46 protein-coding genes and 1 pseudogene (1 of these 47 cut by a window edge) are annotated in these 57,671 nt (G+C 66.8%); 23 read left to right on the forward strand and 24 right to left on the reverse strand.

Going from position 1 to position 57,671, the window contains the following annotated elements:
* The 3 genes from AC1DSZ_RS10975 to AC1DSZ_RS10985 form a co-directional block, all read right to left on the reverse strand.
* Positions 1-5,307 carry the 5' portion of a beta strand repeat-containing protein gene (locus AC1DSZ_RS10975; RefSeq protein WP_476838398.1) on the reverse strand. 1,995 nt of this gene lie to the left of the window's left edge, so only the first 5,307 of its 7,302 coding nucleotides appear in the window; it begins with the start codon at positions 5,305-5,307; its stop codon lies off the left edge, out of view.
* Between the two features lie 221 nt (positions 5,308-5,528).
* Positions 5,529-5,987 (reverse strand): hypothetical protein, encoded by a 459-nt coding sequence (locus tag AC1DSZ_RS10980; protein WP_476838399.1) that lies wholly within the window; start codon positions 5,985-5,987, stop codon positions 5,529-5,531.
* Entirely contained in the window at positions 5,980-6,831 is an 852-nt protein-coding gene (locus AC1DSZ_RS10985) for a hypothetical protein (protein ID WP_476838400.1), read from the reverse strand. Before AC1DSZ_RS10985 ends, AC1DSZ_RS10980 begins: the two co-directional genes overlap by 8 nt.
* A gap of 201 nt (positions 6,832-7,032) precedes the next feature.
* Here AC1DSZ_RS10985 and AC1DSZ_RS10990 point away from each other — a divergent pair, with 201 nt between their 5' ends.
* From AC1DSZ_RS10990 to AC1DSZ_RS11020, 7 genes are all read left to right on the forward strand, one after another.
* A complete protein-coding gene (locus AC1DSZ_RS10990; RefSeq protein ID WP_476838401.1) occupies positions 7,033-7,773 on the forward strand; it encodes an FkbM family methyltransferase in 741 nt (246 codons plus the stop codon).
* A gap of 47 nt (positions 7,774-7,820) precedes the next feature.
* A complete protein-coding gene (locus AC1DSZ_RS10995; RefSeq protein WP_476838402.1) occupies positions 7,821-8,756 on the forward strand; it encodes a glycosyltransferase family protein in 936 nt (311 codons plus the stop codon).
* Between the two features lie 352 nt (positions 8,757-9,108).
* A complete protein-coding gene (locus tag AC1DSZ_RS11000; protein ID WP_476838403.1) occupies positions 9,109-10,920 on the forward strand; it encodes a type I secretion system permease/ATPase in 1,812 nt (603 codons plus the stop codon).
* A complete protein-coding gene (locus tag AC1DSZ_RS11005) occupies positions 10,917-12,221 on the forward strand; it encodes an HlyD family type I secretion periplasmic adaptor subunit (RefSeq protein WP_476838404.1) in 1,305 nt (434 codons plus the stop codon). Before AC1DSZ_RS11000 ends, AC1DSZ_RS11005 begins: the two co-directional genes overlap by 4 nt.
* Positions 12,222-12,296: 75 nt before the next feature.
* Complete coding sequence (locus tag AC1DSZ_RS11010; RefSeq protein ID WP_476838405.1) at positions 12,297-12,902, forward strand: CatB-related O-acetyltransferase; 606 nt, start codon at positions 12,297-12,299, stop codon at positions 12,900-12,902.
* Positions 12,903-12,974: 72 nt separating this feature from the next.
* Positions 12,975-14,063: a glycosyltransferase family protein gene (locus tag AC1DSZ_RS11015; protein WP_476838406.1), complete on the forward strand. Its 1,089-nt coding sequence runs from the start codon at positions 12,975-12,977 to the stop codon at positions 14,061-14,063.
* Positions 14,064-14,125: 62 nt separating this feature from the next.
* Positions 14,126-16,384, forward strand: coding sequence for an AAA family ATPase (locus AC1DSZ_RS11020; protein ID WP_476838407.1), 2,259 nt, complete (start codon positions 14,126-14,128; stop codon positions 16,382-16,384).
* A 54-nt stretch (positions 16,385-16,438) separates the two neighbouring features.
* Here the strand turns inward: AC1DSZ_RS11020 and AC1DSZ_RS11025 are convergent, their stop codons facing one another.
* From AC1DSZ_RS11025 to AC1DSZ_RS11045, 5 genes are all read right to left on the reverse strand, one after another.
* The gene (locus AC1DSZ_RS11025; RefSeq protein WP_476838408.1) at positions 16,439-18,025 is read right to left on the reverse strand and encodes an O-antigen ligase family protein; all 1,587 of its coding nucleotides are present in this window, start codon (positions 18,023-18,025) and stop codon (positions 16,439-16,441) included.
* Entirely contained in the window at positions 17,991-19,424 is a 1,434-nt protein-coding gene (locus AC1DSZ_RS11030; protein WP_476838409.1) for a lipopolysaccharide biosynthesis protein, read from the reverse strand. The genes AC1DSZ_RS11025 and AC1DSZ_RS11030 overlap by 35 nt, the downstream gene beginning before the upstream one ends.
* A gap of 143 nt (positions 19,425-19,567) precedes the next feature.
* On the reverse strand, positions 19,568-20,053 hold the full coding sequence (locus AC1DSZ_RS11035) for a hypothetical protein (protein ID WP_476838410.1): 486 nt from the start codon (positions 20,051-20,053) through the stop codon (positions 19,568-19,570).
* A gap of 26 nt (positions 20,054-20,079) precedes the next feature.
* Positions 20,080-20,418: a hypothetical protein gene (locus AC1DSZ_RS11040; RefSeq protein ID WP_476838411.1), complete on the reverse strand. Its 339-nt coding sequence runs from the start codon at positions 20,416-20,418 to the stop codon at positions 20,080-20,082.
* Between the two features lie 114 nt (positions 20,419-20,532).
* The gene (locus AC1DSZ_RS11045) at positions 20,533-21,933 is read right to left on the reverse strand and encodes an undecaprenyl-phosphate glucose phosphotransferase (protein ID WP_476838412.1); all 1,401 of its coding nucleotides are present in this window, start codon (positions 21,931-21,933) and stop codon (positions 20,533-20,535) included.
* Positions 21,934-22,508: 575 nt separating this feature from the next.
* Between AC1DSZ_RS11045 and AC1DSZ_RS11050 the strand changes: the two genes are divergently transcribed.
* Entirely contained in the window at positions 22,509-22,679 is a 171-nt protein-coding gene (locus AC1DSZ_RS11050) for a hypothetical protein (protein ID WP_476838413.1), read from the forward strand.
* A 16-nt stretch (positions 22,680-22,695) separates the two neighbouring features.
* Here AC1DSZ_RS11050 and AC1DSZ_RS11055 read toward each other — a convergent pair whose 3' ends face one another.
* The gene (locus tag AC1DSZ_RS11055; RefSeq protein ID WP_476838414.1) at positions 22,696-23,247 is read right to left on the reverse strand and encodes a DUF1003 domain-containing protein; all 552 of its coding nucleotides are present in this window, start codon (positions 23,245-23,247) and stop codon (positions 22,696-22,698) included.
* Positions 23,248-23,477: 230 nt separating this feature from the next.
* Positions 23,478-24,194: pseudogene (locus tag AC1DSZ_RS11060) on the reverse strand (DNA polymerase ligase N-terminal domain-containing protein); the annotation flags it as partial.
* Between the two features lie 196 nt (positions 24,195-24,390).
* On the opposite strand from AC1DSZ_RS11060, the gene AC1DSZ_RS11065 reads away from it, so the two are divergent.
* The 8 genes from AC1DSZ_RS11065 (at position 24,391) to AC1DSZ_RS11100 (ending at position 34,398) form a co-directional block, all read left to right on the forward strand.
* Complete coding sequence (locus tag AC1DSZ_RS11065; protein WP_476838415.1) at positions 24,391-26,019, forward strand: alpha-D-glucose phosphate-specific phosphoglucomutase; 1,629 nt, start codon at positions 24,391-24,393, stop codon at positions 26,017-26,019.
* A 261-nt stretch (positions 26,020-26,280) separates the two neighbouring features.
* A complete protein-coding gene (locus AC1DSZ_RS11070) occupies positions 26,281-27,585 on the forward strand; it encodes a UDP-glucose dehydrogenase family protein (protein ID WP_476838416.1) in 1,305 nt (434 codons plus the stop codon).
* A gap of 757 nt (positions 27,586-28,342) precedes the next feature.
* Positions 28,343-29,542 carry a peptidoglycan L,D-endopeptidase MepK gene (locus tag AC1DSZ_RS11075; RefSeq protein WP_476838417.1) on the forward strand — a complete coding sequence of 400 codons (1,200 nt, stop codon included), beginning with the start codon at positions 28,343-28,345 and terminating at the stop codon, positions 29,540-29,542.
* A gap of 427 nt (positions 29,543-29,969) precedes the next feature.
* Entirely contained in the window at positions 29,970-30,794 is an 825-nt protein-coding gene (locus AC1DSZ_RS11080; protein ID WP_476838418.1) for a hypothetical protein, read from the forward strand.
* Positions 30,795-30,871: 77 nt separating this feature from the next.
* Positions 30,872-31,213: a cupin domain-containing protein gene (locus AC1DSZ_RS11085; protein ID WP_476838419.1), complete on the forward strand. Its 342-nt coding sequence runs from the start codon at positions 30,872-30,874 to the stop codon at positions 31,211-31,213.
* Between the two features lie 92 nt (positions 31,214-31,305).
* The gene (locus AC1DSZ_RS11090; protein ID WP_476838420.1) at positions 31,306-32,046 is read left to right on the forward strand and encodes a lysophospholipid acyltransferase family protein; all 741 of its coding nucleotides are present in this window, start codon (positions 31,306-31,308) and stop codon (positions 32,044-32,046) included.
* Positions 32,047-32,155: 109 nt separating this feature from the next.
* Positions 32,156-32,593 (forward strand): hypothetical protein, encoded by a 438-nt coding sequence (locus AC1DSZ_RS11095; protein WP_476838421.1) that lies wholly within the window; start codon positions 32,156-32,158, stop codon positions 32,591-32,593.
* An 863-nt stretch (positions 32,594-33,456) separates the two neighbouring features.
* Entirely contained in the window at positions 33,457-34,398 is a 942-nt protein-coding gene (locus tag AC1DSZ_RS11100) for a crotonase/enoyl-CoA hydratase family protein (RefSeq protein WP_476838422.1), read from the forward strand.
* A gap of 605 nt (positions 34,399-35,003) precedes the next feature.
* Here the strand turns inward: AC1DSZ_RS11100 and corA are convergent.
* The 4 genes from corA to AC1DSZ_RS11120 all read right to left on the reverse strand — a co-directional run bounded on the left by corA (position 35,004) and on the right by AC1DSZ_RS11120 (position 39,592).
* Positions 35,004-35,987 carry a magnesium/cobalt transporter CorA gene (gene corA, locus AC1DSZ_RS11105; RefSeq protein WP_476838423.1) on the reverse strand — a complete coding sequence of 328 codons (984 nt, stop codon included), beginning with the start codon at positions 35,985-35,987 and terminating at the stop codon, positions 35,004-35,006.
* Between the two features lie 89 nt (positions 35,988-36,076).
* Entirely contained in the window at positions 36,077-36,940 is an 864-nt protein-coding gene (locus AC1DSZ_RS11110; RefSeq protein ID WP_476838424.1) for an SDR family oxidoreductase, read from the reverse strand.
* A gap of 34 nt (positions 36,941-36,974) precedes the next feature.
* The gene (locus AC1DSZ_RS11115) at positions 36,975-37,823 is read right to left on the reverse strand and encodes an SDR family oxidoreductase (RefSeq protein ID WP_476838425.1); all 849 of its coding nucleotides are present in this window, start codon (positions 37,821-37,823) and stop codon (positions 36,975-36,977) included.
* Positions 37,820-39,592, reverse strand: coding sequence for an acyl-CoA dehydrogenase (locus AC1DSZ_RS11120; protein WP_476838426.1), 1,773 nt, complete (start codon positions 39,590-39,592; stop codon positions 37,820-37,822). Before AC1DSZ_RS11120 ends, AC1DSZ_RS11115 begins: the two co-directional genes overlap by 4 nt.
* A 133-nt stretch (positions 39,593-39,725) precedes the next feature.
* Here AC1DSZ_RS11120 and AC1DSZ_RS11125 point away from each other — a divergent pair, with 133 nt between their 5' ends.
* A complete protein-coding gene (locus AC1DSZ_RS11125; RefSeq protein WP_476838427.1) occupies positions 39,726-40,724 on the forward strand; it encodes an L-threonylcarbamoyladenylate synthase in 999 nt (332 codons plus the stop codon).
* A gap of 6 nt (positions 40,725-40,730) precedes the next feature.
* Here AC1DSZ_RS11125 and AC1DSZ_RS11130 read toward each other — a convergent pair whose 3' ends face one another.
* Both AC1DSZ_RS11130 and AC1DSZ_RS11135 read right to left on the reverse strand, forming a co-directional pair.
* On the reverse strand, positions 40,731-40,925 hold the full coding sequence (locus AC1DSZ_RS11130) for a hypothetical protein (protein WP_476838428.1): 195 nt from the start codon (positions 40,923-40,925) through the stop codon (positions 40,731-40,733).
* 73 nt (positions 40,926-40,998) lie between these two features.
* Complete coding sequence (locus AC1DSZ_RS11135) at positions 40,999-41,430, reverse strand: DoxX family protein (protein ID WP_476838429.1); 432 nt, start codon at positions 41,428-41,430, stop codon at positions 40,999-41,001.
* A 127-nt stretch (positions 41,431-41,557) separates the two neighbouring features.
* Between AC1DSZ_RS11135 and AC1DSZ_RS11140 the strand changes: the two genes are divergently transcribed.
* On the forward strand, positions 41,558-42,478 hold the full coding sequence (locus tag AC1DSZ_RS11140; RefSeq protein WP_188517310.1) for a LysR family transcriptional regulator: 921 nt from the start codon (positions 41,558-41,560) through the stop codon (positions 42,476-42,478).
* A 50-nt stretch (positions 42,479-42,528) separates the two neighbouring features.
* Entirely contained in the window at positions 42,529-42,924 is a 396-nt protein-coding gene (locus AC1DSZ_RS11145) for a hypothetical protein (RefSeq protein ID WP_476838430.1), read from the forward strand.
* 3 nt (positions 42,925-42,927) lie between these two features.
* Here the strand turns inward: AC1DSZ_RS11145 and ribB are convergent, their stop codons facing one another.
* The 5 genes from ribB to fabI form a co-directional block, all read right to left on the reverse strand.
* Positions 42,928-44,232: a 3,4-dihydroxy-2-butanone-4-phosphate synthase gene (gene ribB, locus AC1DSZ_RS11150; protein WP_476838431.1), complete on the reverse strand. Its 1,305-nt coding sequence runs from the start codon at positions 44,230-44,232 to the stop codon at positions 42,928-42,930.
* Between the two features lie 62 nt (positions 44,233-44,294).
* Positions 44,295-45,410: a chorismate synthase gene (aroC, locus tag AC1DSZ_RS11155; protein ID WP_476838432.1), complete on the reverse strand. Its 1,116-nt coding sequence runs from the start codon at positions 45,408-45,410 to the stop codon at positions 44,295-44,297.
* A gap of 119 nt (positions 45,411-45,529) precedes the next feature.
* Positions 45,530-49,597: a Pls/PosA family non-ribosomal peptide synthetase gene (locus tag AC1DSZ_RS11160; RefSeq protein ID WP_476838433.1), complete on the reverse strand. Its 4,068-nt coding sequence runs from the start codon at positions 49,595-49,597 to the stop codon at positions 45,530-45,532.
* A 350-nt stretch (positions 49,598-49,947) separates the two neighbouring features.
* Entirely contained in the window at positions 49,948-50,535 is a 588-nt protein-coding gene (locus AC1DSZ_RS11165; protein ID WP_476838434.1) for a histidine phosphatase family protein, read from the reverse strand.
* 6 nt (positions 50,536-50,541) lie between these two features.
* The gene (gene fabI / locus AC1DSZ_RS11170; protein WP_476838435.1) at positions 50,542-51,372 is read right to left on the reverse strand and encodes an enoyl-ACP reductase FabI; all 831 of its coding nucleotides are present in this window, start codon (positions 51,370-51,372) and stop codon (positions 50,542-50,544) included.
* A 364-nt stretch (positions 51,373-51,736) separates the two neighbouring features.
* On the opposite strand from fabI, the gene AC1DSZ_RS11175 reads away from it, so the two are divergent.
* Positions 51,737-53,593 carry a potassium transporter Kup gene (locus tag AC1DSZ_RS11175; RefSeq protein ID WP_476838496.1) on the forward strand — a complete coding sequence of 619 codons (1,857 nt, stop codon included), beginning with the start codon at positions 51,737-51,739 and terminating at the stop codon, positions 53,591-53,593.
* A 202-nt stretch (positions 53,594-53,795) separates the two neighbouring features.
* A complete protein-coding gene (locus AC1DSZ_RS11180) occupies positions 53,796-54,011 on the forward strand; it encodes a hypothetical protein (protein ID WP_476838436.1) in 216 nt (71 codons plus the stop codon).
* Positions 54,012-54,297: 286 nt separating this feature from the next.
* On the opposite strand, the gene AC1DSZ_RS11185 is transcribed toward AC1DSZ_RS11180, so the two are convergent.
* A complete protein-coding gene (locus AC1DSZ_RS11185) occupies positions 54,298-54,885 on the reverse strand; it encodes a L,D-transpeptidase (protein WP_476838437.1) in 588 nt (195 codons plus the stop codon).
* A 234-nt stretch (positions 54,886-55,119) separates the two neighbouring features.
* On the opposite strand from AC1DSZ_RS11185, the gene AC1DSZ_RS11190 reads away from it, so the two are divergent.
* A complete protein-coding gene (locus AC1DSZ_RS11190) occupies positions 55,120-56,052 on the forward strand; it encodes a histone deacetylase family protein (protein ID WP_476838438.1) in 933 nt (310 codons plus the stop codon).
* 64 nt (positions 56,053-56,116) lie between these two features.
* Here AC1DSZ_RS11190 and AC1DSZ_RS11195 read toward each other — a convergent pair whose 3' ends face one another.
* Positions 56,117-56,548 carry a hypothetical protein gene (locus AC1DSZ_RS11195; protein WP_476838439.1) on the reverse strand — a complete coding sequence of 144 codons (432 nt, stop codon included), beginning with the start codon at positions 56,546-56,548 and terminating at the stop codon, positions 56,117-56,119.
* A 205-nt stretch (positions 56,549-56,753) separates the two neighbouring features.
* On the opposite strand from AC1DSZ_RS11195, the gene AC1DSZ_RS11200 reads away from it, so the two are divergent.
* Entirely contained in the window at positions 56,754-57,242 is a 489-nt protein-coding gene (locus tag AC1DSZ_RS11200; protein ID WP_476838440.1) for a Pycsar system effector family protein, read from the forward strand.
* A 28-nt stretch (positions 57,243-57,270) separates the two neighbouring features.
* On the opposite strand, the gene AC1DSZ_RS11205 is transcribed toward AC1DSZ_RS11200, so the two are convergent.
* Complete coding sequence (locus AC1DSZ_RS11205) at positions 57,271-57,585, reverse strand: hypothetical protein (RefSeq protein ID WP_476838441.1); 315 nt, start codon at positions 57,583-57,585, stop codon at positions 57,271-57,273.
* Between the last annotated feature and the right edge of the window lie 86 nt (positions 57,586-57,671).

Genomic DNA, 57,671 nt, shown 5'->3' on the forward strand with positions numbered 1-57,671 from the left:
GGATCCGTCTCCGTTGACGATCAACGATCCATAAGCGCCCTGAATCGATTGGCCGGTCGCAACAGTCCCATTCGCGGTCGCGACCGAGGCGACGGAAAGAATGTCGCCGTCTGCGTCGACACCCTTTGACAGAACGCCTGCCGCCGCTCCGACCGATACCGCGCCGTTCAGCCCCGCGATGGCCCCGACTGCCGTAAGGGCGGGAGCGCGGTTGAGGGCGATGTCGAGCGTGCCCGTGTTGTTGCCGCCCGTTCCGTCCGAAACGAGATAGGTGAAGTGGTCGACGAGATGGGAGCCGGTCGGCCCGGCAGCGTTCGCCACCGTGTAGCGAAAGCCGCCGTCGAAACCCATCTGCAGCTGCCCATAGGAGCCTTGCAGGGTCTGCCCAGCCAGCAGCCCGACATGTGACACCGCCCCGACCGTCAGCGCATCGGCGTTCGCATCGGTATCGTTGGCGAGGACGCCGGCGGCCGCCGCCACCGTGAGGGTCGCGCCGGTTGCGCCGGCGACCTGGTAGGAATCGGCGTTGGCGACCGGCGCGGCGCCGCTCCAGCCGGAGCCGACCGAGAACGCCACGCGGCCTTCGTTGGCCCCAACCTGAAGGAACTGCAACAACGGGTTCGTGTTCGCCTGCGCGACATCCGGGTTGGCGGCGAGGTAGCTCGCCACGTCGAATGCGGGACTCGGGTTCAAGCCCAGCGTCCAGCCCACGCTCATGTAATGCGCGAGGGGATCGCCCCCCGAGGCCGCGACGTTGGGATTTTGGGCCAAATAGTAGCCGACGTCGAAATAGGCGTTCGGGTTGTACCCGGCCTTCCAGCCGACCGAGAGATAATGCGCGTAGGGGTCCGACCCCGCGACCTCGGGGTGCGAGAGCAGGTAGTATTCGGCGTCGAAACCGGTCGCGCCGACATTGCCCACCACTGCGTAGGCGTCACGGCCGGAGGCCGCGCCGGTCGAGAGATAATGCTTCAGCGGATCCACGCCCGCCGCCGCGACGTCGCGGTTATGGAGAAGATAGAGGCTCACGTCGAAACGCGCGGACGGGTCTTGCCCTTGCTGCCAGCCGGATGTGGCGTAAGCGGTCAGGGGATCGACGCCCGGCGCGATGCTCGCGCCGAAGACGGCGCTGAATCCCTTGGTGGAGAAATACGCGTTGGGGTCCAGTCCCGCGGCCGCGCCCGCTCCGTAGAAGTCTGCTTCCGCGTCGTGGCTGGCAGTCCAGCGCGCTGGATTTGCGGCGAAGTAGTAGAGATCGTCGACCAGCGTATCGGCGTCGTTGCGGGCGATCACGCCGTCCGCGAACGTGTAGGTGTTGAGGCCCGAAATGGGCGCGAGCGCGCCATCGGCGTCCTTGAGGAACACCGCCCCGCCCACTGTCGCGAAGGTCATCGCGCCGAAGCTGGCGTTCACCGTGAGACTGCGGTCGGTCAGATTGAGCCCCTGCCCGGCCCAGATCGCGCCAAGTCCGGCCGCGCTCTCCGTCGTATGCTCGAGGATCAGGTTGTCCTGCGTGAACGCGATCTTGCCATCGAAATCCACCCGGTAGTCCGTGAGCGCATCGCCGTTGAAGTCGAACTGCAGACTGGCGTTGTTGGCGTTCTGGACGAACCGGATCTGGTGGGCGCTGCCGCTGAACACCGCGGAACCAAGCCAGTTCCACGAGGAAGCCGTCAGGTGCTGAGCCTGAAACTCCTGGATGTCGGCGACATCGATGCGATCCTTGGTGGGATCGAAGTTGTAGATCAGGTCATTCAGGTCGCGGGACGCCTTGTAGACGAAAAGGTCCGCGCCCGCGCCGGCGTAGATGTAGTCGCGGCCCGCGCCGCCCTGCACGACGGATCCGCCCGAACCGACATGGATGATGTCCTGTCCTTCGCCGCCGACGAGGTATTGCGGGCCAGGGCTGCCAAACAGCACGTCGTTGGCGACCGTGCCGCCGACGACCGCGAGGCCAGCCAGGTCAGCATGGGCCGCCACGGAGCCCGAGCCGAAGCCGACGAACCCTTTCAGGTTCAGATTGCCATCGATGTAGATGTCGGTCGGCCGGTTCTGCCAGTCGATGGGGCCGGTCTGGGACAGGTCGATGATGTTGTCGACGATCTTGACGTTGGTGACCGTGCCCACCTGATCCGCCGTATGCGTCCAGGTCGCGCCGTCCGTCACCGTAATGGTGTAGTTGCCGCCCAGCAGGACGTTGTTGCGGATGGTCACGTCCGAAACGTCGCCGTTCTCGGATGAGATCCGGATCGCGTTGTTGGTTGAAACGCCGGCGTCTGCAGACGGCCGCCAATCGAAGATGTTGTTCTCGATCAACAGCGGGCTGGAGGTCTTGCCGACCCAGATCGCGTCAGCGTGGGCGCCCGGGTAGTAGCCGCCGCCCGAGAACAGGTTGCCGGCCACGACGCCGCTCTCGATGTAGACTCCGTCCACGGGCGCGTTCAGAAACACGTTGTTGGTGAGAACCGTGTTCATGGCCTTGGAGGACACGAAATCCGGATAGCCGATCGCCCGCTTCAGGCCATCGAACGTGCAGTGGTCGACCGTGACGTCGTGGTATTCGGGCCCAATATTCAGCCCCACAGAACCCTGCGAGCCGGAGGTGTCGAACAAGCAGTTCACGAAGGTGACGTTGCTGGCCTTGACCACCACCTGCGAGCCGCGGAAGTCGACGCCGTCGAAGGTGGCGCCGTCCTGAACCACCTGGACGGTGATGGGCCGGTAGAACTGCGTGCCATCCTTCGCGCCGAGATCGAGGTAGGAGCGCAGCGCGGCGGCCGGCAGTTGGCAGCCGAGGTCGTGATCCAGCGCCGGACTGGTCAGCACCGTGCGGTCGAGGATCTCGGCGACGTGCTGCTTGGCCTGCCAATCTGTGTTTTGCCCGACCAGCGTTACGGTGATCGGCTTGATCACCGCAGTTCCGACCGGGTTGTTGGCTGCGTCGTAGTCCTGGACGCTGACGTCGACCTTGATCTTGACCGTCTCGCCTTCCGACAGGAAGGCCAGCTTCGAGGCCTCGGACTGGAAGTTCCAGGCGATCGAACCCTGCGCGCCGGCGACGTTGGAGGTGACGACGAGCTTCGACGCAAGGCTCTGGGCCGCCGCGATGGCGCTGGCCTGCGCTGTCGTGAGCTGGGCGCCTGGCAGATCCGTGATGATGGCGCCGGAGGCGTCCCGATACTCGATCGAAGCGGAGGAGAGCGCGACGCCGAGATGATCGGTCTGGTCCGCATCCGCAAGCTGGATCGAGCCGCTGCGGTAAACCGTTGTGGCCGCAGCCGACGCCAGGGGCTCGTAGATCGTCGAGCCGAGCGAGCCGGTGAACGTCGGCAGATCCTCGGTCCCGGTCAAAACCACGCTGACGTTCTGCTTCGTCGCGCCGCCTTTGCCGTCGCTGAGCGTGACGACGTAGGTCTGCGTGAGCTGCTGGCCCGCGCCAAGGAAATCCAGCGCCTTGTCGGCGACCGAGAACGACCAGCCCACGGTTCCGGGCGACGCGCCCGCGCCATCCTGGGTCAGGGCCGCCGAGAATGTTCCGAGGTAGCCCGCCTGGGCGGCGACCGCCGCAACCGTGTGAACGTCGCGCTGGTCGAGATCGGTGAAGTTGAATCCGCCCTTGGCGGTGAGCGCCGCGCCGGTGGACGGCGCCTGGGAGTCAGCCACGGTCGCCGACACAACCGCGGTGTCCTGCGCAATGACCGGAGCATCGTTCGCGCCGCGCAACGTGATAGCGACGCTGGTCGCGGCGGTTCCACCCTGATGATCGTCGACGAGCAGATTGGTCGTGAGGACGGCCGAGTCGCCGGAGCCGAGGGCGTCGAGCACCGAATCCTGGACGTTGTAGGTCCAGTTGACCTGGCCCTTGTTGGAGCCGATGTCCCCGACCGGAATGGCGAACGCCTGCGTCATCGCGGCCAGTTGGGCGGCCGTGAAGCCGGCCGTGACATCCGCGCCGGTCGACGACTTTATGACGAGAGACTGCCCAGTGGTCGACAGCGTGAGCTTGTCGGTGGCATCCACGTCGGACAGCGTCAGCGAGCCTGAGCGCGCATAGCTCGCGGCGGTCCCCTCCTGCACCGACGCCGCCGTGGTGCCCGTGATGGTGGGCTGGTCGTTGGAGCCGACGAGCGTGACGACGACGTCCTGCTTGAGCGAGCCGCCTTTCCCGTCGTTGACCGCGACCGTGTAGACCTGCTGCACCTGCTGGCCGGCCGCCAGCACGTCGAGCGCCTTGTCGGAAACCGCGTAGGTCCAGTTCACCGTGCCGGTCAGGCCGCCGGTCGAATCGGTCGCCACAACGGGCGTCAGCGCGCCGAGGTAGCCCGCCTGCTTCGGCAAGACCGTGACGGTGTGGGTGTCGGTGACGTCCAGATCGGCGAACTGGAAGGATCCCTGGACGGACTTCGTCGCCGTCGATCCCGTCGCATTGCTGGCTTCGGCCACGGTCGCGGCTTGCAGCGCTCCCGTGACGAGAGCCGGAGCGTCGTTCGCGCCGCGGATCGTGATCACGACGTTTGCGGTGGATACGCCGCCCTGATTGTCGGCGACCTGCACGGTGGTGGTGACCGTCGCGGTCTCGTTCTGGCCCAGGAAGTCGAGGGCCGTATCGGCGAGCGCATAGCTCCAGGTCTGCGAGCCCTTGTTGGCGCCAAGCGCGCCGACCGGCATCGTGAACGCCTGCTGGAGCGCCGCGATGTTCTGTGCGCTGAGGCTCGACGTGATGTCCACCCCGGCCGCGCTCTTCAGCGAGGTCGTTTGCGCTGCGATGGACGTGACAAGAAGGTCGGACGTATCGGGATCCGAGAACGACAGGATACCGGACCGCGCATAGGTTGCACCGGTCCCCTCGGAGATTCCGCCCGTCAGGCTTCCGGTGATCACCGGCCGATCTTCGGCGCCCGTGATGGTGACGGCCACGTCCTGCTTCACGATCCCGCCTGCCCCATCGGACAGTGAGATCGTGTAGATCTGCGTGACCTGCTGGCCGGCCGCCAGGCCATCCATGGCCTTGTCGGCGACCGTGAAGGACCAGCCGATCGTGCCCAGCGAACCGCTCGCGCTCTCCGACACGAGCGTCGCCGTCAGCGCGCCCAGATAGCCGGCCGCCTTCGGGGCGATCGTGACGGTGTGGACGTTGGCGGGGTCGAGATCCCTGAACCCGAATGCGCCCTGCTTCGTCACCACCGTGGCGGCGTCGCCGGTCACGTTCAGCGCCTCCTGGACGCCGGCTGAAATCTCCGCCCCGGCAGGGGGCGCTCCCAATGTGGCGAGGCTGGTCAGGGTGGGCGCGCTGTTCGTCGTCGGCACTCGGGAGACCTCGCGGGGGGAACTGTCGCCAGGCCGCCAGAACGGCGACCTCGTTTATTTAACGAAGGATTATCTCACTCGATCCATTTATCGCAACGAATGTCAGCGATTTAAGGCGAAAAGACAGGACTCAGTAAACGACCGTTGCGCGGGCAGCACAATTCGCCGCAAGGCCACGTGAATGTGTCCTCGATTAGGCGAAAGACCGTGCCGGCGAATTTTTAAGCTGCGACCGCCAGCCAATTGGCGAGTACGGATCCGCAGGATGGATGATTGACTATGCCGTAAACGGCCCGTTCCGACGCACTGAGCCCAACTGCGACACGAAGTCTCGACCAGTAATGCTGCACCGTGGCGGTGATCCTCGGCGGCGCTTCGCCCAGCGAACCGCCATACCCGAAGCGGACCGTTTCGCCCGGTTGAGCGAGTTGGCGGATGGCGTCAAGGTTCCAGCCTTGCGGCCGGGCCGCCACGACGATGAGGTGGCAAGCGCCCCGGGTCGCCTCCACGAAAGGGGCCGCCGCGTAGCCGCCGGTTTCGACCACGAAGCCCTGCCGCTCCAGATCGGCTGCGAGTATGCGCAACGAAGCTGCGGCGCCGGAAGCGGCCGGGCTCGCCGACATCGCGATTTTCAGACCGATCGAGCCTGCGAGGAGCACGCCGAGGATAAGCTTAAGCAAGGGCGGGCCTGCCGCGTACGCCCCAGGCGCTAGCGCCGACGACGGCGAGCAAGGTCAGCCACTCGGTCACGGTCGACCCCACGGCGCCGTGGATCACTTCGAAATGTTCGGGCATGAGGCCGATCAACGCGAGCCGGACGACATTGATCAGGACCACCAGGAGAACAATCGCAAGCGCAACAGCGACGTTCTCGGTCCATGGGGCTGGCCTGTGGCAGTTCACGGCCGTCACCCAGCAAACAAGGCCGACCGAGACATTGCCGAGCGAAGAGCAGGCCGGATACACCTGGAAGGAACCGGCGCCGTTCGCAAACTGCACGATGTTGCCGGTGCGCTCGACGCCAAGCATGGTCGCCGCCAGCATGGCGTCCATCGACAGGATGGTCGGCGCACACATCGCAAACAGAAGCTTGGTCCAGAAAAAGGAACCAGCAACGGACAGAAGGATCCAGCCGGCCCGGCGCATCGGATCCTGGCGCTCACCGGCCCGGATAGCCTGCAGCGCAAGCGCGGTAAGCGCCAGCCAGCTCAGCGGCGCGAAAGGAACGAGCGCCAGCAGCGCCGCCGCCCCCGCAACCCCGTAGTCGAGTGGACCGGCGCTGACGAACGGCTTCGCACGCCAAAGCAGGCGCAACCCGATCACGCCAGCGGCAAGAACCACGAGGCTGATCTGGAAAGTCGCATAGGCGGCGTCAGCGAAGCCGACCTGCGCGACGGAAGAGAGCACCTTTCCGGCCAGGCCGTTGGCGAGGGCCAGGCAAACGGCGGCGCCAAGCACCTCGCCTTGCGCGAAAAACGCAGCGGGGCGGAGCTGGCCAGCGGCGCAGCTATCGGGCGCGGCCATGGGGGATCCGCGAAGAAGCTGTATCTTCCATCTGGCGCCTAGGCATGGGGTCGAATGAACCAGTGGATCAAGATACGCAATAAGCGTTAAGGCGTATCATTGAACAATTGATGGCGCGTGTTCTTCCGATCTAAATGGCTTTATTGCGGCGAGCAGTCGGGACGGCCGGAGACCACGGTGGCGGGGGCATGGAAAAGGGTGTTGCTGCAGGTTGCCCCACAACGGCTCCTGCGGGCGTTGCGCGCTGCCCGCGCGGCCGCGAACGAGCCGATGCTCGCCATCGCGGTTCGCGCCGCGGCTGGCCGTGTCGCGGTCGACATCGGCGCCAATGATGGACTTTACGCCGCAGCGCTCCTGAAAGTCGCCACCCGGGTCGTGGCGTTCGAACCGTTGCCGGATCTCGCCGCAGCGCTTCAGGCCCGTCTACCACAGCTCCGTGTCGAAGCCTGTGCGCTGAGCGACGCCACCGGCGAGATGACGATCTTCGTGCCTCACATGGAAGGACGCGCGGTGCAGACCCGCGCGTCTCTGGATCGAGACGCCAATCCTGGTTTCGCATTGCGCGAACTGCAGGTTCCCGTGCGCCGCCTCGACGATTTCGGCCTCGACGATGTCGGTCTCATCAAGATCGACGTCGAAGGGCATGAGGAAAAAGCATTACACGGAGCAAGGGAAACGATCGCGAGATGCCGGCCAACATTGATCGTCGAGATCGAGGAGCGACATCACCCGGGCCGCTCAGAGCTGATCGTGGCTGACCTTATTGCGATGGGGTACCGGCTGTTCCACCACCAGCACGGACGCCTCGTCGAAGCCGGCCCGCTGGATTTCCGGGCGCTGCAGCCGCCTGACCGGGTGAAAACCGTGCACGGCGCTGCCGATCGAGACTACATCAACAACTTCCTCTTTGTTCCCATCGAGATGAGCAGCCAGGCGCACTGATGCAATTGTATGTCGCCTGGACGCGCTATCAACGCCGCGCGGAGTCCATGAAGGACTTCTTCAATTACTCGGTCGCCTACATGCCGGGGCCGAAGACACGCAAATCGCCCCTCCGCCTCCTGGTGAGCTATTTCGGGCGCGCCTGGAGGCTGCTCAAGGCGACAGTGACCCTGCAGCCCGAGGTGTTGTGGATCCAGGCGCCGCCCAACTTCGTGATCCATCTCGCGTGGTTGTCGCGCCTGCTTTCGGGTGGGCGCATGAAACTCGTCGCAGACCTGCACAATGCAGCGCTGGCGCGGCCCTGGATCCAGGTGCCCCTGACCAGGCGGCTCCTGAATACGTTCGACGTGATCCTCGTGCACAACGAGCATGTGCGTCTCGCGGCTCTGAAAGCAGGGTTGAACCCGAAAGTACTGGCCGTGCTCGAGGACCGCGTGCCTCGCTTTGAAGTCCGCCCTCCCTCAACCGAGACAGGCCGGCCCACGGTGGTCATGCCTTGCTCGTTCCACGCCGACGAGCCGATCGAGGCCGTGTTGGCCACCGCAAAGGCGCTGCCGCAGGTCGATTTTCTGATCACGGGCGATCGCGCCAAAGCCGAGCGGCTCGGTTATCTCAAATCCGCGCCCGAGAACGCCATCTTCACGGGGTTTGTCGCCACGCCGGCGTTCAACACGCTGATCCTGGATTCATTCGCGGTGCTGTGCCTCACCACCCGCGACGGCATTCAGCTCAGCGCGGCGAGCGAGGCGTTGGGGGCGGGCAAGCCGATGATATTGAGCGATACGCCGCTGCTGCGCTCATTGTTCGGCCCGGCCGCCCTGTTCACCGACAATTCGGTCGAATCGCTGCGCCTGTGCTGCCTGCAGGCGATCGTCGATTACAAGGAGCACGCGGCGGCCACGATGGCGCTTCGGTCCTCGCCGGAACGCAACGGCCGCTGGCTGGCGCAGGCCGAAAATGTGAGGCACGCCCTGGGAGTTTGAGCCTGCGGCGAAGCCTGCGCTTTAACCATTCGGCGTTCGCTGATACAAGCCGTTGTGCAGCGCAACATCAAAGGCGTTTGCAACTCCCGACGGCTGAACGCAACCTAAACTTTCGACAAGCTCGGCCAAATCACGTCATAATGACGTCAAGGTGTTCTCGCTGGGGTAACCTGACCCGCCGTTTACGTTTTCCCGTAAGCTCGCCTTAACGCAGCAGGTCCACTGATCATCAGGATGACCTGTCAGGGGCGGCGCCTGCCGGAACACGAGTTGGCGGGGGCAACCGAGGTCGCCGGGGCAAAGTCGCCTGGCCGGGATGCTCGGGTCAGGTCGCTTGGAAATGGACGACAGCATGTTCGCGGGACGAAATACCCCCTCCGAGTTGGCCCAGCCGCTGCAGAAGTGCGTCCGCGCTTTCGTGGGCGCAGGCGTCATGAGCTGCATGATCAACATCCTGTATCTCACGGGATCGTTCTTCATGCTGGAGGTCTATGACCGCGTGGTGCCCAGCCGCAGCGTGCCGACGCTGGTGGGCCTGTGCGTGCTCGCGGCGTTTCTCTACAGCTTCCAGGGCCTGCTCGAGGTGTTGCGGTCGCGCGTGCTGGTGCGGGTCGGCACCTTCATCGACCAGAGCCTCAGCCGCCGGGTCTACGACATCATCGTGGCCGCGCCCCTGGGCCGCAACGGCGCCGAGGCCGCGCAAGGCGCCCGCGACCTGGAGCAGGTGCGCACCTTTCTGGTGGGGCCTGGGCCGAGCGCGTTCTTTGACCTGCCGTGGCTGCCCTTCTATCTGGGCATCTGCTTTCTGTTCCATCCGCTGATCGGCCTCACCGCCATCGTGGGCGCGCTGATCATGGTCGGCGTCACCATCGCGACGGACGTCTACAGCCGCCGCCCCATGCAGGCGCTGAATGCGGACGCGACCGAGCGGCGCAACATCCTGGAGGCTTCGCGCCGCAACGCCGAGGTGGTGCAGGCCATGGGCATGGGCGGGCGCCTCGGCGACCTCTGGGACCAATCGAACGAGAAGTACCTCACCAGCCAGCGCAGCCTGGCGGATGTTTCGGGCGGCCTGGGCTCGGTGTCCAAGGTGCTGCGCATGATGCTGCAGTCCGCCGTGCTGGCCGTCGGCGCCTATCTGGTGGTGCAGCAGATGGCGAGCGGCGGCGTGATCATCGCGGCCTCGATCCTGACCGCGCGGGCGCTGGCCCCGGTGGATTTGGTGATCGCCAACTGGAAGGGGTTCCTGAATGCGCGGCAGAGCTGGGCGCGCCTGAACACCTTGTTCGGCCAGAACCCCGCCCGCCCCCGGCCGCTGAAGCTGCCCGCCCCCGTGAAAGAGGTCGAGATCGCCAACGTCACGGTGGTGCCGCCGAACGGACGCCGGCCGGTGGTGGCCTCCGCCACCTTCAAGCTGGTCGCCGGACAGGGCCTGGGCGTCATCGGCCCCAGCGCCTCCGGCAAGTCCTCGCTGGCGCGCGCCATCGTGGGCGTGTGGCCGGCGGTTACGGGCAGCATCCGCCTTGATGGGGCGGAGCTCGACCAGTTCTCCCCCGAGCAGCGCGGTTCGCATATCGGCTACGTGCCGCAGGACGTGGAGCTGTTCTCGGGAACGATCGCGCAGAACATCGCGCGCTTCGATCCCAACGCGACCTCCGACGCGATCATCGCGGCGGCCCGGACGGCCGGCGTGCACGATCTCGTGCTGCGGCTGCCGGAGGGCTACTCCACGCAGATCGGCGAAGGCGGGGCGTCGCTCTCGGGCGGCCAGCGCCAACGCATCGCGCTGGCGCGGGCGCTCTATGGCGACCCCTTCCTGGTGGTGCTCGACGAGCCGAACTCCAACCTCGACGCGGATGGCGAGCGGGCGCTGACCGGCGCGATCGCGTCCGTTCGGGCTCGTGGCGGCGTGGTCATCGTGGTGGCGCACCGGCCCAGCGCGCTGGCGGCCGTTGACCAGGTTCTCGTGCTGCGCGACGGCATGATCCAGGTGATCGGCCCGCGCGACGCCGTGCTGCGCGAACTCGCCGCGCCCCAGCCAGCCGTGGAAGCCGCACAGCCGGCCGCGCAGGCGCCAGCTCCCGCGGCCGCGGCGGCCAGCGTGGCGGGCGCACCCCAACCGGTTTTCAGAGTCGTCGGTGAACGGCAGGCGGTTCAGGCATGACCATTACAGCAGACGCAACCCTCGGCTCCATCAAGCGGCACATGCAGGCGGGCCTCGCCTCGGTGGCGTTCCTGGCGATCGGCGTCGGCGGCTGGGCCGCCACGACGGAATTCGCCGGCGCGGTGATCTCGCCCGGCAGCCTCGTGGTCGATTCGAGCCTCAAGAAAGTCCAGCACCCCACCGGCGGCGTGATCGGGCAGATCAACGTGCAGGATGGGCAGAAGGTCGAGGCCGGGCAGTTGCTGGTGCGGCTCGACGAAACCGTCGCGCGGGTGAACCTGTCCATCGTCACCAAGTCGCTGGACGAGCTTTACGCCCGCCAGGCGCGGCTCGAGGCCGAGCGCGACTCCACCGCCCTGGCGTTTCCCGAGGTGCTGACCTCGCGCACGTCCGACCCGGCGGTGGCGCGGATCATCCAGGGCGAAACCAATCTGTTCGACCTGCGCCGCACCGCGCGGGCGGGCCAGAAGGCGCAGCTGAGCGAGCGCAAGGCGCAGCTCACCGAAGAGATCCGCGGCCTCACCGACCAGATCCAGGCCAAGCGCAACGAATCGAAGTTCATCGCGCGTGAGCTCGAGGGCGTCCGCGACCTGCTGCGCAAGAACCTGATCCAGCTGCCGCGCCTCACCGCGCTGGAGCGCGACTCAGCGCGCATCGACGGCGAGGCCGGCTCCCTCACGGCCGCGGTTGCGCAGTCCAAGGTCAAGATCAGCGAGACCGAGCTGCAGATCATCCAGATCGACCAGGATCTGCGCAGCGAGGTCGCCAAGGAGCTGCGTGAGATCCAGGCGAAGATCGCCGAGCTCGTCGAGCGCAAGGTCTCGGCCGAGGACCAGATGTCTCGCATCGAGCTGCGCGCGCCCCTGGCGGGCGTCGTGCACCAACTCGCCGTCCATACGGTGGGGGGCGTCGTCGGGCCGGCTGAAGTGCTGATGATGATCGTTCCGGAGAAGCAGGAGCTCGTGGTGGAGGTCAAGCTGCCGCCCAACGAGATCGACCAGATCCATGTGAACCAGGACGCCTTTCTGCGCCTCAGCGCGTTCAACCAGCGCACCACGCCCGAGCTCACCGGCAAGGTCTCGCTGATCGCGCCTGACCTCACGACGGACCAGCGGACCGGCAACAGCTACTATGCGGTGCGAATCTCGATCCCCGCATCCGAGATCGCGCGGCTGGAAGGGCTGCGCCTCGTGCCCGGCATGCCGGCCGAAGCGTTCATCAAGACGCAGAACAGGACGGTGCTGTCGTTCCTGGTCAAGCCGCTCTCCGACCAGCTGATGAAAGCCTGGCGCGAGAAATAAACAACGCCGCCGTCGGTGGGCCGTGAGCGGTGGATGCGCTCCAGACCGCCGCACGGCTCGACGACGAGGATTCACATGGCCCTGTTCTCGGCCTATCGCGAGAAGCTGATGCTGCGGCTGATGCGCCGCAAGGAATACGAAAGCGCGTTTCTGCGCCGCTACTTCAAGGACCGGTACGGCACCGCGATCGGCCTCTACAGCTATGGCTGTTTCGATCGCTGGCGCATTCCAACCGGCAGCACGATCGGGCGCTACTGCTCGTTCGCCAATTCGGCGCGAATCCTGGACGCGAACCATCCGATCGACGCGCTATCGACTCACCCCTATTTCTACGATCCGAGCTTCGGCGTGGTCGCGACCGAGAAGGTGGTGAAGACCAGGATCGTGGTGGAAGACGACGTGTGGGTGAGCCACAACGCCACCATCACGCCCGGCTGCGCCCATATCGGGCGCGGCGCCATCATCGGGGCCGGATCCGTGGTCACCAGGGACGTTCCCGCCTATGCGATCGTGGCCGGAGCGCCGGCCAAGGTGCTGCGGCGGCGGTTCGACGCGGACACGATCGCGGCGATCGAGGCGAGCCGGTGGTGGGAGCTCGACCGCAACGAACTCAAGGCGTTGGTCGCCCGCGACCCCGCCTTCGCATTTGCGCCATCAAGCTCCGCCACACGGGTGGCATGAGGCATGCCTAGAGATACACGCGCGGGTGGCGCCGCGGGCCGAAGCGGCCCCCACAACAAGGACAGATCCTGAATGGCGAACTGCGAAATCATCATCGTCGGATTCCGGTGCGAGGACGACATCGTCCAGTGCCTCCAATCCGTGGCGGCGCTCGATGGTGGCCAGTTCTCGATCCGGATCTGCGAGAATGGCGGGCCGACGAGCTTCCGGGCCCTGACGGCGGCGCTGGGCCAGGCGTTCGGCCCGGGCCAGCCCGACGGCTACCGGAGCGACCGGGTGGACGACGCGCAGCGTTTCGCGCTGGCCGGCGGCATCCCGGTGTACGCTTACCGGGCCAGCGGCAATCTGGGCTATGCGGGCGGCGTGAACGCGGTGCTGGACTGCATCGCGCCGGATCCGGCCTGGGACTCGATCTGGATCCTCAACCCCGACACGCAGCCGATGCCGGACGCGCTCGAGGCCCTGCGCCGCCGCGCCGCCGAGGGCGGCTACGGTGTGGTCGGCAGCCGCATGATCTTGACGCGCTCCAACACGATCCAGATGTATGCGGGACGTTGGCGGCGCACCATGGCGCGCGGCTATAATATAGGCCTCGGCGCCGCCGCGGACGCGCTGCCCAACGTCAGCAAGATCGAAGCGGAGATGGACTACGTCTGCGGCGCATCCATGTACGTCACCCGGGATTTCATCGCCACGGTCGGGCAGATGGATGAGCGATACTTTCTTTACGCCGAGGAAGTGGACTGGTGCTTCCGCCGCGGCGCATTCAAACTTGGCTATGCGCATGACTCGGTGGTTCACCACGCGCATGGAGCGACGATCGGCTCCAGCCATGACCGGCGTTCCAGGTCCAGTCTCTCGGTCTATCTGGACGAGCGGAGCAAGATCCTTTTCACGCAGCGGTTTTTTCCCAAGCTTTATCCGCTTGTGATAGTCTCGACTTTCCTGCTCGCCGCCCAATACTTGAAGGCCGGAGCGTTCAAGAACTACGGCGTCGCGCTGGCGGGCTGGTGGGCCGGGTTGAGGGGCGAGCATGGTTTCCCGCAAGCGTTTGCGCCGAAGCCGGCCGAGCGGATCCGCTTCGCCGGGACGGGTCCGACGGCGAGCGCGGGAGAAGTTGCGCCCGAGGCCCCCAAATCGCCTCGGTCCAATGTTGGATGAGTGGTCGCGCCCCGAGGGCCTCGAACGAGGCCGCGGCGCAAACGGCACATGATGGTGAGTGAATGATCGGCGCGAACGTTGAATATGATGTCGACTCGTTTCGGGAACGCCCGACGCTGCGCAATGAGCTGCGCGCCGTCATCGACATCTTGCGCCGCCATGTCCGCCTGATCCTGCTCAGCTCCACCGCCGGCGTGGTGCTGCTGACCGCCTACAGCTACACGATCACCCCCACCTACATCGCCACCGCGCAGCTCTCCCTCGACCCCCGCCGCGTCGCCATCGCGGCGCCGGTGGGCGCTGGCCAGAGACGCGACGAGCCGATGATCGATTCCGGCCGCGCCGACACGGAGGCGGAGACGATCCGCTCCGAGAGCGTGGTGCGCTCCGTGGTGACGTCCCTCGAACTCCAGAATGCGCCCGAGTTCAACGAACCCCCATCCGGCGTGAGGGGCCTGATCTCCCAGGTCATCGGGATGTTCCGCGCGCCTGGCGAACCCTCCACCGAGGAAGATCGCATTCTCGACACCATGGCGGTCGTCTCGAGCGCGCTGAAGGTCGAGCGCGTCGACAAGAGCTACGTCATCACGATCAACTACGAGGCGAAAAGCCCGGTGCTCGCCGCCAACGTGGCCAACGCCTTCGCGGACGCCTACATCAAGAACCAGCTCGACGCGAATTACGACGCGACCAAGCAGGCGATCACCTGGCTCAAAACCCGCCTGAACCAGCTCGCCGAGCAGACCTCCAAGGCCGACGCCGCCGTCAACGAGTACAAGCGCAGCAATGGCATCGCCAAAGCCGACGGCAAGCTGATCGACGAACAGCAGCTGTCGGCGATCAGCCAGCAACTGTCCGACGCTGCGGCCGCGCGAAACGAAGCGAAGGCCAAGCTCGATCGCATCATGCAGATGCAGAACGGCACGCCGGACCTGTCGCTCACGGAAGCGATGCAGAACGCGGTCGTGACGAAGCTGCGGCAGCAATATGTCGACATGAACAGCAAGGCGTCCAGCCTTGCGGCCCGGTATGGCGAGCAGCATGCCGCCGTCATCAAGATGCGGGCGGATGCGAAATCCCTTCTGGATTCCATCCGCAACGAAATGCTCCGCTACCAGGACACCTATCGAAGCGACTACGAAATCGCGAGCCAGCGCGAGCGGGCGCTCAAGGCGAGCCTTGAGGACCAGTTCAAGAAAACCGTCGTCGTCGGCGAAGCGCAGGTGAAGCTCAACAGCCTGGAGAGCGACGCGCGCACGCTGCGGTCCGCTTACGAGGCCTTTCTCCAGCGCTACACGGAAGCGCTGCAGCGGCAAAGCTTCCCGGTCAGCGAGGGGCGGCTGATCTCCACCGCCCTGGCGCCGACCGAGAAAGCCAAGCCGAAGCGCTCGGTTTTCGCAATGGCGGGCGGAGCGCTGGGGCTGTTCGGGTCGCTCGCCTTCTCGTTCTGGATGGAGCTCGGCCAGCGGCGCATACGGACGCGCAACGAGGCCGAGGCCGCCTCCGGCGTCGAATGCCTCGGTTTCGTCCCGCTGATCACGCGTGGCCAGGTGAAGCCCGGCGACGTGACGCCGCCAGATCGGGCGCTGCCGTTGGATTATGTGACCCGACACCCCTTCTCGGTCGCGGCCGAAACCTTGCGCACGGTGGCCACGTCCCTGAACATCCACTCGGCGTCCGAAGGGTGCCCGGTGCTGGGCTTGATCTCCTGCCTGCCGGACGAGGGAAAGAGCTCGATTTCGGCGAATATGGCCTTTCTTCTCGCCAGTCAGGGCAAGCGGGTGCTGCTCGTCGACGCGGATCTACGCAACCCGAGTCTCACGCATTCGCTCAAGGCCGCACGAGGCCATTCTGTCGAGGACATATTGTTAGGTCGCGGCACGCTCGCGTCCACCATCCAGCGCGGCCAATACCCGTTCGACTTCGCGCCGTCCGTCACGCGCGACCGCCCGGCGCTCGCGATGGACGGGTCGGTGACGGACGGAACGGGTTTCGAGCAGTTCGTGCCGCTTGGCTCGGAGCCGTTCGGGCTGTTCCTGCGTGAAGCGCGCCGGTACTATGATTACGTGCTGATCGATCTTCCACCCGTCTTGCCGCTGTCGGACGTTCGCTCGGTGGAACGCTTCCTCACCAGCCTTCTCCTCGTGCTCGCATGGGGCAAGAGCGAGGAGCGGACGGTCGGCGAGGCGCTCGATTCAATTCCGAACGTCCACGAGAAGCTGGTCGGTTGCATTCTCAACATGGCCGACGTGAAGCAGCTCGCCCGCTACGGCGAACAGGTCGCGACCTACTACAACTCGAAATATTTCACGCAGCACTGAACCTGCGGCCGGATGCGGATTGGGCGACGGGCTTCGCTGACCCGGTGCCGTCTGTCAGCCGCGAGCATTCTGGTGTCGGGGCTTGACCCGCGCCCGCGGGAGTTTCGGCATGAGCCGCTTCACGGTCCGTGAGAGCATGGACTTGTTCACCGCCTCGTCCATAGCGTCATCCGCGCGTGCAAACGGCGTCAAATAGAACGACTCGGTAAAGCCTGCGCGCATGCCCAGGATCGCCCCGAGAAACATCCAGTTCGTGCCCCAGAAGTGCACCGTGAACGCGTTGAAGCTGTAGACCAGGATCGCAATGCCAAGCCCCGTTTGAGCTTCGGTGGCGAAGGGATGATGGTCGACGCCTTTCTGCGCGCGGAGCGGCAGAGCGAAGCCCGTGGTCAGGATCGCCCCGGCCAGCATGGCCAGAGCCGGAATCCCAAACCGAACGGACTGGATGAGCCACAACGAGTCGATGCTGGCCGGCATGAAGTCGGGCCGCTGCCAATCGTCGAAGCCGATACCGATCCAGGGCGAGTTGCGGATGTTCATGCCCACCCACTGCCAGATCTGCAGGCGGAACAGCCCCGTTTGGGGATCCAGGGTGAGGTTCTTGATCAGGGTCTCAAGCGGGTGATCGACGACGAGAACGAGTGTCAGGAGCGCAATGACGGCCGCCATCGCCAGAGCTTTCCATTTCCAGGCGTGGCCCCGGAACACGAAGCCGAAGCCCGCCGCGACAACGAACAAGATCAGCGAAAGAAAGGCGGCGGATGAGAGAGCGAGGAGCGCCATGAAAGTGGACAGGGCGCACCAGATACCCTTCTGAATCTGGCTCAGTCGCGAATGGTAGAAAATAATGGTCGCCACAGTGCCGAACACGCCTAGCAGGATCGGATGTTCGAGCGAGCCCTGCGCGCGAACCAGCCCGAACCGGTAAGCCGTGCTCGAATCCGTTGACGCCGCCCTGCTGAGCGCCGCGCCCGTGATCGAGACGATGTGCTTGCCGGTCGCGGTATCCATCAGGGCGGAGATCAGGATGGCGGCGACCACCACCTTCATGACGCGCACGAACTGCGCGTAGCCGGCCGGCGTCCCGAAAAATGTTCGCCCGATCAGATAAGCGAACCAGAATTCATAAGCCGAAACCGCGCCGTAGCCAGCAAGGCCCGCCGTGCCCTGATGCAGGAGAACGGTTGCGATCATCCAGATGCTCATGGCCGGAACAAGCAGGTCCGACATGATCAGCACGAAGCCGCCCTGCGCGAGCTTACGGGCCAGCTCGCGGAAAGCCGCGAACGCGCCCAGGAAGACGCCCAGGCGCAACATCGTGAGCGCGCCCGCCAGCGGCAGGCCGAAGCTGGAGGGAAACACTGCAAAGCCGGGAAACAGGCAGGCGACCACATAGCAGGTGTTCGGATCGAGCCGATAGCTCGTCTGGTAGAGCCGGCGAAGCACCCGCTTGCGGGCGGAGGAGGACAAGCGGGGCGATCGCGCCCAACCTGTTCTTGGATCCTGCAGTGAGTTTTCTGTCATCGGGTCATCGTGCGGCAGAAGGCGACGCCGACCTTTGCGAGGTCGATGGCGCGGAATCGAGCGATCGCGGACAGCATAGCCCTCACGGCGCAACCACGGTTTTTTTACCGGCCCCATACGCAGCCGCGTAGAGAGGGACGAGCCCGATGCGACAGCTGATCGCCAGAACCGCGAGCGCGACAACGCCAGCCGCCAATCGCACAAGCAGATCGTTCGACGCCCCAATCACTGTCACGGCCATGGACGTCGCCAAGGGAACCAGGGCCATCAGCGCGACCCAGGTGACTGAATCCGCCCAGGCCTTACCGAGATGGGCCCTTGCCGTCGTGAGCATGAGAACCAGCGTGATGATCTCTCCGCAGACGAGGCCGCCCAGCACCGACACGAGGCTCGGATGCAGGCGGGCGAACAGAATGGCGAGCGCCAGCCCCGCCATGGGAGCTTGGCTGACCAGAGCCAGCTTGCGGGTCTCGTGCTTGATCAGGAGCAGCGATGTCGCGGGCTCCGTCTTCGCGATCCGAAACATCACCAGCATGCCCAAAAGCGCGACCGCCTCGTTGGAGATTACGAACCGTGCCCCGAAGAGTAGAGGCATGACGGCTTTGACGAGGACGATCAGCCCCAATGCGTAGAAGGCCGCCAGAATGGGCACGCCGCGCGCGAACAGGCGCAAGCGCGCTTCGAAGTTCTCCGGCCCGGTTGCGTTATGAAGGCCGGCGAACTGCAGTGGGCCGATGATGCGAAACAGGCCGCTGATCGGGACGACCGCGACCAGGATCGTCACCGCGTAAAGGCCGAGTTCTTCCAGCCCGAGCGTGGCCCCGACGAACAGGCGGTCGCCCTGGGACATGATCGCCTGCCCCATACCGTTTGCGACAAGCGGTAGCGAGTAGCGCAGGGCGTCTCGAATGAGAGGCGAACGGGGCGCCACGCGATAGGGCGTTCGCGACAGGAGATGCGTCGCGGCGACATAGACGACGCCTTGCACGACCAGATAGCCGATGAAGGCGTAGTGGGTTCCCCACTCGAAGCCGACCGCCACCAGCACGATCAGGCCGCAGCCGTGGGAAGCCAGCGATGCGATGAGTTGCGGCGCGTATCGATATTCCCGTTCCCCGACGCGAACCTCGAAATGTTCGAAGCTCTTGATGAACGCGACCGGAACCAGCCAGGCGAAACTGGGCCAGGCCTCGCAACTCACCATGCCGCACGCCAGGGGGTAGGAAACCGCGATCAGAATGGCGCAGACCAGCGCACCCCGGATCAGCGCGATGGCGTGAGCGGCGGCGAGCGCGTCCTTGTAACGTTCGCGCGGCGATGCGAGCACGAACCGGAAGATCGCCGTATCGGTCATCTGCTCGATCGCCGCATAGGTCGCGGCGAGAGTTGATGCGAACCCGAGTTCGAACGGTCCGAGGATGCGCGCCAGAATCATCATTCTGACGAAAGCGACGAGCATTTCAGTCAAACTGAGTGCGGCGAGCGGCGCTCCTTTTCGAAATGCCGCAGCTTTCATCCGTTCAACCTGTTCAATTCGAGCTCCCGTAGGCGCAGCCGTTCGACTCCTCCCGGCTCGCCCGGGCGGAACGGGTGCGTTGTTGCACTGCAACCGCGTCGAAAGTACGGACGGATCGCTTACCCGCAGGCACGCCGGCCAGCTTAGGCGGCCGTGGCCGATCCTGCCCCGATCAGGCTCTCCTGCGCGAGGCTGACCAGCGCCAATTCCTGCATGGGCGCAGCTTCATAGATGGCCCGGACCTGCGCGTCGATCACGCTGCAGCATTCCGCATCGGAGCCCTTTGCCTGCAAGCGCCAGCCGGTTTCCTGGATCCGCTCCACAGCGGACAGTATCGCGAGCAACGCCGCCCTTCCCTGCTGAACCACAGGTCCGGCCTCGACGACCGGCCACGATCCCTGCGAGGGGTCATCGGAGCGCTGCGCCGTGGGGATCGCGTCGGATCCACTGCTTGTCTGCCGGCCGGTGATTTCTCGCAGCGCGTTCAGGATCAGGATCGTGTCCGCGGCGCGGTTTCGTCGGGCGAACTCCTCGAGGAACGACCGCCCCCGCGTGGTTTCCATGACGGCGGCGTGGATCGACTCATAATCGCTCGGCAGAAGAACGCGCTGGCTCGATTCGCTGTTCATGGCGCCCTCCGGGCTCAGCTGCCGGTTCATACGCTGGACATGGCCTTGTGCAGCGCGAGGTCCCGCTTCAAGGCCTCGATCTCCCGCACGAGCGCGACGGTCCGCTGGTCTATTTCGGGTTTGTAGATCTTGGCGCAACGCTCTGGAAAGTAGACGCTGAGCTCGCCGATGAGCCGCCACCGCACGCGCGCGGCAAGGATACGGTCCTCGTCCAACTTGACGATGAACTGATCGGGAAGCCTGGTCGCGCCGAGAACGTTCAGTCGCGCGCCGGTTTGACTCAGAGCGACGACCGCGACGGTGGCCAGCAACTCGCCACGCTCAGCGTAGATTTCGGCCGACAGGCCCTCTGGCGTGTTTTCCATGGCTCGCATACGGCACCTACCGTGGCCATTATCGAGCAGCGTGGTTATGGCTCAGTTAACGCTCAGTTGAACGAATTCGGGCTTAAAGCCTCACCGTAGCGAAAAGTTTCCCGTTCAATAGGCTCGCTTCGAACCCTTCAACTCGCGCAGCGTCATCACGAGAATCTTGACGTCAAGCCACAGGCTCCAGTTGTCGATGTACCAGAGGTCGTGGGAGACGCGCTCGGCCATGCTCTCGATGGTCGGGGTTTCGCCGCGGCAGCCGTTGACCTGGGCCCAGCCGGTGAGACCGGGCTTGACGTGGCGGCGCAGGGCGTAGTCGGCGATCACGCCGTCATAGTAGTTGTCGTGCGCAACCGCGTGCGGGCGCGGGCCCACAAGCGACATGTTGCCGAGCAGCACGTTCAGCAATTGAGGCAACTCGTCGAGGCTGGTCTTGCGGATGAAGCGGCCGACCTTGGTGACGCGGCGGTCGTTCTTCTGCGCCTGGCGCACCGTCGCGCCGTCTTCCTGAACGCGCATGCTGCGGAACTTCAGGATGCGGAACGTGCGGCCGTTGAAGCCCTGGCGCTGCTGGCGGAACAGCACCGGGCCGGAGCTCTCGACCTTGATGGCGAGCGCCAGCAGCAGGAAAATCGGGCTGAGCAGCGCGATGGCGACGCTCGCGACCGCGATGTCGAGGCCACGCTTGGCGCCCTGCTCGAGGAGGCCGAGAGGCGCGCGCTGCATCTCGACGGCTACCACCGAATCCATGTGGCGCACCGGGCGGGACATGAAATCCGCGAAGTCGCCATCCGCGACAAGTCGCACCGGCAGCGGCAGGGCGCGGAAGATTTCCAGCGACGAGACGACCTGGGCGGCTTCGGCCCAGCCGCAGGCGACGTAGATCTCCTCGGCGTCCGAGCCGCGCAGGTCGTTGCAGAAATTGTGCAGCGCGACCTGCCAGCTGTCGCCGGCGGGGCCGGAGGTCAGCGCAAGGCGCTGGACGGGGTGCACGCCATGGCGGGACATGTGCTTGAGCACGTTGCGGCCGTTGGCGGCGCCGAAGCTGATCAGGGCCACACGGCGGGCCTTGAAGCTGCCTGAGGCGAGCGCATTGCGAATCAGCCGGCGCCAGATGGCCCGAGCGATGATGAGGGACAAGCCGCCGGCGAGCGCGAAGCTCAGAACGGCGCCGCGGGAGAAGACGTCGCCGATCTTCAGCACGAAGGCGACGACGGTGAGGAACAGCCAGACCGACGTCCAGATCGCCGCGACCTTGGCTCCGTCGCGCCGCTCCTTGATGATCGAGAGGGGCTCGTAGAGCGAGCGCAGATGGGCCGCGCCGCCATAGATGGTGCAGACCACGAGGGCGACGCCGACATAGCGGGAGAGGTCGGCCACCACCCCGTAGGTGGCTTCCTGATAGGCGGCGCTGCATGCGATGCCGACCAGTGCGATCAGCAGCATGTCGACCGCGAAGACCACGATCCCGACATTGTTGAACGAGACCGGAGCGACCCACCGATTGGCCATGGGCGTTAAGTCCGGGCCGGCGATCGGCTTCGCATCCATGCTTAGACCCCTTTGGCGAACCCAGCTTTCTTAACTGGCTTTAACGCTGGATTCAACATGCAAGGTGCGGTGCACCATGTTGAGGTTAACCGTGGCCGCAGAGCATGAGGCTTAACGAGTCGTTTGGCGCATGTGTTCGCCCGAAACCTCAAGCATTTGTCGAGATGTTAAGGCAATTTTTACCGGCGCGGTTTTGGCGTCACCCTGCCCCGAACGCATAGATTGGAGCGATGTTCCATACGCGAACCCATGATCTATTCGGCAAGCTCCAACTGAGCTGGTGCGAGTGCTGCCTAATTCTTGACTCCGTCCTGCATGATTTGACTCCATTTTGGAGCCCCAAGCACAAGTGCGGCGCCTCGCGCGGCGGCGTCCTGCTGCATCGGCGGGCTCAATGTTAAGCCGTCGCCATCCGGGCGCCGTCCGGCCTAAATCGTGGCGCTTAACGGCTGTGTGAAGCGGCCGGCGATTCGGCGTCACAGAGCCGTTTCAACGCGCCCCTAAGGTGCTGGTCCTGACCTAACGTGGAGACTTTCATGGATCACGCCGATCAGCGTCGCGCCGCACCGATCAGCGTCGCCGCCCGGCCGGATCACGCGTCCGACCGACTGGTGGCCGCCGCGATGGCGGGGAGCTGCGTCCTGCTAATGACGGGATGGCTCGGGTTCCTGGGCTGGGGCGCCGGCCGCCTGTTCGCGATCTGGTGAACGGCTGCGAGCGGGGTCACGGCGCCCCGCTCTCGTCCTCGACATCCTCCAACCGGTCCAGCACGGCCTCGGGCGCCACGTCGCGCTTGAGCTCGGACAGTTCGGGGCGGTGCGCCTCCGTCACCCCCACCTTGGCGGCGATCGCGGCGGTGAGCTGAAGCAGGCGGGTCACTTCGTGCTCGGCCAACAGATTGATCTGCAGGTCGAGATCGGCGCGCCGGTCCGCCGCCGCGGACGCCCTGTTCTGGCTGATCAGCACGAAGGTCGAAAGAAAGATCGCCTCCACGGACGCCTCGGTCGCGAGGATCACGAAAGAGGGATCGAACGGCTTCAGGCCCGGGATCAGCCCGGCATTCCAGCTCACCCACACGGCCAGCGCGGCGAGGTGGATGTAGACGAACGCCATGCTGCCGGTGAACCGCGTCACCAGCCCGGCGATGCGCTCCTCGAGCGTGGCGGCCTTGGCTTCGCGCTCCCGGCGTTCGCGCAAGGCGTCGATGTTGCGGTGCAGGACGGAGCTCAGGCCGGTCTGGTCAGGATCGGTGGACAGCGGGTTCTGCGCGTTCATCGGCGCTGGTCCGCCCCGGCCGCCGCCCCCGGGGGCTTTGCGGCTGGGCCCTTCTTCACCGGCCGCTTTGCCACCGGGCGCTTGGCGGCCGACTGATCGCCGGCGAGAGCCTTGTTTCTCTTGCTCTTTTGGGTCGAAGACCGGGCGGCCGCCGGAGCCTTGGCAACCCTCCTCCCGGAAGCCTTGGCGTGAGAAGCAGCCTCCGCGCCCGAAGCCTCGCCGTCGACGGCTTTCGCCGGCCGTTTGCCGGCCGCGCGCCTGACCTTCGGCTTCGCCTCAGCCGGCTCGTCCTGGCCCCAAACGGCGTCCGCCCGTGCGGGTGGGCTCGCCTGGTCCACGAAAGCTTTCGGCGCCTTCCCCTCCCCGGCCGCGATCGCGTCGAGCGTTCGCCCGGATGCGACCGACCGGTCCTGCGCCAGCACGGCGTCGCCCTTCTCATCCACGGCGAACTCGTCGCGGTGCTTGATCAGCAGCCAGTTGGTGCGCTTGTCGCCGGGGCGGTTGCGTTTCATGCGCACCAGCACCCAGCTGCCGTGCAGCTTCTCGCCCTCCAGGCGGAACTTGAAGTCGCCCTTGGCCAGCGCGTCCTCGGGGCCGAGCGGGCCTTCCGGCTCCCAGTAGCCCCGGTCCCACACCATCACGGTCCCGCCGCCATATTCGCCGGCCGGGATCGTGCCCTCGAAGTCCCCATAGGCGAGCGGGTGGTCCTCCACCTCCACGGCGAGGCGCTTGTCGTGCGGGTCGAGCGACGGGCCCTTGGTCACCGCCCAGGATTTGAACACGCCGTCGATTTCGATCCGCAGATCATAATGCAGGCGCGTTGCCGCATGTTTCTGGATCACGAAGCGGCGGCGTTCGCCGGCCGCGGTCCGCTCGTCGCCGCTCGGTTCGGCCGTTTTCCCGAAGTCGCGCTTGGCGCGGTAGGCCGACAGCTTTTCGTTTTGCACGTTTGATCCACTCCGACGCGAGGGCTTCAGCGAAACCCCCAGCGCGGTTCCGGGTTCCTGTGCGCCGGGCCGGCGCACGCGTTCGCCGCTCCCGGGCGCATTTGGCATTGCGCCCACCCCTCCATCGCACGACATAGTTCGTGCATTCGTGGCTCCCGGCCCCCATCGAGGGCGTCATTTTCGTAGGTCCCTGTCCATGATCAAAACCGTCGCGACCACGCCCTTCGAAGGCCAGAAGCCCGGAACGTCCGGCCTGCGAAAGAAGGTCTCGGTCTTCCAGCAGCCGCGCTACCTCGACAATTTCGTGCAGGCGATCATGGACAGCCTGGAGGGAACGGCGGGCCAGACGCTCGTTCTGGGCGGCGACGGGCGGTTCTTCAATCGCGAGGCCATCCAGATCGTGATCCGCATGGCGGCCGCGAAGGGCTTCGGGCGTATCGTGGTCGGGCGGGGCGGCATCCTGTCCACCCCGGCGGCCTCGAACCTGATCCGCAAGCTCGGGGCCTATGGGGGCGTGATCCTGTCGGCCAGCCACAATCCGGGCGGGCCGGATGGCGATTTCGGCATCAAGTACAATATCGGCAATGGCGGGCCCGCGCCCGAGAAGATCACTGACGCCATCCATGCGCGCACGCTCACGGTGGACCAGCTCCACTACGTGGACGGCCCGGACGTCGATCTCGACGCGCTGGGCGATGTCACGGTCGGCGACGCCACCGTGTCGGTGATCGATCCCGTGGCGGACTACCAGGTCCTCATGGAATCGCTGTTCGACTTCGACCGCATCCGGGCCCTGTTCGCGTCCGGTTTCCGCATGCGCTTCGACGCCATGTCGGCCGTCACCGGCCCCTACGCGACCGCGATCCTCGAAGGAGCGCTCGGCGCAGCGCCCGGCACGGTGATCAACGGCACGCCCCTCCCGGATTTCGGCGGCCATCATCCCGACCCCAACCTCGTCCACGCCAAGGAACTTTACGATCTCGCCATGTCGCCCGATGGGCCGGACCTGTGCGCGGCCTCGGACGGCGATGGCGATCGCAACCTCATCATCGGCAAGGGGCAGTTCGTCACCCCCTCGGACAGCGTCGCCATCCTGGCCGCGAACGCTCATCTGGCGAAGGGCTATGCGGGCGGCATCGCGGGCGTGGCCCGTTCCATGCCGACCAGCGCGGCGGCCGACCGGGTCGCGAAAGCCAAGGGCATCGCGATCTACGAAACGCCCACCGGCTGGAAGTTCTTCGGCAATCTGCTGGACGCCGGCTTGGTGACGATCTGCGGCGAGGAGAGCGCCGGAACGGGCTCCGACCATGTCCGCGAGAAGGACGGGCTCTGGGCGGTCCTGCTCTGGCTCGACATCCTGGCGGCGCGTCGCCAGAGCGTGGCCGAGATCGTGCGGGAGCATTGGGCGACCTACGGCCGCAACTATTATTCGCGCCACGACTACGAGGAGGTCGAGGCCGCGGGCGCCAACGCCATGGTGGAGGAGCTGCGGGCCAAGCTGCCCGGCCTCAAGGGGCAGCGATTCGGCGCGCTCGAAATCGCCGGCGCCGATGATTTCGCCTACCACGACCCGGTGGACGGATCGGATTCGCGCAACCAGGGCATCCGCATCCTGTTTACCGAAGGCTCGCGCCTGATCTTTCGCCTGTCGGGCACCGGCACCGCCGGCGCAACGCTGCGCGTCTATGTGGATCGCTACGTAGCCGACCCCGCCCAGCATGGCCTGGACACGCAGGAGGCGCTTTCGGATCTGATCGCGCTCTCGCACGAGATCGGCGGAATCGAGCGGCACACCGGCCGCAAGATTCCGAGCGTCATCACCTAGGCGCCTGTTGGCGTTTCCGGCGTCGTCGGGCCAGCCCAGGACGGCGCGCCGCGGCCTGCTGCGTGAGTGGCCGGGCGAGCCCGGCGACGACGAAAGGGACGCCGCCACACTGACGACAAAGGTTGCTGGTCTTTGCTGGACCAGCTCCAGCTGCGTTGCAGCTTCAACTCGGGGGGCTCGGCGGCAGGGTCCTTGCATCCATGCCGTGCAGTCGACATACAGCCCCCCTCATGCACGAAACGAAGACGAGAGGTTCTCGCCATGCGCATCACGATGATCGGTTCAGGCTATGTGGGCCTCGTCTCCGGGGCCTGCTTTGCTGACTTCGGTCATACGGTGACCTGTGTCGACAAGGACGCCGGCAAAATCGAAGCGCTCCGGAACGGCGTCATGCCGATCTTCGAGCCGGGTCTCGACGACCTCGTCGAGAGCAACGTCGCCGAGCACCGCCTCTCCTTCACGACCGACCTCAGCGAGGCCATCCAGGACGCCGAGGCGGTCTTCATCGCGGTCGGCACGCCGTCGCGCCGCGGCGACGGCCATGCGGACCTGTCCTACGTCTATGCGGCCGCCAAGGAGATCGCCGAGCTCAGCGCCGGGCCGCTGGTGGTCGTCACCAAGTCGACCGTGCCGGTCGGCACCGGCGACGAGGTCGAGCGCATCCTGCGCGAGACGCGTCCGGACGGGACCTACTACGTGGTCTCGAACCCCGAGTTCCTGCGCGAAGGCGCCGCCATCGGCGACTTCAAGCGCCCGGACCGGATCGTGATCGGCACCGACGACGCCCATGCCCGGGAGGTGATGAGCGAGCTCTATCGCCCGCTGTCGCTGAACACGCCGCCGCTGATGTTCACCGGCCGCCGCACCTCGGAGCTGATCAAATACGCCGCCAACGCGTTTCTGGCGGTCAAGATCACCTTCATCAACGAGATCGCGGATCTCTGCGAGGCGGTCGGCGCCGACGTCCAGGAGGTCGCGCGCGGCATCGGCTCGGACAACCGCATCGGCTCCAAGTTCCTGAACGCGGGCCCCGGCTATGGCGGCTCGTGCTTCCCCAAGGACACCACCGCGCTGGTGAAGACGGGCCAGGACGCGGCCGTGCCGTTGCGCATCGTCGAGACCGTGGTGGCGGTGAACGACCAGCGCAAGCGCGGCATGGCCCGCAAGGTGGTGACCGCTTGCGGCGGCTCCGTTCGCGGCAAGACCATCGCGGTGCTGGGCCTTACTTTCAAGCCGAACACCGACGACATGCGCGACGCGCCCTCGCTGGCGCTGATCACCGCCCTGCAGGACCAGGGCGCCGCCGTGCGCGCCTATGATCCCGAGGGCGTCGAGCAGGCCAAGACCATGCTGCGCGATGTCGAATACGCGCCCAACGCATATGACTGCGTGGAAGGCGCCGACGCGCTCGTGATCGTCACCGAATGGGACGCCTTCCGGGCGCTCGACCTCAGCCGCGTCAAGCGCCTGCTCAAGGAGCCCGTGGTTGTCGACCTGCGCAACATCTACCGCGCCGACGACATGAAGCGCCGCGGCTTCAACTATGTGGGCATCGGCCGCCCCTGAGGGCGCGCCTGCGGGCGAAGCAACCCAGCCTAGAGGCCAGGCATCAGCTGGATTGCTTCGCTGTCGCTCGCAATGACGGCGCGGGGAACCGCCATCCTCGTGCGCCTCGCCGTCATTGCGAGCCGGAGGCGAAGCAATCCAGCCTATTGCCTGGCGTTAGGCTGGATTGCTTCGCTGTCGCTCGAAATGACGGCGCGAGGGACCGCCATCCTCGTGCGCCTCGCCGTCATTGCGAGCCGGAGGCGAAACAATCCAGCGTAGAGGCCAGGCGTTAGGCTGGATCGCTTCGCTGTCGCTCGCAATGACGGCGCGGGAATTGCCGTCCTCGTGCGCCTCGCCGTCATTGCGAGCCGGAGGCGAAGCAATCCAGTCTAGAGCCCAGGCGTTAGGCTGGATTGCTTCGCTGCCGCTCGAAATGACGGCACGGCAATCTAAAACGATGACCGAACCTCGACGGTTAAGGCCAAGCATAGACTGAGCCATACCACCTGATCATCGCCGCAATTCCTGATCTATCCCGGCAGCAACGCTCGCGTTTGCGCCCGTATGACTACGTAACGGCGCAAAAACATCCGTCTCGCCACGATCTAGACCAAACCGCCTAATAGATCTTGCTGGCTGATCCGTGCTTGATCCCCCGATCAACAGGAGATCTGACGCAAGCTGGAGGGGCGATCCTTTGAAGGCTGAACGGAAGGGCGGGCGCAGGACCGCCTCTGCGGGCCGTTGGCTGCGCATCACCGCGGGCGTTCTCGCCGTGTCGACCCTCGTGGCCACCAGGGACGGACCCCCTGCCCTCGCGTTCGGGGATGAACGCTCCCTGACGCTGTTCCACACCCATCGCAACGAGACCGCGACGATCACTTATCGCCGCAACGGCGTGTTCGACGCGGATGGGTTGGAGAAGCTCAACAATTTTCTGCGCGACTGGCGCAACGACCAGCAGACGCGCATGGATCCGCGGCTGTTTGACGTCGTGTGGGAGGCCTACCGCGAAAGCGGCAGCAAGGCTCCGATCCAGATCATCTCGGCCTATCGGTCTCCGGTGACCAACGCGATGCTGCATCGTCGCTCGCGGGCGGTGGCCGAGCAAAGCCAGCACATGCTCGGCAAGGCCATGGACATCCGGCTCGCCGACGTGGACACGGCCCGGCTGCGCGCCACCGCGATGCGGCTCCAGCATGGCGGCGTCGGCTATTACAGCTCCGAGAAGTTCGTTCATGTGGATACGGGCAGCATCCGCGCCTGGCCTCGCATGGGGCAGGACCAGCTCGCCAAGCTGTTCCCGGACGGGAAGACCGTTCACCTGCCGGCCAACGGCAAGCCGCTGGCGGGATACCAGGAGGCCAAAGCCGCCCTGCTGGCGCGCGGCGAGACCGTGGAAGGCGTGACCACCACGATGGTCGCCGAAGCGCCGATCGGGGCCCGAAAGAGCTTCTTCGCGGCGTTGTTCGGCGCGCGAGACACGGACGCAGCGCCAGCATCGGGCGCTCCGGAGCAGGTGGCGAGCGCGTTGCCTGCGTCGGCCTCGTCCTATGTGGAGGCCGACCCGCAGCCGGCGAGCGGGCCCCCGCTTCCGCTGCGGCGGCCCTTCGACCTCCCCGGCGCCGTCATGACCGCCGCCGCGCCGTCCGGAACCGGCGAGGTCGCGATGGCGTCGATGATGGCCGGGCTTCTCAGCCGCGAGGCCGGTTGGTCGACCGCCGACGCGCAGGACGCCGCCGTGCAGGCGCTATTCTCGGTGCAGCCCAAGCCCGCCAGCCGCGGCCCGGTTCGGATCGCGCAAGCCACGGTCAAGCTTGCGTCCGCGCCCGGCTCCGAAGCCCTCGCGCCGCCGGAGGCCGTGATGCTGGACATTCGCTTCACGCTCGGGCCGGCGACCGACCTTGGCCTGTCGCGGTTCAGCGGTCCCGCGGTGCGAAATCTGCGCACCGCCTCGCTGTCCGATTCGCCTTGATCCTTGAAATCTTTACAAACACTTCGTTGGCGCGCCAACTCTGGTAAGAATCCTGCATCAATGTTTCGGGAGGTAGACCTTTTGCGCTGTTGAGACAGCCCAAAGCGGGAGCCGTTAAAGACTATTACAAGTTCCCAACCCTACAAGATGCCGTCAAACTAAGGGCCTCGCCTAGGATTCATTCATGCGCCCACCTTCCGCCGCCACGCCGAGTACGCTGTTCAGCGTTCTTGGGGGCAAGACGGATCCTTTGCCTGCCGCTGGAAGCTGGAATGCGCTTCAGCTCGTTGGCCGTCCCTGCGATGTCGGCAGGGCTGAATGGGACGCGTTTGCCCAGAGGTCGGGCGCATCGTTTCGTGGCGCGTATCGGGCGGCGGCGGGCTGGCGCTACGATCACCACACCTGGTCCTCCATACGCCGCGGCGAGGTGCTCGAGCTTCAGCCCTCCGGGCCGGTGCGCGTGGCGCAGTTCGCGCTCAGCATGCGTCGGGGCGAAGGCGCGTTTCTGGATACGTTGCAGGTTGCTCCGGAGCATCAGCACCGCTGGCCGGCCATTCTGGGCGCGGCCCTGAAATCGCTGGGGCCAGGGCTTTACCACTATGGCTCCGATTGGGATCCGGGGCCGGCGCGCGACGCCGTCGTCGCCACGCTTCGCAACGTCGAGCTGCGGGAGGTTTCGCCGACCTCGCTGGACCTCATCGAGTTCGAGCGCTGGGCGAGCTGGGCCGACTATCTGGCTTCGGTCAGCACCAACGTGATCCGGAACGAGCGCAAAGCCTCGCGGATCCATGGCGACCTTGAAATCGAGTTGCGCACGGGACCATTCGCGCTGCTCAACAGCCCGGCGCTGAGCACGATGCGGATCCGGATGTACCGCGACAAGGACGTGCCGAAGTCGCCCGTCGGCATGGCGCTGCGCTCGATCGCCCGCACCTGGTGCATGCGCGACCACGCCGCCGCGGCCACCATATCGGCCGGGTCCACCACCCTCAGCGCCTATGCGGGCATCGATTTCGGGGAGGCGACGTATTACCTCGAGGGCGCGTCGGCGCGGGACAACGGGGGCGCGGGCTGGCGCCTGCTCCTGGCCATGATCAGGCGCGCGTATGAGCGCACGGGCGGGCGCGGCGTGTTCGTGATGGGCCCGACCGTGGCCGCGGAGGGCGTGAGCGCGGGCCTCGCGCGCTCACGCGCGCAGGTGCGTGCGACGCCGCGCCCGGGCGCCCGCTTCACCTTCGCGTATCGCGGCTAGGCGCCCGCGCGGAAACCGCCGCAATTACCCTATAATGAGGCCCGGCCCTGGCGCGATTCGGGGGCTCGGGGGTTTCGATGGCGTTCAAGTGTGACATACCGGCCGTGCCGACGCAGCAGGTCGATGACGCGGTGGCGCGGATCACGCGCTGGGATTTCGAGCCCGGCGCGGTGACGGGTTGGCATACGCATGGCTACCCGTATTTCGTCGTGATGCTGACGCCCGGCGTGCTGCGGGTGCAGACCGCGGCGGGTGAGACGGAGGTCCCGCTCGACGCCGGGCAGTCCTACCGGCGCCCGGCCGGGATCGAGCACGACGTCATGAACGGCTCGCCCCACCCGATCGCGTTTATCGAGATCGAGGTGAAGGATCCCACCCAGCTCGAGATGCTCGCCCTCGCGCAGGGCGCGCAACAATGACCACGCCGTCCGTCGTCGAAGCGCCGCGCGCGCCGTCCGAAGAGGCGGCTGCCGCGTTGTCCAGGGAGGTCAGTCTGCTCGGATCCGCCGCTATGGAGAATACCCGGACCTGGCGCGCGACGCTGCGCAACGGCGTCGAGCGCGCGCGCTCACGCGCCTTTGACGTCGCGATGGCCGGCTGGACGGCTCTGTTCGCGCCCGTGATCCTGTGCCTGTGGGCCTGCGGATCGCCCCCGCGCGCGGTGCGCCGTGCGACGCGCGTGTGGAGCCGGGGCGTGCTGGCGCTGCTGAAATTCGTCGTCGGGCTCGGCTACCGGGAGGTCGGGCGAGAGAACGTCCCCGCCGAGCCGTGCCTGATCATCGCCAACCACCAATCCGCCTGGGAGACGCTCGCTTCGCTGGCGCTGTTCCCCGAGGTCGCGATCGTGGCCAAGCGCGAGCTCCTGCGCATCCCGGTGTTCGGCTGGTTCCTGAGCCGGTCGCCGATGATCGTGATCGATCGCGAAAGCGGCTCGTCGGCGGTGCGCAAGATGGTGGCCGAGAGCCGGGCGGCGCTGGAACAGGGTCGCTCGATCCTGATCTTCCCCGAAGGCACGCGCGCCAATGTGGGCGACCGGGTCGCCTTCAAGCGTGGCGTCGAGCTTCTCTACGCCACGCTGGGGCGGCCCGTGGTCCCGATGGCGCTGAACTCCGGTCGGTTCTGGGGCCTCGGCCTGCCCTACAAGCGCCCTGGGACGATCGTGGTGAACTACCTCCCGGCGATCCCGGCCGGCCTGCGGCCTTCCGCATTCGTGCAGCAGGCGGAAGAGATGCTGGAGTTAGCGAAGGGTTGACGCGATCGCGGGGTTTCCGGGCCTTTCCGGAACCCCTCCTCAACCAGGTTTTTTCACGCAGTTTGAAGAGGTTGCGGGCAGATTTGAGCGGTCACACGGGAACCGCGTCATGCCGCAGATTTGGGCGACCTACGACGAACTCGCGGAGCATTTCGGCAGGACGCCGGCTGAAACGCGCGACGCCGTGATTGCGGCCGCCTGGCCGCGGCGCCAATGCAGCGACGGACAAACCCGCGTCAAGCTCTCGCCGACCCTGGGCGTCGAACTCACCCGCGCCTATATCCGGACCGTCGATGGCGGCGGCTCGCGGCCGGGTAATTCCATCATTTCGGACGCCGCCACGACAGCGCCTGCCACGCCGCCCTCACCCTCGCCAGATCTCGCTCGCCTGCAGGCCGAACTCGACCAGATCCGCTCGGTCTTGAGTTCCGCGCTGCTGGACCTCGCGGCCGAGCGCGATCGCACCGCGACGCTCAGCTCGGAGTTGCTTCGCGTGACAGTTCAGCAGGCCGAGCGACAGACCGAACCCGCGCTTCGCGTGGCCTGAGCGGCTCAACGAGCGACGGAGCTGGATGGCGAAGTGCGCGGCTGCCGCGCCTTGCTCAGCAGAGGCCGAGCGTCAGCGTAGAGCCCTGCCCGCTCGGTCAACGCATAGGCGATGACCCCGCGGGGGCCGGTTCGCAGCCTGGTCGGCTTCAACAGGTCGTTCACGAGCAGGATCTGCACATCAGCGGGCAGAGCGCCCTGCGGACGATCCAGCCCGATATGGAGCTCGCCACTCGAATCACAGAACTGCGCAACGCGCTTTACCGCACGACCAAGCATTCCCGTCCCTGTCTACTGTTTTTAGTTAGCCGAATTTCCGACGCCCAATCGGGCCGAGTATTCATGCGTTTACGATCCAGATTACACCGGTCCGCACCGCCGTCCATGTCCTAAATCAATGTGACGCGAGGCGATCTCTGATCGTCCGGAAACGCCCATTCGCCGATATGCGCATGCGCGATTACAGATGAATTTTCACGATCACTTTGGTTTCGCTTTCAGACTTGGGGCGACCGGACCGCGCCGCCGAACGAAAGCGCGAGCCCTCTGAACAGGGCAACGTCGACAGCACGGGGACGGCCGATCGCCATTGCTGCGCAGGTTCAGTGTGGGACACCCCTCCCTCTGCCCGCTTGACGACGACCCGGGCGGCCAGGGCTGCCAATCATTATTTCAATTGATATATGGTAGGTTTTCGCTGTAGTTGCTTCGTGTATGAATTGGCTATGGCATATACGATGTTTGCCTGGCGCCGACGTCTACCTGCCTTGTTAAGGTTAACGAATTGTATTGATGGCGCGGTTTTTAACTTCTTCTTAAGGATGACTTCAGCGTCCGTGGCGGAGCGCTTGGAGTATAGCGATGATGTCGGCTCGATCCGAGGCCTATGGCGTTTCACACCTGACGCCGGTGCTGACCAACCCTCAACGGCAGCATAGTCCTTCACCCGAGCTGCCGATCTCCATGGCGACGAGCCACTTCGACGAAATCGATCTGGACTGGAGCCCGCGCGAGCGGATCATCTGGAGTTTCATGAAGCCCCGGGCGACCCCGGCCTTCACGCCTACCCTGCTGCGCGAATTGATCGGGCTGCGCCGCATGGTGGAAGAGAACCTTCAGGAGCCGGTTGAAGCCGAGCGCGGGCGCTACTTCGTGTTCGGCTCGCGGGTGCCGCGCATCTTCAACTTCGGCGGCGACCTTCGGCTGTTTTCCGAGAAGATCCGCAATGGCGACCGCGAAGGCCTGCGCCAATACGCCTACCAGTGCGTGGAGGCGGTGCACAGCAACCTCGGCGAGGGCCTGCCGATCGTCTCCATCGCGCTGGTGCAAGGCGACGCCCTGGGCGGCGGCTTCGAGGCGGCTCTGTCGTTCGACATCATCATCGCCGAGCGCAGCGCCAAGTTCGCCTTGCCGGAGATCCTGTTCAACCTGTTCCCGGGCATGGGCGCCTACACCCTGCTGACGCGGCGCCTCGACGCCATGCGGGCGGAAAAGATGATCCTCAGCGGCCAGACCTATTCGGCCCAGGACCTGCACGAGATGGGCCTGGTGGACGTCGTCGCCGAGGATGGCGAAGGCGTGCAGGCCGTGGAGCGCTACATCGCGGCGACATCCCGCACCTACGAGGCCCGCCGCGCGCTGTTCGCGGTCCGCAAGCGCGTCGCGGGGCCGGCGCTGCGTGAACTGCAGGACGTCACGGACATCTGGGTCGACACCGCCATGCGCCTGCGGGAGGAAGACCTCCGCCGCATGGCCCACCTGATGGCCGCCCAGAAACGCCGACTTAGGAACCAAGCCGCTGCGTGAGCGCAGGCAGGGATGTCGTCCCCTCGGCGTGCCGATCGCCCTCCCCGTCATTGCGAGCCGGAGGCGAAGCAATCCAGCCTAACGCCCGGGTTGTAGGCTGGATTGCTTCGCTGGCGCTCGCAATGACGGGAGGGTGGGCCGTCGTCAGAGGGAATGCCCAGTCGTTGGGCCGTCATCCCCGGCGACCTGCGCAGCAGGTCGGGAAGGGGATCCAGAGCAAAGGCGCTCACTCCTGGATCCCCTTCCCGGCGCTCCGCGCCGCCGGGGATGACGGCCGAGACGGCTCGCGCTGGTGGTTTTGACGCGAGCTAGTTGCACAACCCTCCCCGTCATTGCGAGCGACATCGAAGCAATCCAGCTAAGGCTGGGCCAGAAGGCGCGGAGCCCTCCGCCCGGCGTCTGGATCGCTTCGTCGCTGCGCTCCTCGCAATGACGGGAGGGTGTGACTGAGGCCGCGCCCTGTTTGATTGATCGCCGCCGCCTCTCTCCGTCATGGCCCGGCTTGTCCCGGCCATCCACGCGGGAGCCCAGCGCGTGGATCCCCGGGTCACGCCCGGGGATGAGGGTGAAGGGGCGAAGTCCAGTGGCTGTTTGACCCGGAAGAACTACAGCCAGCGCTTCCAGCGAAAGAAGACGTAGGGCAGCAGCCCGGCCATCACCATGAGGCCGAGGGCCATGGGGTAGCCGAGGGTCCAGTCGAGTTCCGGGATGAGCTTGAAGTTCATGCCGTAGATCGAGGCGATCAGGGTGGGCGGCATGAAGATGACGGCCATCACCGAGAACAGCTTGATGATGTTGTTCTGCTCCAGGTTCACCAGCCCCAGCGTGGCGTCGAGCAGGAACTGGATTTTCTGCGACTGGAACGTCGCGTGCTCCTCGAGAGACTGGAGATCGCGCAGCGTGGTTCGGACTTCCTCGCGCAGCTCCATGGGGACGCGCGCGGCGCGGTAGCTGACCGAGAGGAAGAGCAGCAGGCGCTCCACCGAGACGAGGCTTTCGCGGATCTTCGAGATCAGGTCGCCATAGCGCCCCAGCGCGCGCAGGGTGTCCTGGTGCTCGGCCTGGCGGCTGCCGGGCTGGGGCCGCGCCTCGAACACCATCTTGGACAGCGCGTCGATGTTGGCGCCGGTCTCCTGCAGCACGTCGGCGGCGCGGTCGATGATGGTCTCGACCAAGCCGGCCAGCACGGCCTCGGCGTTGCCGGCGCAGCCTTCCGGCCGGGCGATGCGGTTGTTGAACATCTGGAACGCCTTGGGCTCGGCGTAGCGGACGGTGACGAGCGTCTGGTCCTTCAGGATGAAGGTCAGGCCCGTGATCTCGGGGTCCTGCTCCACCCGGTAGACAACCCGGGCCGTCATGTAGCGCGCGCCGTTCTCGGTGTAGAGCAGCTCCGAGGGCTCGATGTCGCTCATTTCCTCGCGGGTCGGGATGCTGACGCCCAGATAGGCCTCGACCTGCCGGTCTTCATCGCGGGTCGGCTCGATGAGGTCGATCCAGACCACGCCGCGCGGGATCTCCTGCCCACCCTGCAGCACGCGCTTGTCGAAGCCGGCCGCCGGAGCGACGGCGGCGTTGTAGACGATGATCATTCAGGCTCCGGTGAGCGGGGGTGGCGCAAAGCCCTGCGTGTCAGGTTTACCTGAGCGCACGGCGCCGTCACGCGCAAGTTGAGGATCGCTCAGCTTTCCAGCGGATCGAGGCTCGCCGGCGCAGGGCTGTCCTCGGGCACGAAGAAGTCCACGAAGAGGCGTTGGGTCGGGTCGGGTCGGTACTGGTCGAAGTCCGTCACGCCCTCCCCGGCCAGGAACGTGTCGTCCAGCAGGAACTGACCGGTGAAGTCTCGCGAGGGCTTGCCAAAGATACGGTAGGCCGCCTCGGCGACGATCTCGGGCGTCCGGCTAGCCCGCATCAGGGCGTCGCCGCCGAGCAGGTTCTTCACGGCCGCGGTCGCGATGGTAGTGCGGGGCCAGAGCGCGTTCACGGCGATGCCTTGCTGGCGCAGCTCGCCCGCGAGGCCGAGCACGCACAGGCTCATGCCGAACTTCGCCATCGTGTAGGCGAGATGCGGGGCGAACCATTTCTCTTTCATGTCGAGCGGCGGCGACAGCATGAGGATGTGCGGGTTCGCGGCGCGCGCCAGATGCGGGATCGCGTATTTGGAGACCATGAACGTGCCGCGCGTGTTGATCTGGTGCATCAGATCGAAGCGCTTCATGTCGGTCTGGCTCGTCGGCGTGAGCTGAATCGCCGAGGCGTTGTTGACCAGGATGTCGATGCCGCCAAAGGTCTCGACCGTCTTGGCGATCGCCTCGGCGACGGACGCTTCCTCGCGCACGTCCACCACGAGGGGCAACGCCTTGCCGCCGGCCTGCTCGATGGCGTCCGCGGCCGTGTAGATGGTGCCTTCGAGCTTGGGATGCGGCTCGGTGGTCTTGGCCGCGACCGCGATGTTGGCGCCGTCCGCCGCCGCCTTGAGGGCGATCGCAAGGCCGATGCCGCGCGAGGCTCCGGTGATGAACAAGGTCTTTCCGGCCAATGACATGAACGCCTCCCCTGAGAAACAGAATCCGCCTGGATCAGCCCGGAACGAAGCGCCCGGGCTGGGTTCCATCCGCGTCCGTGAAGCCGTAGCGCCGCGCCAGATCGGCGACGAAGAGCGAGGCGCCGCCGTGATCCCGGACGGCGGGATCGGCCGCAAGCGCCGCGACCGCGCGGCCGGCATAGAGCGGCGTTTCGGTCGACTGAGCGGCGAGGCCCGCATCCTCCACCCGCTCGGTGCGGACGAAGCCGGGCGACAGGTGCGCGACCGTGACGCCGTGCGGCGCGAGATCGGCCGCCATGAGCTGCGAGGCGCGCAGGGCCGCCGCCTTGCCGAGATCGTAGAAGATGTCGCCAAGCGGGCGGCCTTCGCCATCGAACCCGACCACCACGACGAGGCCGGCGCCGACCGGCGTCATCAGCGGCGCGAAGGCGCGGGCGGTGGCGAGCGCCGCATAGGCGCCGGATTCGAGCGCGGGCTCGAAGGGCGCCAGCGAACGCTCGTGGAAGGGCGCGCCGAACGGCGTGCCGTCGGCATGGCGGGCGCCGTCGAAGCCCTCCGCGCCGGCCCAGACCGAGCAAACGACGACGGACGGCGGGCCGAAGCGGCGCATCACATAGGCCGAGAAAGCGTAGAGCGCCTTGGTGTCGGTGTGGTCGCAGACATAGGGGTATCCGCGGCCGCCGGCGGCTTCCACGGCCTCGGCGGCGGCCTCCACGGTCTCGCGGCGGCCTTCGGTGCGGTGGCCGAAACGGGTGGAGCGGCCGCTGCAGATGACCGTGGCGCCCGCCTCGCCGAGCCCCAGCGCGATGCCGCGCCCGACGCCGCGGGACGCTCCCGCGACGATGCAGACCTTGCCGGCCAGCGGGCGCGGCTCGGCGCTCACGCCACCAGAACCAGGGCGCCGTCCTCGACTGCGCCGGCGCCGTCCACGATGGCGCGCTCCAGCGCGGGCGCCTCGGTGGCGACCTGCTCGGCGAAGAAGCGCGCGCTGGCGACGCGCGCGGCCTGGCCGGCGTCATCGCCCGTCGCAAGGCCCTTGGCGGCAAGCGATGCGCCGCCCAGCGCCAGGGCGAAGAGCTTGAGGTAGTCGGTCGCGCCCGCGAGCGCGTCGTTGGGGCGCGCTCCCAGCGCCTCCATCATGAAGGCGGTGGCGCGCTCCAGGCTGTCGACGGCGTCGCGCAGGCGCTCGGCCGTTTTGCCGAATCCCGGCGCGTTGGCGCCCGCGACCCGGGCGACGGTCTCACGCATCTCGGCGATGACGCCCCGCACGGTGTCGCCGCCGGACAGCGGCAACTTGCGCTGCACGAGGTCGATGGCCTGGATGCCGTTGGTGCCCTCGTAGATGGTGGCGATGCGGGCGTCGCGCAGGTGCTGGGCGGCGCCGGTCTCCTCCACGAAGCCCATGCCGCCATGCACCTGCACGCCCATGGAGGCGACTTCCACGCCGATGTCGGTGGAATAGGCCTTGGCGATGGGGGTGAGCAGCGCGGCGCGCTCGTTGGCGGCCTTGCGGGCGGCGGGGTCGGTCTCGCGGTGCGCGCGGTCCAGCGCCTCGGCGACGCGGTAGCACAGGGCGCGGGCGGCCTGCGTCTGCGCGCGCATGCGCAGCAGCATGCGGCGGACGTCCGGATGCTCGGCGATGGGGCTCATGCCCTCGCCCTTGTAGCCGGGGGCCCGGCCCTGCCGGCGCTCCTGCGCATAATGAAGCGCCTGCTGAAAGGCGCGCTCCGCAATGGCGACGCCCTGCAGGCCGACATTAAGGCGGGCGTTGTTCATCATCGTGAACATGCACGCCAGGCCGCGGTTCTCTTCGCCGATCAGCCAGCCGACGGCGCCTCCCTCGTCGCCATACACCATCGTGCAGGTGGGCGAGGCATGGATGCCGAGCTTGTGCTCGATGGAGTGGCAGCGCACGTCGTTGCGGGCGCCGAGCGAGCCGTCGGCGTTCACCAGGAACTTGGGCACCAGGAACAGCGAGATGCCGCGCGTGCCGGCGGGCGCGTCCGGCAGGCGGGCGAGCACCAGGTGGACGATGTTGTCGGTGAGGTCGTGCTCGCCATAGGTGATGTAGATCTTCTGGCCGAAGATCCGGTACGTGCCGTCAGGGGCCCGCTCCGCCTTGGCGCGCAGGGCGTTGAGGTCCGAGCCGGCCTGCGGCTCGGTAAGGTTCATGGTGCCCATCCACTCGCCGGAGACGAGCTTGGCGAGGTAGGTCTGCTGGAGATGCTCCGAGCCGTGCGCCTTCACGGCCTCGATGGCTCCGGCCGTGAGCAGCGGGCCGAGCGCGAAGGCGAAGGACGCCGAGTTCCACATCTCCACGCAGGCCGCCTGCACGAGCTGCGGCAGGCCCTGGCCGCCGAAATCCGGGTCGGCCGTGAGGCCGTTCCAGCCGGCGTCGGTCCAGCTCTTGTAGGCCTCGCGCCAGCCGGGCGGCGTGGTGACGACGCCGTCGCGCAGCTGGGAGCCGACCTTGTCGCCGATGCGGTTGAGCGGCGCGATGATGTCGCCCGCGAAGCGCGCCGCCTCCTCCAGGATGGCGGGCGCCATGTTGCCCTCGAGCTCCGGCGCGAGGCCGTCCGCAGTCAGCCGATCCAGGCCCGCGACATGGCGCAGCGTAAACAGCATGTCCTCGACAGGGGCGCGGTAGGTCATCGGCGTGTTTCTCCCGGAGCGCAGCGTTGCGTCGGCCGCTCACGCGACCGTTGGCGCGCATCATAGTCGCCGTGCTAAGCGAAGCGACTGCGAAATAGGGCGCATACGGGTGCGCCGGATCGATAGTTTAGAGATGAACGATACAGCGTCAACACGCCGGACCGCCCGCCTCCAGCCAGACGAGGCAGGCCTCGCCCGGGCGGCCGTCATGCTGCGCGGCGGCGGGCTCGTGGCGTTTCCGACCGAGACGGTCTACGGCCTCGGCGCGGACGCGACGGATGGGCGCGCGGTGGCGGGGATCTACGCCGCCAAGGAGCGGCCGAGCTTCAATCCGCTGATCGCGCATCTGCCGGACCTCGCGGCCGCACAGCGTGAAGGCGTGTTCGGCGCGGACGCGCTGGCGCTCGCGCGGGCGTTCTGGCCCGGGCCGCTGACGCTGGTCGTCCCCAAGGCGGCGACCTGTTCGGTGGCGGATCTCGCCACGGCGGGGCTGGACAGCGTGGCGCTGCGGGTTCCCGCTCACCCGATCGCAACCGCGCTTCTGCGCCTCGTCGGACGCCCGGTGGCGGCGCCCTCCGCCAACCGCTCGGGCCGCGTCAGCCCCACCACGGCGGAGCACGTGCTGGGGGATCTCGACGGGCGGATCGACGCGGTGGTGAACGGCGGGCCGACGAAGGTCGGCGTCGAATCCACGATCGTGTCCTGCCTGCATGGCAAGGTCACGCTGTTGCGGCCCGGCGGCGTGGCGCGCGACGCGATCGAGGCGGCGCTGGGTCGGCGGCTGGACGAAACGGTCGCCCCGGATGCGAGCCATGCGCCCGTGGCGCCCGGCATGCTGGCGTCGCACTACGCCCCGAAGGCCGCCGTGCGGCTCGACGCGCGAACGATTCGCCCAGGCGAAGCCGCGCTGCTGTTTGGCGCCACGCGGCCGGACGGAGCCACCGGAGCGGTGGCGACGGCCAATCTCAGCCCCTCCGGCGATCTGGCGGAAGCGGCCGCGAATCTCTTCGCCATGATGCGGCGGCTCGACGATTCGGGCGCGGCCACGATCGCGGCGGCTCCCATTCCGGACCGGGGTCTCGGAGAGGCGATCAATGATCGCCTGCGCAGGGCCGCGGCGCCGCGCGGCTGAGCCGGATCACAGACCCGCGGCGCTGATGCGCTTGCCGGTTTCGGAGCACCGGCCGGTGACCAGCGCGACCACGCGCTGGCTCAGGCTGTGGCCCGTGCAGCCCGTTTGCGGACGCGCGGACACGCCAGGTTTGGAGGCATGTTTCGGAGTGGACGAATAAGAGTTCGACGCGGTCAAAACCTGGCCGTTTGGCTCGTTCATGTCTTGCAATATCCGTTCAACGCGAAAGCCGCCCCGGGAGAGCCGGAGCGGCTTGGATAGGGTGGTAGATAGATCAGGCGGTCTGCGTGGCAAGCCGCTCGTGGGCCGGAAGCGCCGTCGGGCGCAGCGCCAGGGCGCCGTCGCCGCCGAGCACCACCGTCAGGCCGGCGATCACCAGAAACGCCGGGTATTCCCAGCCGCCGTTCGGGGCCGTGAACAGCCAGCCATTGCCGACATGCACCGAGAGCGCGCCGAGCAGCACGGGGGTGAGCACGAGCGCCACCGCGCGGGCATAAACGCCGAAGATGAGGGCGAGGCCGCCGAACGCCTCAAGCAAGATCACGGGCAGCGCCATGAAGGACGGCATGCCGACCTGGGCGAGGAAGCCGGCGAAGCCGGGCACGGTGAAGACAAAGACCTTCAGGGCGGCGTGGGCGATGAACATGACGCCGAGCGTCACGCGCAGCAGCAACAAGGCGTAGGGGGCGGTGCGGGGGTCGACCATGGCGATGTTCTCCGGGGAAGTTCTAGCCGCCCGGCCCGTGCCGGCGGCTTCCATGGGCGGAACATTGGACTTCTCTCTTTCGCAAATCCATGGCACATAGCGAAAGGACTTTCTTGCAGAGACGCAAATGAACCCTCTTCCGTGGGACGACTTTCGTCTCGTCAAAGCCATCGCGGACACACGGTCGCTCACGGGTGCGGCCGAGACGCTCGGGGTCAACCATTCCACGGTGTTCCGGCGGCTCGCCGACATCGAAAAGCGTGTCGGCCTGTCGCTGTTCGAGCGCCATCGCACCGGCTACGGCCTCACGCCGGCCGGCGAGGAGATGGCCGCGCTTGCCGAGCGCATGGACCGGGACGTGGCGGCGTTTTCGCGCAAGCTCGCCGGGCAGGCGCTGACCCCCTCCGGCGAGGTGCGGGTCACCACCAACGATACGCTGCTGGTGCATCTCCTGATGCCGGTGCTCGCCAATTTCCGGCAGAACTACCCGGACATCCGCGTCGACATGGTTCTGTCCAACCAGGCGCTGAACCTCTCCAAGCGCGACGCCGACATCGCCGTGCGGGCGACCGACAGCCCGCCCGAGACGCTGGTGGGACGCCGCGTCGCCAGCATCGTCTGGGCCGTTTATGGCCGGCGCACGGATTTCCCGGACATCGCGGCCGGCGAGACCATCGAGGAGCGCGATCTTTATGACCGCTTCTGGGTGTCGCTCGGCGACCAATTCGGCCACCTCAAGGCGGCGCGCTATGTGCGCGACCATGTCCCGGCCGAGAAGGTCGCGATCAAGATCAACACGGTGCTCGGCCTCGCCGAAGCCGTCGCGGAGGGCATCGGCGTCGGGCCCCTGCCCTGCTTCATCGCCGACCGGCGGCCGGACCTCGTGCGCCTCACGACGCTGAACCCTGATTTTTCGGCGGGGCTCTGGCTGCTCACTCACCCGGACCTGCGGGCTTCTCCGCGGATCCGCGCCTTTCTGGATACGGCCGGCGCCGAGATCGTCAGGATGCGCGCATTGATGGAGGGGGACCGACCCTGGGTTGGTTGATGTAACTAAAGCGACGCTTAAGCTGAACCCTCCTATTGAGAGGTTCACTGATGCGCTTGCCGTTTTTTCTGCTCGTTACCGTTGCTCTCTCTGGTTGCAACACGACTGGCGGAACGCCGACGAGCGTCGTGTCCGTGCCGCAGGGCGTGGCCCGGAAGATCGATCGCTATTCTTCCGTCAACCCAGACTGCACACCCATTCCGGGCATCGTTGGGCGGATCATCGTTCCGCCCAAGAACGGCCAGGCATCATTTCGTGACGGGGTCGACTACCCCACCTTTGCCGCGACGAACGATAGGCACGTGTGCAATACGAAGCGTATCCGTTCCCTTCAGCTCTGGTACACGCCAAACCCTGGTTTCACGGGCATCGACTCTTTAGTTGCGGAGGCGCTCTACCCGTCCGGATCATCGACGCGTCGCGCTTTCGGGATCAGCGTCCGCTGATCCTCACCCCTCCAGCGGCTCGGTCCTGACCAGCTCAATCCCGAACCCCGCGAGCCCCACATAGGAGCGCGGGGTGGAGGACAGGTTGACGATGGACCGCACGTCGAGGTCGCGCAGGATCTGGGCGCCCAAGCCCACCTCGCGCCACTGGCGCTGGCGGGCGGCCTCGGAGGGCGAAAGCTCCGTTTCGAGCTCCTGCAGCGGCACGCCAGCCGTTCCGTCGCGAAGGTAGACGAGCACGCCGCGCCCGGCGTCCTTGAAGCGCTGCAGCGCGCCGTTCACGGACTTTCCGCCGCCCAGCACGTCCGCGACCACGTTGGCGCGGTGCAGCCGCGTCGTCATGTTGCGGCCGTCACCGATCGGCCCGTACACGAAGGCGAAGTGGTGCACCGAGTCGTAGGGCGTCACATACGCATAGCCGGTGAGTTCGCCGATCTCGGTCTTTACCGGGAAGGTAGCGACGCGCTCGACGAGCTTTTCGCGCGCCTGCCGGTGGGCGATCAGGTCCGCGACCGAGATGCGCTTCAGCGCATGCTGCTCGGCGAAGGCGACGATCTGCGGGCCGCGCATCACGGTGCCGTCGTCGTTGGCAAGTTCGCAGATCACGCCGACCGGCGGCAGGCCGGCGAGCTTGCACAAATCCACGGCCGCCTCGGTGTGGCCGGAGCGCATGAGCACGCCGCCATCCTTGGCGATCAGCGGGAAGACGTGGCCGGGCCGCACGAAATCGCCCGCGCCCATGTTGCCGTTGGCGAGCGCCCGCACGGTGTTGGAGCGCTGCTCGGCCGAGATGCCGGTGGTGAGGCCGTGGCGCACGTCCACGGTCACGGTGAACGCCGTGCCGAGCGGGGCGTCGTTGCTGGCCACCATCGGGTTCAAGTGCAGCCGCTTGGCCTCGCCGCTGGTGAGCGGCGCGCAGACGATGCCGCAGGTGTTTCGGATGATGAAGGCCATCTTCTCCGGCGTGCAGAGCGAGGCGGCGCAGATGAGGTCGCCCTCGTTCTCGCGATCGTCGTCGTCCGTGACGATCACGATTTCCCCCCTTGCGAGCGCCTCGATGGCTTCGGTGACCGAATGGGACATGGAACGCTCCTCGGAAGCGGTCGGGAGAACCGTTGGAAGGTCGATGAAATCGTTCGGCGTGACGGCGCCGGCCGTCGCCCTGGATATTAGCTCGGCGGTCTCGCGCGACATCCAGGCCGTGTCATTGTTGCAGAGCTGGGTCACGGCCGCGGGCGACACGCCGATGCGCTGGGCGAACACGTTTCGCGCCATGCCCTTTGTCCGGAGCCAGTCCGCCAATCTCATGGCCGCGAGGCTAAACCCGTCTGTAATTCAGCGCTACTGAATTTTCACGCAATTAAGCCATGCTAAATCAGCATGGTTGGCCAGGCGCTGGACGCGCCGACCTGGCCCCGATGGCGCAGGAACTGGTCAGCGATGACGCAGGCCACCATGGCCTCGCCCACCGGCACGGCCCGGATGCCGACGCAGGGGTCATGACGCCCTTTGGTGAAGACGTCGGTCTCGCCGCCCCGGCGATCCACCGTCAGCCGAGGCGTGAGGATGGACGAGGTCGGCTTCACGGCGAAGCGCACCACCACGGGCTGGCTCGTCGAGATGCCGCCAAGGACGCCGCCGGCGTTGTTGGACAGGAACAGCGGCTTGCCGTCATTGCCGTAGCGCATTTCGTCGGCGTTCTCTTCGCCGGTGAGCTCGGCGGCGCCGAAGCCGGCGCCGATCTCCACGCCCTTCACGGCGTTGATGCTCATGAGCGCGCTGGCGAGTTCGGAATCGAGCTTGCCGTAGATGGGCGCCCCGAGCCCTGCCGGAACGCCTTCGGCGACAATCTCTAACACGGCGCCGATCGACGAGCCGGACTTGCGGACGCCATCGAGATAGTCCGCGAAGAACGCAGCCGCCTTCGCGTCCGGGCAGAAGAAGGGGTTGCGGGCGACCTCCTCCCAGTCCCAGTTCGCGCGGTCGACCTTGTGCGGGCCGATCTGCACCAGCGCGCCGCGCACCGTGAGGCCGGCCACGACCTTGCGGGCGACGGCCCCGGCGGCGACGCGCGCGGCGGTTTCGCGGGCGGAGGAGCGGCCGCCGCCGCGATAGTCGCGGATGCCGTATTTCACGTCATAGGTGAAATCGGCGTGGCCGGGCCGGTACTTGTCCTTGATCTCTCCGTAGTCCTTGGAGCGCTGGTCGACATTCTCGATCAGGAGCGCGATCGGGGTTCCGGTTGTGACCTGCACGCCGGCTTCGTCCGTGAACACGCCGGAGAGGATCTTCACCTGGTCCGGCTCCTGCCGCTGCGTGGTGAAGCGCGACTGCCCGGGACGGCGCTTGTCGAGGTCGGCCTGGATGTCCTCGGCCGTCAGCGGAATCCGGGGCGGACAGCCATCGACGACGCAGCCCAGCGCCGGCCCATGGCTCTCGCCAAAGGTCGTGACGCGGAAAAGATGGCCGAAGGTGTTGTGCGACATGGCGGCGGACCCGGAGAATGGCTCCGCGTCTTAGAGCATTTTGGGGGATGGGGGAACGGCGCCCCTCAACGCAAACGGCCCGCCGAAGCGGGCCGTTATCGCTAGACTGTCCCGAGCCTTCAGGCCGCGACCTTCACGGGCTCGGCCGCGACCACGGTGGCGGCGGTCGCCACCGGCATGGCGGGGGCGCCGGCCCAGCTCGTGTGCGCCGGGATGTTTTCGCCCTTCATCACGATCGTGAGCTGGCCCAGGCGGGCGTACTCGCCGACGGTGCTGTCGTAGAGCACGGTGGTGCCCCAGCCGACATGGACGCCGCGCTTCACCTCGATGCGGCCGACCTTCATGATCCGGTCCTCATAGAGGTGGGTCTGCAGGCAGGAGCCCATGTTGAGGGTGGCGAAGTCGCCGATCTTCACGCAGTCGAACTCGGTGATGTCGGTGAGGTCCATCCAGACGCCCTTGCCGATCTTGGTGCCGTAGAGCCGCAAAACCATCGGCAGAAAGGGCGTGCCGCGCAGGAATTCCACCGACGCCTTGCCGACGAGGCCGCCATAGAGCACGGCCACCGCCTCGGTGCGCATGGCCCAGAAGGACCACATGGGCTTCATGGTGGGCTTGTAGACGCCCATCAGCAGCCACTTGGCGACAACGGACACGGCGATCAGCGCGAGCGCGATGACGATGCCGGCGGCCAGGAAGATCGCGGTCGCCTTGAACCACTCGCCATTGGTGATCGGGCTCTCCATCAGGTCCGCGGTGATGTAGCCGCAGGTGATGAAGGTCGCGGTCGGCAGCGAGGTATGGAGGGTCTCGAAGATCGTCCGGCCGAACACCCACCACTTGGAGGGCCGATAGGTGCTGGTCGCGTCGGCGTTCACCTTCTGGCGCGCCGGGATCAGCATGGCCGGGCTGCCGAAGGAGATTTCGCCGCTCTTGACGTGGAGGCTCGCCGGAATTGTGGACTTCACGCCGATCAGGCAGTCGCTCTCCAGCACGGAGCCGGGCGGGATCACCGAGTCGTTGCCCATGAAGACGCGGTCGCCGGTCTTGACGGGCTCCAGGATCATCCAGCCGTTGCGGATCTCCTCGTCGCCCAGCACGGCCTCGTCGCCGACAAAGTTGTCCTCGCCGAGCTCGACCAGGTCATAGCGACCCGCGAGGTTGGTGGAGACCTCGGTGCCGCGGCCGATCTTGGCGCCCAGCATGCGGTACCAGTGGCGCATGAACACGGTGGCGTAGAGCGACGACACGGTCTCGAGCGTCACCTCGGTGGCGAGGCCGACCATCCACTTGCGGACATAGAACCAGCTGTGGATCGAGTAGTGGCCCGACTTCACCCGCGTCGGCATGATGGTCCAGCGCAGCACCACGATGATGGCGACCGCCACCACGATCAGCGCCATGGCGGTGGGCCAGGCGAGGAAGGGAAGCGCCGCCCAGCTGACGCTGTAGTCGACCTGGCCGTCGATGAGGCCGTCGAGGTTGTAGAGAATGTAGAAGGCCGGGAAGATCGGCACGAGGCCGAGCATCAGCATGACGATGTAGGAGCCCGCATAGGTGGCGTTCTGCAGCGCGCGGGTGACCGGGGTCACGCTCGGGAACTCGGGCATGGAGGCGCGGTCGACTTCGCCGGTCTTGCGGGCGGGCGAGCCGGTCCAGGTCTCCCAGGACGGGATGGTCATGCCGGGGGCCACGGAGGTGAGGTCGCCGAGCTGGGCGCCCTCCTGCACCACCGTGTCGTGGCCGAACGAGCAGGACGAGCCCGTATAGGCGTCGTTGCCGATGGTGATCGGGCCGATCACGAACTCGTTGCCGATCGCGACTGCGTTGGCGAACTTGGTCTTGATGCCCAGCGTGGCGCGGTCGCCGATGCTGATAAGGTCGATGGCGCCGGCCTCGAAGTCCGAGATCATCGCGTCCTTGCCGACCTTGGCGCCCAGCATGCGCAGGTAGACGCGCATCAGGGGCGAGTTCTGCAGGAACTTCAGCGAGGTGACCTGGATCATGCGCTGCACGAACCAGACGCGGAAATAGTAGACGCCCCAGAGCGGGTACCGGCCCGGCTTGGTGCGGCCCAGCACGGTCCATTTCAGCGCCACGATCAGCGCCTTGGTGCCGAGGTTCAGCGCCACGTAGACGCCCAGCAGCACCGGCACTTCGGCCAGGAGGCTCGGGTCGTCCTGCAGCAGGAACACGGAGGCGAGGAACAGGCCGAGCCACTGGATGGTGACGAGGCCGAGGATGAACGGCATCGCGACGCCCTGCGCCAGGCCGCACAGGAAGCGGCGGCGGAACGAAGGCGCCTCGAAGGAGAGGTCGGCGTCGACCGAAACGGCGCGGCCATCGATGGCGGCGCCGATGGCGCGCAGGGTGCGCTGGCCGTAGACGTCCTGCAAGGTGACGCTTTCAAGCCCGCGGTTCTGGCGCACGGCCGAGATGAAGCGTGCGGCGATCAGCGAGTGGCCGCCGAGCTCGTTGAAGAAGTCGGCGTCGAACGGCAGGCTCTGGCCGGGGAACACCGACTGGGCGGCCTCCAGCAGCTTGGCCTCGGTGGCGGTGCGGGCCGGCTCCTGCTCGTCGGCCGGGCCGGTGGCGCTGGCGAGCGGCATGGCGCGCAGGGTCTTGCGGTCGACCTTGCCGGAGATGAGGCGCGGCAGCGTCGCGGCGAGCTCGAAGCGCGACGGGACCATGTAGGACGGCAAGCGCTCGGCGAGCGCCATGCGAACCTGCATGCGGTCGAGCTTGCCCTCGCCTTCCGGCACCACGAAGGCGACCAGCCGGTCGATGCCGTCATCCTGGCGCAGCACCACGGCGCACTGGGCGACCCCCGGCAGCTCGTCGAGCTTCACCTCGATCTCGCCGAGCTCGACGCGGAAGCCGCGGATCTTGACCTGGTCGTCGATGCGGCCGTGGAACAGGATGGCGCCATTCGGGTCGATGCTCACGGCGTCGCCGGAGCGGTAGAGGATGGGGTCGGAGCCGTCGGACGAGAACGGGTTGGCGATGAACTTCTCGGCCGTCAGCTCGGGCCGTTTCAGGTAACCCTGCGCCACGCCGGGGCCGCCGATCAGCAGCTCGCCCTGCACGCCGGGCGGCAGCAAGGTGAGGTCATCGGACGCCACGTAGCAGCTGTAGTTCGCGACCGGCCGGCCGATGGACACGGCCTCGCCGGCGACTGCTTCCCAGGCGGTCGCCACCACGGTCGCCTCGGTCGGCCCGTAGGTGTTGAAGATGCGGCGGCCGGGCTTGGCCCATTTCTGCACGATGGAGGCCGGCAGCGCCTCGCCGCCCAGGATGATGACGCGCAGGCTGGGGATGTCGCGGCTGAACAGGCCGAGCAGAGTCGGCACGGTGTCGATGGCGGTGACGCCGGCTTCGGCGATCACGTCGGCGAGCTTGTCGGTCTCGGCCATGACCTCGGGCGTCGCCACCCAGAGGGTCGCGCCGGCGAGATAGGGGACCCAGATCTCCTCCATGGAGAGGTCGAACGCCACGGAGGCGCTCTGGAACATGACGTCCTGGTCGGTCAGGCCGAACAGCGCGTTGGCGGCGCGCAGGTAGTGCGTGATGTTGCGCTGGCTGACGACGATGCCCTTGGGCATGCCCGTCGAGCCGGACGTGTAGATCATGTAGGCGGGATGGTCCGGCGTCAGGCCGAGCCGGCGGGGATCGAGCGAATCGCCGCTCTGCCCAGCGGCGAGCCGGGCGGACAAGAGCACCGGGACGCCCGCCTCGGCGGCGCGGTCCGCGAAAGCCTCGCAGGTGAGCAGGCCCTTGGCCTCGGCGTCCGCGAGGCAGACCGCGATGCGCTCCACCGGCGCGTCGGCGTCGAAGGGCAGCCAGGCGGCGCCGGACTTGGCGACGGCGATCTGCGCGATCAGGAGTTCGGAGCCGCGCGGCGCCCAGAGGCCGACCACGTCGCCCAAGCCGATGCCGTCGGCGTTGAGGCCGCGCGCGATGGCGTTGGCCTGCGCCTCGATCTGCGCGTAGGTGAGCGCCTGGCCGCGGCAGATCATGGCCGGCTTGTCGGGGAATGCGGCGGCGGTCGCGCCGAAGATCTCGGCCAGGACCTCGTCACGCAGCAGATCGGGTCGCTGGTCGCCCCGCAGGATGGCCGGGGCCTGCGCGACGGCGCTGGCCCGGGTTGCGGAGTTCGAAGCCACCAGATCGATCGGTGCGCGGTTCATCGCTGCTCTCCCGGCGCTACGGTTCATCGCCAGGCCAAGCGTCCTCGTTCGGAGACAAGCTCCGCCGCATGCGCTCGACTGGTGACGATGCCCCCGCAACGCCCTCGTTGGTTGACCCGCCAGCCGTCGAGGGAGGCAGGGCCTTCGAACGGCAACCCTGCCATCCGACGGTGCACTCTTATGCAATCGCCGAACTGAACCCACGATGAACGATTCTGAACGGGGCCGTTCAGATTGCTCGGAATGGGGACCAAAAGGTTGATTTTACAACCGGAGAGGCCGCGTGGCTGTGATGGGGCGCCGCAGATGCAGCCAGTTAGGCCGCAACTCTGCAACCCGCTGACCGAGTCTCAGGTCCAGCTGTAGCGGCCGTTCTCGAACAGCAGCACCCTGCCCTGCCAGATTTCGGCGCTGGCGACTCGTTCTGCCGGCACGCCGCACAGGAGGTAGAGCAGCGCCCGGGCCACGCCCCCATGCGCGACCGCGACGCTGTCGCCCACGAGGCTGTCGGCGAAGGGCCGGACGCGCTCGGCCAGCATCGCATAGCTCTCGCCCGCCGGCGGCTGGTAGGCCCATTTGTCGGCGATGCGGTTGGCGGCCGCCTCGGGCAACGCCTTGCGGATTTCCTTCCATGTGCGCCCTTCCCAGTCGCCGAAGGAGATCTCCTTCAGGATCGGATCGAGCTCATACGCGAAGGGATCGAGGCCCAGGGCGCGGCGCGCGCGTTCGGCGGTGTCGCGGGTGCGCCCGAGCGGGCTCACACGCCAGGGAAGATCGCCCGCATGGGGCGCGATCAGGCCGAGCTTTCGCCCGGCCTCGGCCGCCTGGAAGCGGCCGCGCTCGTTGATGGGAATGTCCTGCTGGCCCTGCAGCCGGCCCTCGGCGTTCCAGTCCGTCTCGCCGTGGCGGATGAAAAAGAGCCGGTACGGATCGGGCATGCCCGATCAGGCCTTCTCGAGCGTGATGTCCGGCGCTTCGGGGTTCTTCATGCCGACGACGTGGTAGCCGGCGTCGACATGCAGGATCTCGCCAGTCATGCCGCGCGACATGTCGGACACCAGATAGGCGGCGGTCTCGCCGACTTCCTCGGTGGTGACGGTGCGGCGCAGGGGGGCGTTGTACTCGTTCCAGCGCAGGATGTAGCGGAAGTCGCCGATGCCGGAAGCGGCCAGCGTCTTGATCGGGCCGGCCGAGATGGCGTTGACGCGGATGTTCTTGGGGCCGAGATCGGCCGCCATGTAGCGCACGGACGCCTCGAGGGCCGCCTTGGCGACGCCCATGACGTTGTAGTGGGGCATCCACTTCTCGGCGCCGTAATAGGTCAGCGTCAGCATCGAGCCGCCATTGTGCATCAGCTTCTCGGCCCGCTGCGCGACGGCGGTGAACGAGTAGCAGGAGATCAGCAGCGACTTGGTGAAGTTGGCCTCGCTGGTGTCGAGGTAGCGGCCGGTGAGCTCGTCCTTGTCCGAGAACGCGATGCAGTGGACGATGAAGTCGAGGCCGCCCCAGAGCTTGTCGACCTCGGCGAACACGCCGTCGATGCTCGCAGGGTCGGTGACGTCGCAATGGCCGACCACGGCCGCGCCGAGCTCCGCGGCAAGCGGACGCACCCGCTTCTCCAGCGCCTCGCCCTGGTAGGTGAAGGCCAGTTCGGCGCCGTGCTGGTGGACCGCGCGGGCGATGCCCCAGGCGATCGAACGGTTGTTGGCCACGCCCATCACGAGCCCGCGCTTGCCGGCGAGCAGGTTGGAAGCCCGGGTAATCTGTTCTGTCATGTCGACCATTCGAAATTCGGTGGGCGCTAAGCTGTAGAGGGCATCATTAGCCGAAGCCCCGAGTCAACGAAAGCGCTCCAACGCTTAAGGATGTGGGTCACCTGTGAAACACGCTTCGGTTGCGGACCCAGATGGTTCTTGCCAGCGGGGCCGTAACCATTTTGTCTGGGCCGTGGCGGGATGGTGGCATCTGCCAGCGTCGGTGCTATAAGCGCCGCCGCCGGGAACCGGCTAGGTTAAGCAGCACTGCCGCCGATCAACCCGATCGGGCATTGCTCCAGAGGCGAGGTCATCCGTGGGCGAGAGCGCGGCAGCGCAAGTTGCGGGGCACGGAAAAAGTCACGGACAGGGCAGCCTCGTCGGGCTGACGGTCGGCAGCATCGGAGTGGTGTACGGGGACATCGGCACGAGCCCCCTCTACGCCTTCCGGGAAGCGCTGCTGGCCGCCGTCGGCGCGCACAACCAGGCCGGAGCCCATCCGCTTGTTCCGCGCGACACGGTTCTGGGCGTGCTTTCGCTCATCGTCTGGGCGTTGCTCCTGGTCGTGACGGCGAAATACGTGCTGATCCTGCTGCGCGCCGACAACAACGGCGAAGGCGGGACGCTGTCGCTGATGGCGCTGGCGCAGCGCACGCTCACCAAGGGCCGCAGCTACATGCTGGCGCTCGGCGTGGTCGGCGCCTCCATGTTCTACGGCGACTCGGTGATCACGCCGGCGATCTCGGTGCTGTCCGCGGTCGAGGGCATGAAGCTCATCACGCCGGCGCTCGAGCACTATGTGGTTCCGATCACGATCGGCATCCTGGTGCTGCTGTTCGCCGTGCAGAGCCGCGGCACCGCCAAGGTGGCGGCCGCGTTCGGGCCGATCATGATCGCCTGGTTCGGCGTGCTGGCGCTCGGCGGCATCACGCATATCAGCGACGATCCCGGGGTCGTGCTGGCGCTGAACCCCGCCTGGGGCATGCAGTTTCTGGTGCAGCACAAGCTGATCGGCCTCGTCACGCTCGGCGCGGTGTTTCTGGCCGTCACGGGCGGAGAGGCGCTTTACGCCGATCTCGGCCATTTCGGCCGCCGTCCGATCCAGATCGCGTGGCTCGGGCTGGTGCTGCCGGCGCTGGTGATCAACTATTTCGGCCAGGGCGCGCTGGTGCTGTCCAACCCTCAGGCCATCGATAATCCGCTGTTCATGCTCTACCCGGACTGGGCGCTGATCCCGGTCGTCGGGTTGGCCACGGCCGCCACCATCATCGCCAGCCAGGCGGTGATCACCGGCGCCTTCTCGCTCACCCGGCAGGCGGTGCAGCTCGGACTGCTGCCGCGCATCGACATCCGCTACACGTCCGAGACGCATTCCGGCCAGATCTACATCCCCCGCATCAACACGCTGCTGCTGATGGGCGTGATCATCCTGGTGCTGCTGTTCCGCTCCTCCAGTTCGCTCGCGTCGGCCTATGGCATCGCGGTGACGACCACGATGGTGGTGGACGCGACGCTGGCCTTCATCGTCATCTGGCGGATGTGGCACTGGAAGCCCTGGGCGGCCGCCCTGCTGGTGGCGCCCTTCCTCTTGATCGACACCACCTTCCTGGCCGCGAACCTGCTGAAGCTGCTCGACGGCGCCTGGGCGCCGCTGGTGTTCGCGTCCTGCCTGATCCTGCTGATGGCGACGTGGCGCAAGGGCACGCGCATCCTGGCCGACAAGACTCGCCGGTCGGAAGTGCCGCTCGAGATGCTGGTGCGAAACCTGGAGAAGAAGCCGCCGCACCGCGTGCAGGGCACGGCCGTGTTCCTGACGAGCGACCCGGACTACGCGCCGACCGCCCTCCTCCACAATCTCAAGCACAACAAGATCCTGCACGACAAGAACGTGATCCTGACCGTATCCACGGCCGACACGCCGCGGGTGCGCGAGGAGGATCGGATCACGATCTCGCCCGTGAGCGAGCATTTCTCGCGGGTGAAGATGACGTTCGGCTACATGGAAAGCCCGAACGTGCCGCGCGGCCTCGCCATCGCGCGCAAGCTCGGCTGGACCTTCGACATCATGTCGACGTCCTTCTTCGTGTCGCGCCGGTCCATCAAGCCGGCGGCGCAGTCGGGCATGCCGCTGTGGCAGGACAAGCTGTTCATCGCGCTCGCCCGCAACGCCAGCGACGCCACGGACTTCTTCCAGATCCCGACCGGGCGCGTGGTGGAAGTCGGCACGCAGGTGACGGTCTAAATACAACCTGACGCGACGGATCACGCGAGAATCGCGCCTCCTTAACGATCGATTCACCCCGTTCGGCCAGTTTCGGTGGTGACGGACCGCGGCGGCATCCCCGCCCCGGTTCCACCACAAGCCCGCCACGGCGCGGCTGAAATGGGCTGCGACAAAGCGTCCATCCGCATCGCGAGCGGATGGGAACGGCAACGAGGAGATCATGCAGAACGCCACGCAACCGGCCGCCGCTGCGGCGCCGAAGACCCAGACCCCTCCCCCGGGGTCGGACGTGCAGTTCTATTCGCCCATCGGCATCCAGGCCGTCGCGGCCGCGGCGGCGCAGATGCGGCGCTCTTCGCCGGAGGCGTCGCGTGACGCCGCGAACCATCGCCGGGACATCCCGGCCGTGCTCCGGGACGACGACTTCGACGCCTGAGCCCGCGGCCGCCAAGCGCGGCCGTCGCCAGAAACACGAAAGCCGGCGGGTGAAACCGCCGGCTTTTTCGTTTTATTTCAGAAGAGCCGGTCTGAAGGCCGCCCCAATCCCCTCATCCTGAGGAACATCGCCTTTTGGCGATGTGTCTCGAAGGACGAGGGTGTCCAGTTCGCGCGCAGGTAAGAGCCCGCTGGATCCTTCGTCCTTCGAGACGCCAGGCTTGCGCCTGGCTCCTCAGGATGAGGGTGTTTGAGCAAAGGACCGAAGAGACGCAGCCGAGGCAGGCTTACTTCACCACCACCCGCGCGCCGACGGGGACGCGGTTGTAGAGGTCGACGACGTCGATGTTGCGCATGCGGATGCAGCCTGACGACACGGCCTTGCCGATCGTTTCCGGCTCGTTGGTGCCGTGGATGCGGTAGAGCGTGTCCTTGTTGCCCTCGAACAGGTAGAGGGCGCGCGCGCCGAGCGGGTTGTCCGGACCGCCCTTTGTGTGGTGGACATGCGGCCAGCGCTTGATCATCTCGGCCGGGGGGTTCCAGTCCGGCCACTCAGCCTTGCGCTGGATGGTGGCGACGCCGCTCCAGCCGAAGGCCTCGTTGCCGACCGCCACGCCATAGCGCAGCGCCTTGCCGTTCGGCTCGACGAGGTAGAGGAAGCGCGACTTGGTGTCGACCACGACGGTGCCGGGCGTCTCGCCGGTGGGATCGTCGATGCGGTAGCGCTCGAACGGCCGGTAGAGCTCGACGCTCGGCACCATGGCCATCCATTCGGCGTCCTTCGAGCTCACCTTCGGCTCCGGGATCGGCTCGTACCGGCATCCCGCCAGCACCAACGCGATTCCCATCGCCAGCAAAGACGTCCGCAGTCGCATCTCGATCCAATCCGATTCACGGCGCCGCCTGCGCCTTGTTGTTCGGGCGTACCAGATCAGAGCCGTTCTGGCTGTGGTCTCGTGGCCTCACCGCACGCGTTTGTGATCTCAGCAAGGCACGTTTCGGCGCTTTCGCCATGATCTGGCGCAACGGCAGGCCCCCATCATCGCAGGATGGACGGCGGCGGCGCGAGGGCCGAAGATGCCCGCAACCAGAACGCTCCGGGAGGCGCCGTGTCCACTCTGTTGATTTCCCATCCGTGTTACGTCCAGCACCAGACCCCGATGGGGCATCCCGAACGGCCAGACCGGATCAGGGCCGTGGAGCGCATCCTCGAGCACGAGCGCTTCCAGCCGCTGCTGCGCGAATCCGCGCCGGAGGCCACGGTCGAGCAGCTCTGCCTTGCGCATCCGGAGGAGTATGTCCGCGCCTTGGAGGAAGCCGCCCCCAAGGACGGCATGCTGCAGCTCGACGCGGACACCACCATGTCGCCGGGCACGTGGGAGGCCGCGATCCGCGGCGTCGGCGGCGCGATCATGGCGGTCGACGAGGTGATGACCGGCAAGGTCCGCAACGCTTTTTCGGCGTCCCGGCCGCCCGGCCACCATGCCGAGAAAACCCGCGCGATGGGGTTCTGCTTCTTCAACAACGCCGCCGTGGCGGCCCGCTACGCCCGGTCGGCGCACGGGGCGGAGCGCGTCGCCGTGGTGGATTGGGACGTGCACCACGGCAACGGCACGCAGGACATCTTCTGGGACGATCCCAGCGTGATGTACTGCTCCACGCACGAGATGCCGCTCTACCCTGGCACGGGCGCGACCAACGAGCGGGGCGAGCACGACACCATCGTCAACGCGCCGTTGCGGGCCGGCGACGGCGGCTCGGAGTTCCGGGAGGCGATGGAGGTCGCGATCCTGCCGCGGCTGGAGGCGTTCCGGCCGGACCTGATCATCATCTCGGCCGGGTTCGACGCGCATGTGCGCGATCCGCTGGCCAACCTGAACCTCGTAGAGGCGGACTATGGCTGGGCCACCGCGCAGCTGATGGACCAGGCTGACCGCTATGCGGGCGGGCGCGTGGTGTCGCTGCTGGAGGGCGGCTACGACCTGGAAGGGCTCGCCCGCTCCACGGCCGCTCACGTGATGACGCTGATGCGGGGCGGCTGACCCTGCACACGCACGAAAAAGCCGCCCGGGCTGACCCGGGCGGCTCCATCGAGGCGAAAGCGCCTTACTGGTTGGTCTGGTTGCCGCCCTTGGGCTGGAGCCGGCCGTTGCCCTGGAGCTTGATGTCGCCGCTGCTGGGCGACGTTCCAATCGAGCCCGTCGTGTCGGTGGAGTTGGCGCCGACGCCGCCAGAGCCCGCCGGGGCGCCCGAGTTCGAGGCCGCCGAGCCGCCCGCGCCGCCGCCGACGCCCGTGCCTACGCCCGCAGCGCCGTTGCCGGTGACGCCGCCGGTCGAGCCGACGCCGCCCGTCCCCACGCCGCCCGCATTGGAGCCGTTCACCCCGCCGCCGCCGCCGGCCGATCCGCCGCCGCCGCCCGCCGAACCGGCGTTGCCGCCGCCCGCGCCGTCATTCGCGGCCGCATAGGCCAGCGGAGCTGCGGTCATGGCGCCAAGGGCCAGGGCGAAAGCCGTAATGGTCAAGTTAGTCTTGCGCATGTGGTTCTCCTGTCTCGTGGCAACCCAACGCGGCCTGACAGCGGATGTTCCGATTTGGCGCGTTCTTTTCCAGTGTAGTTGGACACCGTCACTCGCCGTTCACTGAAATATGAAGCGGCTTAACTTTGGTTGTGCGTATTCCACAGCCTGACCTTGGCAAGTAGACTGAAGTATGCTTCCTTTCGCCGCATCCGGGGATGGGACGATGCAGTCGACGACAGCCAAGCAGATCGAGCGGGCCGAGAAGAGCCTGCAGCGAATGATCGAGTGGATCGGGAGGCACGACTCGCGCAGTTCGGCCGTGCTGGGCATCGCGATCGCGATGACGGGCGCGCTGTCGGCGTCGATCCCGGCGCTCTCGCAATGGAACTGGCGCTACGCCCTCGTGCTCGCGGCGGCGGCGATCGCCCTGCTGGCGGCGCTGGCGGAGTTGCTGCGCGGCCAGTTTCCGCGCATGCGGGCCACGCCCTCGTGGTTCTTCTTCGGGACCATCGCGAACCACCCCTTCGAGGAGTACCACCTCAAGGTGCGCGAGCTCAGCGACGAGGACTATCTGGAAGACGTCCTGCGCCAGTGTCACACCAACGCGCGCATCCTGAGGTCGAAGTTTCGGTCGCTGAAGCGCTCGATCCTGGCGCTGCTGTGCGCGGCGCTGCCGTGGGCGGCCGCCCTTGGAATGGGCAAGGGGTTCTGATCCCTGCCCGTCGCGCAGGCGCCGCCGATCAGGCAGCCGGAGCCGACTTCGCGCGCTTGCCGTTGCGGATGGGCGTGGGGGCGACGGCCGGAGCCTTGGGCGGCGCGATCTTGTCGGTGTGCTTGCGCGCATAGCGCACCAGTTTCTTGAGCGCCTTGCGCTCGTCGCCGAGCGCCTCGAGCTGAGCCTTGAACCGCTCCAGCCCCTCGTCGGTCGCCAGCACGGTGGCGACCTCGTCGACGGCTCCGCCACGCGCCAGAACGGCAGAGTATTCGCGGGTGGTCCGCGCCTTCTCGTAGGCTTCCTGCAGCTCCGAGAATCGCTTGCGCGCTTTTTCGCTCATGGCGGGTGAACTCCGTCCAGCCTCTGAATTGGGCAGAACGGTACTGAGGCGGATTGTCACAATCCAGTCGCAAACCGGCTGAATGC

Source organism: Alsobacter sp. P4_H11 (assembly GCF_056400925.1).

What these genes read in the sequence shown, in the direction of transcription:
- AC1DSZ_RS11025 (WP_476838408.1), bottom strand. Translation starts at nt 18,025, where the DNA reads ATGGGGCCGGTAAAAAAACCGTGGTTGCGCCGTGAGGGCTATGCTGTC.
- AC1DSZ_RS11185 (WP_476838437.1), bottom strand. Translation starts at nt 54,885, where the DNA reads ATGCGACTGCGGACGTCTTTGCTGGCGATGGGAATCGCGTTGGTGCTG.
- AC1DSZ_RS11145 (WP_476838430.1), top strand. Translation starts at nt 42,529, where the DNA reads ATGCGCTTGCCGTTTTTTCTGCTCGTTACCGTTGCTCTCTCTGGTTGC.
- AC1DSZ_RS11125 (WP_476838427.1), top strand. Translation starts at nt 39,726, where the DNA reads ATGAACGATACAGCGTCAACACGCCGGACCGCCCGCCTCCAGCCAGAC.
- AC1DSZ_RS11040 (WP_476838411.1), bottom strand. Translation starts at nt 20,418, where the DNA reads ATGGAAAACACGCCAGAGGGCCTGTCGGCCGAAATCTACGCTGAGCGT.
- AC1DSZ_RS11065 (WP_476838415.1), top strand. Translation starts at nt 24,391, where the DNA reads ATGATCAAAACCGTCGCGACCACGCCCTTCGAAGGCCAGAAGCCCGGA.
- AC1DSZ_RS11005 (WP_476838404.1), top strand. Translation starts at nt 10,917, where the DNA reads ATGACCATTACAGCAGACGCAACCCTCGGCTCCATCAAGCGGCACATG.
- AC1DSZ_RS11035 (WP_476838410.1), bottom strand. Translation starts at nt 20,053, where the DNA reads ATGAACAGCGAATCGAGCCAGCGCGTTCTTCTGCCGAGCGATTATGAG.
- AC1DSZ_RS11085 (WP_476838419.1), top strand. Translation starts at nt 30,872, where the DNA reads ATGGCGTTCAAGTGTGACATACCGGCCGTGCCGACGCAGCAGGTCGAT.
- AC1DSZ_RS10995 (WP_476838402.1), top strand. Translation starts at nt 7,821, where the DNA reads ATGAAGGACTTCTTCAATTACTCGGTCGCCTACATGCCGGGGCCGAAG.
- AC1DSZ_RS11045 (WP_476838412.1), bottom strand. Translation starts at nt 21,933, where the DNA reads ATGGCCAATCGGTGGGTCGCTCCGGTCTCGTTCAACAATGTCGGGATC.
- AC1DSZ_RS11090 (WP_476838420.1), top strand. Translation starts at nt 31,306, where the DNA reads ATGGAGAATACCCGGACCTGGCGCGCGACGCTGCGCAACGGCGTCGAG.
- fabI (WP_476838435.1), bottom strand. Translation starts at nt 51,372, where the DNA reads ATGACAGAACAGATTACCCGGGCTTCCAACCTGCTCGCCGGCAAGCGC.
- AC1DSZ_RS11020 (WP_476838407.1), top strand. Translation starts at nt 14,126, where the DNA reads ATGATCGGCGCGAACGTTGAATATGATGTCGACTCGTTTCGGGAACGC.
- AC1DSZ_RS11015 (WP_476838406.1), top strand. Translation starts at nt 12,975, where the DNA reads ATGGCGAACTGCGAAATCATCATCGTCGGATTCCGGTGCGAGGACGAC.
- AC1DSZ_RS11165 (WP_476838434.1), bottom strand. Translation starts at nt 50,535, where the DNA reads ATGCCCGATCCGTACCGGCTCTTTTTCATCCGCCACGGCGAGACGGAC.
- AC1DSZ_RS11205 (WP_476838441.1), bottom strand. Translation starts at nt 57,585, where the DNA reads ATGAGCGAAAAAGCGCGCAAGCGATTCTCGGAGCTGCAGGAAGCCTAC.
- AC1DSZ_RS11030 (WP_476838409.1), bottom strand. Translation starts at nt 19,424, where the DNA reads ATGAAAGCTGCGGCATTTCGAAAAGGAGCGCCGCTCGCCGCACTCAGT.
- AC1DSZ_RS11010 (WP_476838405.1), top strand. Translation starts at nt 12,297, where the DNA reads ATGGCCCTGTTCTCGGCCTATCGCGAGAAGCTGATGCTGCGGCTGATG.
- AC1DSZ_RS11130 (WP_476838428.1), bottom strand. Translation starts at nt 40,925, where the DNA reads ATGAACGAGCCAAACGGCCAGGTTTTGACCGCGTCGAACTCTTATTCG.
- AC1DSZ_RS11200 (WP_476838440.1), top strand. Translation starts at nt 56,754, where the DNA reads ATGCAGTCGACGACAGCCAAGCAGATCGAGCGGGCCGAGAAGAGCCTG.
- AC1DSZ_RS11110 (WP_476838424.1), bottom strand. Translation starts at nt 36,940, where the DNA reads ATGTCATTGGCCGGAAAGACCTTGTTCATCACCGGAGCCTCGCGCGGC.
- ribB (WP_476838431.1), bottom strand. Translation starts at nt 44,232, where the DNA reads ATGAGATTGGCGGACTGGCTCCGGACAAAGGGCATGGCGCGAAACGTG.
- AC1DSZ_RS11180 (WP_476838436.1), top strand. Translation starts at nt 53,796, where the DNA reads ATGCAGAACGCCACGCAACCGGCCGCCGCTGCGGCGCCGAAGACCCAG.
- aroC (WP_476838432.1), bottom strand. Translation starts at nt 45,410, where the DNA reads ATGTCGCACAACACCTTCGGCCATCTTTTCCGCGTCACGACCTTTGGC.
- AC1DSZ_RS11100 (WP_476838422.1), top strand. Translation starts at nt 33,457, where the DNA reads ATGTCGGCTCGATCCGAGGCCTATGGCGTTTCACACCTGACGCCGGTG.
- AC1DSZ_RS11195 (WP_476838439.1), bottom strand. Translation starts at nt 56,548, where the DNA reads ATGCGCAAGACTAACTTGACCATTACGGCTTTCGCCCTGGCCCTTGGC.
- AC1DSZ_RS11160 (WP_476838433.1), bottom strand. Translation starts at nt 49,597, where the DNA reads ATGAACCGCGCACCGATCGATCTGGTGGCTTCGAACTCCGCAACCCGG.
- AC1DSZ_RS11095 (WP_476838421.1), top strand. Translation starts at nt 32,156, where the DNA reads ATGCCGCAGATTTGGGCGACCTACGACGAACTCGCGGAGCATTTCGGC.
- AC1DSZ_RS11140 (WP_188517310.1), top strand. Translation starts at nt 41,558, where the DNA reads ATGAACCCTCTTCCGTGGGACGACTTTCGTCTCGTCAAAGCCATCGCG.
- AC1DSZ_RS11050 (WP_476838413.1), top strand. Translation starts at nt 22,509, where the DNA reads ATGGATCACGCCGATCAGCGTCGCGCCGCACCGATCAGCGTCGCCGCC.
- AC1DSZ_RS11070 (WP_476838416.1), top strand. Translation starts at nt 26,281, where the DNA reads ATGCGCATCACGATGATCGGTTCAGGCTATGTGGGCCTCGTCTCCGGG.
- AC1DSZ_RS11135 (WP_476838429.1), bottom strand. Translation starts at nt 41,430, where the DNA reads ATGGTCGACCCCCGCACCGCCCCCTACGCCTTGTTGCTGCTGCGCGTG.
- AC1DSZ_RS11000 (WP_476838403.1), top strand. Translation starts at nt 9,109, where the DNA reads ATGTTCGCGGGACGAAATACCCCCTCCGAGTTGGCCCAGCCGCTGCAG.
- corA (WP_476838423.1), bottom strand. Translation starts at nt 35,987, where the DNA reads ATGATCATCGTCTACAACGCCGCCGTCGCTCCGGCGGCCGGCTTCGAC.
- AC1DSZ_RS10985 (WP_476838400.1), bottom strand. Translation starts at nt 6,831, where the DNA reads ATGGCCGCGCCCGATAGCTGCGCCGCTGGCCAGCTCCGCCCCGCTGCG.
- AC1DSZ_RS11055 (WP_476838414.1), bottom strand. Translation starts at nt 23,247, where the DNA reads ATGAACGCGCAGAACCCGCTGTCCACCGATCCTGACCAGACCGGCCTG.
- AC1DSZ_RS11120 (WP_476838426.1), bottom strand. Translation starts at nt 39,592, where the DNA reads ATGACCTACCGCGCCCCTGTCGAGGACATGCTGTTTACGCTGCGCCAT.